Raw genomic sequence first — 42,146 nt, 5'->3', positions numbered from 1 at the left:
CCGGCTGTAGTGCTTGTGCTCGGTGTCGTGGGTGATCCAGTCGCGGTGTACGCGGTAGCAGGCGGCGATCTTGCGGGCGGCGTGCCGGTTCTCTGCCTGGGCGGCTGTGGTCAACGCCTCCAGCGACACTGTCGGTACTGCCATCGTCTTCACCCCCCCGGTGACCCAGTTCAGAACGTATGTTCGAACGAGGTGAAGAGTAACCGAGGCCACCGACACAAACGGTGGAGCCGATGTCGCGGGCCCGAACATCCTCGCGACCTGCTGCGATGCGTCAATTCGATAGGCGTTCTACACTCCTTCCCATGGGTGAGCCCGATTCCACAGCGGCCGAGCTGGCCACGTTGCGTGCCCAGGCAAGTAGAGGCGATCAGGATGCACTCGACCAGCTGGTCGAACTCGCAGGCTCCAGAAACGACCTCGACGAACTGCGCGCCCTCGCCGAAGCAGGCAGTACTGATGCGGTGGACCTCCTCGTCGAGCTCGCCGAAGAACGCGGCGACCGAGCGGAGTTGCAGAGGTTGGCCACCGCAGGCAGCCAGGACGCCGCAGACGTTCTGGACGAACTCGACAGCTAGCCGGGGCTGGGCCGCTCACCCAGTTGCACCGTAAGTCGGTGCGCAGCGTCGAGAAGCAACTTGCCCATTTCACGTCGTCGATCGTCGCGGAATCGCGTTTCGACGCCTGTCAGACTCAGCGCCCACGCCGGCTGGCCTGCGCGATCGAACACGGCTGCACCGAGCCCCCAGCTCCCCTCGACCAGCAGCGCCGGGTTGACGGCGAATCCCGTTGTCCGAGTGTGCGTGACGCGGTGTCGGATCTCGACGCTGGAGTGGCTTTCTCCCCATTCCGTCACCAGGTCGACACCGTCCAGGTACGCCTCGACCTCGCGGTCGGACAGGTGCGCCAGAATCGCCAAGCCTGCGGATGCCACACCGAGCGGGAGCCGAATGCCCTCGTACAGCACGTGCGAGCGGAGCGGAAAGCTCCCTTCGACTCGGAGCAGGCACACGGTCTCCGCACCGCGCCGCGCAGAAAGAAACGCACTCTCACCGCTCTCTGCGGCCAAGTGCTGCACTACATTTCGCGCCTGGTCGGTGACGTCGTAACGCAACGCCGCCATCGATCCCAACAGATAGATCTCCGGCCCCAGCGACCAGCGCCCGGTCGCGGAGTCGCGGTCGACGAACCCTTCGTCGGCAAGAGCCGACAACAGCCGATGCGCGGTGGGCCTTGCGATACCGGCTGCTCGCGCGAGCGCAGTGGTCGAGGCACCCGACGGCTCCTCTCCTCCCGCGGCGCGCAACAGTGCGCAGATCTTCCCGATCACGCTCGCGTTCGCATCCGGTGAGGTCACGTGCATATCCTACGTCCGCTCAGTGGACGCACAATCTGAGACTGTTCGCCGAACGAGCAGTTCGCAGCAACTCCCCCGATATAACACCAGCTCAGGTTCACTGGAGTCATCGTTTGCTCAACGAACACGTCAGGAGCTGTTGTGACAGGAAAGACCTACGCGTCCACCGCCGAGGCGGTCGCGGACATCGGCCGAGGGGCGACCATCGCGGTCGGCGGCTTCGGGCTCTGCGGTATCCCCGACGCCCTCATCGAGGCCATCGCGAACACCGACGCCACCGAGCTGGAGGTGTTCTCCAACAACTGCGGCGTCGACGGCTACGGACTCGGAATCCTGTTGACGGCCGGTCGCATTCGCCGCGTCACCGCGTCGTACGTCGGAGAGAACAAAGAATTCGCCCGCCAGTACCTCGCCGGCGAACTCGAAGTCGAACTCACCCCACAGGGCACCCTCGCCGAACGCCTGCGCGCCGGAGGCAACGGAATCCCCGCCTTCTTCACCCCCGCCGGAGTCGGCAGCCCCATCGCCGACGGCGGAATGCCGTGGCGCTACAACACCGACGGCTCCATCTCCATCGCATCGCCACCCAAAGAAACCCGAGTGTTCGGCAACAAACGCTACGTCCTCGAAGAATCGATCAACGCCGACTTCGCACTCGTACACGCCCACACCGGCGACACCGCAGGCGATCTCGTGTTCGACAAAACCGCCATGAACTTCAACCCCCTCGCCGCAATGGCCGGCAAAATCACCATCGCACAGGTCGAAAATCTCGTCGAGCCCGGCGAGATCGACCCAGCACAAGTACACCTCCCCGGAGTGTTCGTCCAACGCCTCGTACACACCGGGCCACAGGACAAACGCATCGAAAAGCGCACCATCAGTTCAGGAGTTCGAGCATGAGCACAGGATGGACCCGCGAGCAGATGGCCGAACGCGCCGCCGCGGAGATGATCGACGGAGAATACGTCAACCTCGGTATCGGGCTACCGACACTCATCCCGGGATACCTCACCGAGAAGGTCGAAGTCACCCTGCACTCGGAGAACGGCATCCTCGGCACCGGGCCCTACCCCACCGAAGACGCAGTCGACGCCAACCTCATCAACGCCGGTAAAGAAACAGTCACCGTCAATGCCGGAGCCGCGTACTTCGATTCGTCACTGAGCTTCGGGATGATCCGCGGCGGCCACATCGACACCGCCGTCCTCGGCGGCATGCAGGTCTCCCGAACCGGTGACCTCGCCAACTGGATGGTGCCCGGCAAAATGGTCAAAGGCATGGGCGGCGCAATGGACCTCGTACACGGCGCACGCCGGGTCATCGTCGTCATGGAACACACCGACCGCGACGGCAATCCGAAGATCCTGGATGCCTGCACTCTGCCGTTGACCGGCCAAGGCGTCGTCGATCGCATCATCACCAACCTCGCCGTCATCGACGTCGTCGGCGACGGAACCCTCGCACTCGCCGAACTCGCACCCGGCGTCACCACCGAGCAGGTCACCGCCGCAACAGGATCGGCCCTGACCCTCCCCTGACGTGACTGTGGGCTCGAACGTTACGAAACGCTCGAGCCCACAGAGTCAGAACCTAGTCGGGAATCATGTCGAAAGTGTCGGGGTTGGGACCGTTTCGACCCTCTTCACCCTTGTCCAACGCAGTGATCGCGTCGACATCGGCAGAGCTGAGCTCGAAGTCGAAAATGTCGAAATTCTCCTTCACCCGCTCCTGCGTCACCGACTTCGGGAAGATGATGTTGCCGCGCTGGATGTGCCAACGAAGTACCACCTGAGCAGTGGATTTTCCTGTGGCGTCGGCGATTCGCTTCAGTTCCGGGTCGTCGAGAACGTTGCCCTGGGCGATAGGCGACCACGCTTCGGTGGGGATGGCATGCTCGCGTCCGTAGGACCATGCCTCGTTGTTGACGAAGTAGGGATGTACCTCGATCTGGTTGACGGCGGGCACAGTCTCGGTCTCCTCCGCGAGGCGATCGAGATGGGCGGGCTGGAAATTCGACACGCCGATGCTGCGCGCACGACCGTCGGCCGCGAACTCCTCCAGAGTCTTCCAGGTGGAGACGAAATCGCCGTCGTAGCGGGTGGGCAGCGGCCAGTGGATGAGGAAGAGATCCACGTGATCGGTGCCGAGGTCACTGAGTGTCTGATCGAATGCCTTGCGCGCGTCGTCGGGCTTGTGGAAGCCGTTGTTGAGCTTGCTGGTGACGAACACCGATTCACGGTCGATACCGGAGTTTCGGATGCCTTCGCCGACCTGCTTTTCGTTGCCGTACATCTGAGCGGTGTCGATGTGGCGGTAGCCGATTTCGAGAGCCGTTTCGACGGACTTGGCCGTCTCCTCGGGATCGATCTGGAACACGCCGAAACCGAGCTGCGGAATCTGCTTGCCGTTTCTGAGCGTGACGTTGGGTACCTGAGTCATGCAGCTTGGGTGCCCGCCCCGCCGCCGCTTCAAACCGAATGAAATGATGCGAACGTGATAGTGCAGCGCATCAGGCGCGTAGTCGACGGTGTCGCCGAACGCCTCGGCCGATCCACCTCCGCCCTGATCGCCCCGGCCCGGCACTTCGATCCGGCGCATCCCTGGTTTCTGACGGCCACCGAACGCGGCAACGAGGACACCCGAATCGCGGCCTGGACCGAGGGCAACCGCGTCGACAATCTCGTCCACGGCAAGACGTACTTCGCGGCGCTCGCGCGGGCTCTCGAGCTGGCCGAGCGCGACGATCTGGTGTTCTTCGCCGACTGGCGCGGTGACCCAGAGCAGCTGCTCACCGACGACGGCACGTCCGTGGAGGACGCGCTCACAGCCGTCGCGCACCGCGGTGGCGTGGTCAAAGGCATGGTGTGGCGCTCGCACATGGAGACTCTCGGCTACACCGGGCCGAAAAATCGCAAGCTTGCCTTGCGCCTCGAGGAAGCCGGCGGCGAGGTGATCCTCGACCAGCGCGTGTTGACCCTCGGTAGCCACCATCAGAAATTCTTCGTCGTGCGGTATCGCAGGGCCGAGGTGGCCGATGTCGCGTTCGTCGGTGGTATCGATCTGGCCCGTGCCCGACGCGACGACGCCGATCATTTCGGCGATCCGGTCTCGCGTCCCTTCCCACCCGAGTACGGCGAGATCGCCGCCTGGCATGACGTGCAAGTGCAGCTGCAGGGACCTGCAGTGCGGGACGTGGAGGACGTCTTCCGCGAACGCTGGGAGGATCCCGCCGCGCTCTCGCGTCTGCCGTGGCACGCGATTCCAGACTTTCTCCGCGGAGTGACGCGTGAGCCGTCGGATCTGCCTCCGGTGTCGGATCACCCGGAACCGGCGGGTACCTGCTCGGTGCAGTTGCTGCGTACTTATCCGCGGCGACGCCCCGCGTATCCCTTCGCGACGAAGGGCGAGCGCAGCGCGGCCCGCGCATATTCCAAAGCACTCGACCGCGCCACCGAGTTGATCTACATCGAGGACCAGTATCTGTGGTCGGTCGACGTCGCTCGGGTGTTCGCGGCGGCGCTACGGCGCAAACCGAACCTCCGGTTGATAGTGGTAGTGCCCAAGCACCTCGACGACGACAGCCCACTCACCATTCCCTCTGCTTTGCTGGGCCATTCGGCAGCGCTCGGTGTCATTCGCGCTGCCGGTGGTGATCGAGTCATGGTGCTCGACATCGAAAACGACCGCGGCATACCGGTATACGTACACGCGAAGGTCTGCATCATCGACGACGTCTGGGCTGCTGTGGGCTCGGACAACTTCAATCGCCGCTCCTGGACGCATGATTCGGAGCTGACCGCGGCCATCATCGACGAGCAACGCGACGACCGGGCTCCATTGGACCCCGCCGGACTGGGCGACGGTGCCAGAACCCACGCGCGGAACCTACGGCTGGAGCTGATCCGCGAACACCTCGGACGGGCCGACGGCGACGACGCGGACCTGGTCGATCCACAACAGTTCTTCGATGTGGTCTCGGCCAGCGCGAAGGCTCTCGACAGCTGGCACGCCAACCCGTCCACGACGCAGCGCCCCGTCGGCCGACTGCGTCGCCACGAGATCTCGGTGCCGCCCGTGTGGCAGCAGCGACTCGCCGCGGTCGCCTACCGATTGTTCGTCGACCCCGACGGACGCCCGATCGGTATGCGTCTGCGCCGTCGCTTCTGACGCCCCAGCACGACCCAGCACGCCCCACCCCCAGCGACGTGTCGGTGGCCTCGGGCACACTGGCATCACGCCAACTCGTAGGGGGTCACGTATGACGTCATGGTCCGATTCCGGTTCGTTTCGCCCACTCCATTTCCATCCCGTGGTTCCACCGTTTCTGCTCGAACGGCTGGAGGGAGCCGGCCCCCGCGCCACGCTTCTCGCCGATCGAGAGATGCGCGCCGGCCGCGAGGTGGTCCAGGCGCGCACAGCCATCGCCCCGAGCACCGGCGGCACGCTCGAGCGCACGATTTCCGATGCGAAGTCCACCCGTGACCTGCCGGGCGGGCAGGTGCGTGCCGAGGGCCAAGATCCCATCGGTGATGCCGCGGCCGACGAGGCGTACGACGGTCTCGGTGCCACGTATGCGTTCTTCGACGAGGTCTACGGCTACTCGAGTCTCGACGGCAGTGGCCTCCCCCTCGATGCGACGGTGCACTACGGCCAGGACTACGACAACGCGTTCTGGGACGGCTCGCGCATGGTGTTCGGCGACGGTGACGGCGAGGTATTCGGTCGATTCACTGTCTCGGTGGGCGTCATTGCGCACGAGCTCGCACACGGGTTCACGCAGTACACCACCCCGCTCGAGTACAAGAACCAGGCCGGCGCGCTGAACGAATCGATCTCCGACGTGTTCGGCGCTCTGGTCGAGCAGTACACCGCGAAACAGAACGCCGAGGACGCGTCGTGGCTGATCGGCGAAGGCCTGTTCCTACCCGCCGTTCAAGGCAGGGCATTGCGTTCGCTGATCGAGCCCGGCACCGCCTACGACGACGATGTGCTGGGCAAGGATCCGCAACCCGCGAGCATGGACGATTTTGTCGTCACCACCGATGACGACGGTGGCGTGCACATCAATTCGGGTATTCCCAATCGCGCGTTCGCGGTCGCCGCCACCACGTTGGGTGGTCCGGCATGGGATCGCGTCGGTCAAGTCTGGTTCGACACGATGACCGTCGGTGGACTCGCGCCGACAGTGGATTTTGCCGGCTTCTCCGCCGCCACGCTCGCCGCAGCGAACAAACGATTCGGAGCCGGTTCCGACGTCGCCAGGGCCGTGGCCACGGGTTGGTCTACCGTGGGAGTACAGACAAGAGGAACGCCGAGCGACGATCGGGTGTGATCGAGGGCAGATGAGCCTGCGCATCGAGGTACTGCGGACCGGCGGCGTCGCCGGAATGTCCAAGCGCGGAGTCGTCGAAACGGACGCGCCCGAATGGCAGTCGATGGTCGAGGCCGCGCAGCCGTACATTGCCGATCAGCAGCACACCGATCCGACCGAGTCGACTGCCCGCGACACGTTCGTGTGGAACGTGTCGGTGGGTCAGCACTCGTGCCGGGTCGGGGATTCGGCTCTGACCGGGCCCCTACGCGACCTCGCGGAGCGCACACTCCGCGAGGGTCGCGTCAGGTAGATCCCTGGCCGGTAGCCAATTCAGGCCTTCCACTCCGCACTGCGTTCGACGGTTGCCTGGCTCAACGCCTCGATGGCGGCGTCGACTCCGAAATCCTTGCCGTACACCGGGGTTCCCGGCTGCTGACGCCACGACTGCGCGAGTGTTCCGGCGTCGAACGGATCGAAACCGAGAGCGTCGATCACCGAGAAGACGAACTTCTTGGAATCCTCGTCGTCGCCCGCTATCGGGAGCGCGATCCGCCCTTCGGTTCCGGCAGGCACACCCTTCTCGAGCAGGTGCTTGTACCAAATCCCGTTGAAGGCCTTCACGACCGGTTCGCCGAGTTGCTGGGACACCCAGACACTCTCGGGGGTTCCGCCCTCGATCTCCTCGATCAGCCCGTCACGCTGCTGTGGGTAATAATTGTTGGTCTCGACGATCGGGGCTCCGGGCTTGCGCGCACTGGCAATTCCCGGAGCGAGATCCGGCACGTTCTTCTGCGGAATGCTCAGAATGACCAGGTCGGCGTCCTGTGCGGCGTCGGCGGCCCAGACAGCCGTCGCGCCGGTTTCCGACGCCAGCTCCGCGAGCGTCTCGGGGTCACGTGAGTTCGAGAACCGAACCTCGTGGCCGAGCGCCGTCAGGTTGCGAACGAGCGTGCCGCCGATGAATCCACTGCCGATGATTCCAATTTTCATACTCGGAACCAACACGCCCGATCCGAAACAATTCCCGTCAGGACCCGATCGAGACCTTCGACCGTGGTCGGCCGAATTTCATGGCGCTGTCCACGAGCTTGCCGTACCGCAGCACCGGCAGATCCCGGAAGTAGTTCATTCGCAGCTTCCACGGGGTTTCGCTGCCTTGCTTGGGGAAGTTGTCCACCGCGCGCAACACGTAACCAGCCGCGAAGTCGAGGAAGGGTTCCTCACCGATGGACGGGTCACGCTCGAGTTCGACGGTGCTGTATCCGTTCTCGTCCATGTGCGCCAGTAGTCGCATGACGTAGTTCGAGACCATGTCTGCCTTGAGCGTCCACGACGCATTGGTGTAGCCGACGACGAAGGCGAAGTTCGGGATCCCGGTGAGCATCATGCCCTTGTAGGCCATGGTGCTGGGCAGGTCGACATCATTGCCGTCGATGCGGAACTGGGCCCCGCCGAGCGCGGAAAGGTTCAATCCGGTTGCGGTGACGACGATATCGGCATCGAGGTGCTCGCCGGACTTCAGCTTCAGGCCGGTCTCGGTGAAGGTGTCGATGTGATCGGTGACGATCGAGACCTGATCCTTGCGGATGGCCCGGAACAGATCGTTGTCGGGCACCAAGCACAGACGCTGATCCCACGGGTTGTAGGACGGGGTGAAGTGAGTGTCGAGGTCGTATCCCTTCGGCAGCCAGCCCTCCTGCAGCTTACGGATCCGCTTCTTCATGAATTCCGGGTACTTCTGACTCAGCGTGTAGATCAGCATCGCCATCGACACGTTCTTCAGACGGGTGACGCTGTACGCCAACTTCTTCGGCAGTCTACGGCGCAGTGTCTGCGCAATCGGATCCTTGGAGGGGAGCGAGAGCACGTAGCTGGGCGAACGCTGCAGCAGAGTGACATGCTCGGCGTCACGGGCGAGATTGGGAGCCAACGTGATAGCCGTTGCACCACTGCCGATGACGACGACCTTCTTGCCGGACCAGTCCAGGTCCTCGGGCCAGTGCTGCGGGTGGATCACCTGTCCGGCGAAGTTGTCCTGGCCGGCGAACTCGGGAGTGAACCCCTTGTCGTAGTTGTAGTAACCACTGCAGGAGAACACGAACGACGCGGTGATGGTCACCGTCTCGTCGGTGTCGGTACGTTGCGCTGTTACCGTCCAGATTTGCTGCTCACTGGACCACTCGAGCCCCACCACCTTGTGATGGAACCGAATGTGCTTGTCGACACCGGCTTCTCGGGCGGCGTCGACGATGTATTCGCGGATATCGGAGCCGTCGGCGATGGACTTCTCCCCCATCCACGGCTTGAAGCTGTATCCAAGGGTGTACATGTCGGAGTCGGAGCGAATTCCCGGGTAGCGGAACAGATCCCACGTGCCACCGATAGCGCCGCGACTTTCCAGAATTGCGTAGGTCTTGCCGGGCAGGTCGTGCCCGAGATGGCGCGCGGCACCGATCCCGGACAGTCCTGCACCGATGATGAGGACATCGACCTCGGGGGAAGGCAGTACGGCAGTCATATCGGCAACGATTCCTTCGGTGTGGGGGGGGTCAGCTGGTCTTGTTGCGAGCGCTCTCGGATCTACCGAGGCGCGCTACTTCTTGGTCCATCTTGGGCAGGATCGTCGGCACGTGCTCGAGCATGCTGCGATCGCCGATCCGTGAGGTGATGACGGCCTTGAACCAGGAGGCTGCGCCAACCCACCGCGGCACGTAGACACGGCGCTTGCGCTTGGCCAGGCCGTCGACGAACGCGTCGACGCACTGCTCGACGGTCATCGTCTTGCCCAGCGGGCCCGGTAGTACCGCGAGCAGATCCTGGAATGCAGTGAGATCGGATTTGGCGTCCTGCACCATCGGGGTGTCGATCCACGCCATGTGCGCAGATCCCACGTCGACTCCCCGGTAGTTGACCTCGAGGCGAAGCGCGTTCGCGAAATGTTCGGCCGCGGCCTTGCTGGCGTTGTACGAAGCCAAGCCGGGGCACGGGGTGAACGCCGCGAGTGACGAGACGACGAGGATATAACCGTTCCGTTCGATCAGCGACGGCAACGCAGCTCGAACGGTGTTGAACACACCCATCACATTGATGTCCATGACGCGCTGGAACGTTGCCGGATCGACCTGCATGATCGAGCCGTAGCTGGCGATTCCCGCATTGGCGAGCACCAGATCGATGCCCCCGTACGCCTCGATTCCGCCGTCGACGGCGCGCTGCATCTCGTCCAGATTCCGGACGTCGGCAACGAACGCGACGGCTTTCAGCTGGGTTTCCAACTCACGGAGCGGGGCTTCGTCGACGTCGACCAGGACGAGTCGAGCGCCTCGCCCCGCCAGCGCCCGCGCCGTCTCGGCACCGATCCCTCTGGCTGCTCCGGTGATCAGAACGACCTTGTTTCGTAGCGTCGACGCCGCCATCTACTCCCCCTCGATCGAAATGCTTGCTTGCGAACACTTTGCATCTGATACCGAGCGGTGTCAAGATCTTCCTGTGACTACCAATCACAGTGAAGTCGGTCGTACCTATCGCGGTGCGCCCCCGCAGCAGCGACAGCAGGAACGTCGAACGCGCCTGCTCGACGCCGCTGTCGAAGTGTTCGGCACCACCGGATACCGGACGGCCACTGTGGAGCGGGTGTGCGCCGAGGCCGGACTGACCAAGCGCTATTTCTACGAGTCGTTCACCAACAGCGAGGACTTGCTGATGGCGACCTACGCCCGCGCCACCGACGCGATGCGGGAGGAGATCCTCGCAGGTGCCGCCGGCGAGACCGACTCGAGCGAACAGGTTCTCCGAGGAGCGCTCACCGGCTTCTTCACCTTCGTTGCCGAGCAGCCCAAGTCCGCCCGCATCGCATTCGTCGAAATCTTGGGCGTCTCCCCTGTCGTCGACGCGCTGTACCGCAAGACGACGACCTCGTTCTCCGCCACGGTATTGCAGGTGGCCGAGGCCGTCGGTTCCAGCCGGGGTCTGGCCGGGCCCAACCGTCGGACGCTCGCAATGGGGCTGGTGGGCGCAGTGCTCACCATCGCCCAACAGTGGCTCCTCTCCCCCGAACGCGAACCACTCGACTCCGTGATCGCCAGCGCCCACACCATTCTGGCCGCGGTGGTGTTCGGCCGCGTCGACGGCTGAGCTGGAATTACAGGACGTACTTCGCTCAGGGCCTGCTCTGCAGCGGCTCCACGGGCTCGTGCGCGGTGGAGTGTTCTCCGGATTTGACGACGACGACGCCGAGCAGAATCAGTACGCCACCGGCGAGTTGGATCGGGGCCGGTGCCTGGCCGAGCAGTAGCCACGCGAACACCAGTGCCGCAACAACTTCCATCAATCCCATGAACGAGGCCAACCTCGAACCCAGGCGTCGCCCCGCGGCAATGCCGAGGACGTACGCCAGCGCGGCCGTGACCACTCCGAGCCCGATGATCGGAACCCACCACGGCACGACGGCGTCGACGAAGGTGACGTCGGTGAGCGGGGCCGCGAACGGCACGATGCCGACGAGTCCGGCGAGCAGCAGGATGAGCCCACCCGCGAGCAGTCCACCGCCGGCGAGCACGATCGGCGGAAGTCCGTTGCTCTCGTCCGCAGACAGCACCCAGTAGACGGCCGCCCCGGCCATGGCTCCGAGCGCCCACAGCACTCCCACGGTGTCGACGTCGGCACCGGAAATCAGGTCGAGCACGAGCACCAGACCCATCGCGGCCAACAGTGCACCGACCACAGTCAGGCGGCCCGGACGCTGCTGGTGGCGAAACCACATCCATCCGATGACGGCCACGGGTGAGGTGAATTCGATGAGCAGCGCGACCCCCACTTCCATGCGTCCGACGGCATTGAAGAACGCCAGCTGGCAGCCTGCCACCGCGAACGCTCCGTACGCGGCGATCAACTTCCAGTTCTGACGCAGCAGAACCCAGCGCCCTCGCAGAGCCAGGATCGACGGAACGAACAGAACCGCTGCGGCGAGCACGATGCGCGCGGTCACCGCTGCTCCGGCCGTCCACCCTGCGTCGAGCAGCCCCTTGGCCAATGATCCGGACAACCCGAACGACGCAGCCGAGAGCAGCGCGAAACCAAGTCCCGAGAATCGACGCGACCGCGCCGCAGCGTCGTGAGCGACCGCGCCATCGGCATGCGCGTCATGAGTGTAAGCCGTCATGACATGTGACAGTAGATATCGAGTTGGTAAGGTGTCAACATGCTTTTTGCTCATGACGCAGAACTGTCGCTTCTGTCCGCCGTGGCACTGGTCAATACCGCCGAGGAACCGGACACGTTGACCACACGCGAGCAGTTGACCGAGTTCATCTCCGAGCAGGGCTACTCGGGCCGGTTCGACGGAGACGATGCCGAGCTCGACGCCGTCCGGGCCCTCCGGCCGACCCTGCGGTCACTGCTCACCAGCAGCCGCGACGATGCGGTGATCGAGGTGAACCGACTGCTCGCCGAATCCTCGGCTCTGCCTCGACTGGTGCGCCACGGAGACCTCGACTGGCACGTTCACGCCGTCGCCGACGACAGTCCACTCGCGACGCGCATCGTCGTCGAGACCGCCATGGCCATGATCGATGTCATCCGCGCCGACGAGCTCTCCCGCCTGGACGTCTGTGCCGATCCGGACTGCGACGGGTTGGTCCTCGACCTCTCACGCAATCGGTCCCGTCGGTTCTGCAGTACCACCTGCGGGAACCGCGCGGCCGTCGCCGCATACCGCGCGCGCAAGGCCCAGTAATTCGCTCGCAAGGCTCGATCATTCGCTCGCAAGGCTCAGTGACGACGCCCACTGACCGTTTCAGGGCTTAATCGATCGACTTTCGGGTACTCCGGGCTGGAGCTGATCGAAAGGAATTACCCCCATGGTCGAGAAAAGGCCTTCCACATCCAGCATGTCCAGAGCTGTCGTGAACATGCTGGCCGTCGTCATGATCTTCGCCGGAATAGCCGCAATCGGTGGCTTGATCGCCGCAATCGCAGGCGGCTTCGAGGGCTGGGCAATAGTCGCAGGTGTCGCCGTCATAGTGCTGTTCACCGGCGGTTTTTTCGCCGTTCGCGAAGGCGCACGCCGTCGGTCTCGCGAGTCCACGCAGGTGGTCTACGCGCCGGACCACACCGACGAACTGTTCGATGTCGACCCGCGCACCGGCGAACGAACGCCGCACCGCGACTAGCGGCTCAGGTCGGGACCGATTCGAGGCGAACCATCGAGTCGTTTCCGAGAAAGTACACACCCGACCGGGTCTGGACGATCGAACCCCATTCCGTGAAACCGCGAGCCCCGTCGGCAAGCGGCCAGCGCCATCGGATGTCACCGGCGGTGGTCGCCACCACCGCTTCACCATCGATGGAGTAGACGGTGTCACCGATAGTGGCATCCGACGCGTACGTGTCGCGTAGTTGCCACAGCTGGGTGCCGTTGTTGTCGACAACGACGCCATCAGAGGTCAATTCGAGGCCGTCGAGTGGTTGCCCGGTGCGGGGGTCGAAGAATGTCGACTCACCGCCGAGAGTGACCAGTCCGCGCTCGTCGGCGACGTGAATCAGCGTGCCGTCGACGCCGTCCCACCCCGCAAACGAGGTGATCGGCCGCGACCACATCCGGTCCAGGGCATCCGGCGATCCGCCGTGCAGCACCGATTCACTGTCCTCGGGGTTCCCCTCCAGCAGGTACACCGATGCCCCGTCGCTCTCTATGGCGTACGGAAACCAGTCCTCGGGGATCGGGGTTCTCAGTACCTCTCCGTCGTCCACGCCGATCCTCACGATCGACGCCACGTCGGAATACGAATCCAGACAGACGATGTCATCGCCGACGGGAACACTTGCACATTCGTCGACGCTCCCGGGTGACTTCTTCCACCGGACACCGCCGTCGTCGGAATCGATGGCCACGAACTCGATCGCATCCACCGAGTAGGAGCGCGGATTCGGCAGGCCGACAGCGGTGACGAGAACATCACCGGCGTCGATCACACCGGTCACGCTCGAATCGTATTGTAGATCTGCTGCGGGAGAACGGAATGCGGCGAACTCACGTCCATACACCGTCTCGGCATCGATCCGCCACGTCGGATCGAGGATAGGCCCGGTCGGCGCCTGCGTGTCCGTCGTCTCCTCCGAGTACGTCGGTGTCATCGCCTGGATGCCCGACGGCTGTTCGACGGGATCGTCCTGCATCGATACCACGACGACTGCGGCGACGACGACGGAGACGGCGGCAACCGCGATCGCCACCGCCGCGCGAATCGTCGATCTTCTCTGTGAATCGGTCATGGCCACTGCGCAATCGGGGCCTGGGCCACCGCGTCGAGAATCTCGAACGGTAACGGTTCCGGTAACACCATCGGTGCGTACTGGGTGCGGGCGAGGTCCACCGTCGAGCGGACCGACACCTGTACCCCGGACGGTCGCGTCACAGTCACCGAACGCGCCAACTGTGTGGTGCCGTCCTCGGACGTCATGCTGTTGACGATATCGGCGTCGTAGCTTTCGACCACCGAACCGTCGGGCAGCGTTCGGAACTCGACGACGGGTCCGTACGCATTCTCGGGGTCGTAGGGATCCAAGGCCACCGGCAGTGCCGCTCCTCCGGACACGGAGATAGAAATTCCGATATCGGTACCGACGACTTCGAGATCGGCGCACACCCCGGAACCGTAATAGCCGGGAACAAGGGACCCGATCGGTCGGTTCAGCGGCGGCGCATCGGGTATCGACTCCCACGTGATCGTCAACGCGTCGTTCGCCGCCTCGACGGACTCGGCCCGAATATCGGCGACGGTCCCGTTCTCGTCGGATGTGACGGAGCAGTCCTGTCGTGGACCGGGAGTGCCGACCGGAGCAAGAACCGTGACTCTCAGCTCCGGCAGTGCGGCGACGAGGGCCAATTCGGATGTCTCCATAGGGAATTCGGCCGAGGTGTTGTCGGTGGTGAGATTGGCGGTCACCAGCGTCCCGTCCGGGTGATACGCGGTGGCCGAGCGGAAGTGAGTTCGATTACCGTCGAACTCATACCAACCGTCGTTGGTATCGATGACGGTGCCGTCGAGCTCGGTGGTTCGCGCATCGAGAGCGCCTGCGACACAAGCGGGGACACCGGTGTCCGACGGTCGGACGTCGATGCTCGCGTAGGCAGACGAGTCGGCCCGAGCCAATTCACCTCTCGCGCTGGTGCTGGGCTCGAAACCGTCCGGCGCAGCACCGCCGAGATCGTCGACAGGTTGAAAGGTCAGCGACTGGGATGGGGCGGCCAGTTCGACGGTGACATCGCCGGGAAGCGCGGCCAGCACGGCAGCCGACATGGCACCGGCTTTGCTCGAGGTGAGCCACGAATAAGCCGGGTTGTCGTAGGACGGCGAGGACCCACCGAGCGAGGACCAAGACACCCTCTCTCCCTCGCTCGACGGAGGCGGCTCGACCTCCGAGCACCCGGGAATGTCCACCGGATATTCGATCGGCTCGGACACGATCGAGGAATCTCGCTCCGCCACAGCGGACTCCGGCGATCGAAGCAGCCCGGCCGCGACGACCCCCAGGGCAACCACCGTGACGATGACGGATGCGTCGATGATGGCGTCGTATCTTCTACCTTCGAGCACGAGACGACAATACATACCTTTCGGATGGTTTTCCCGACTTGACGCTTGCCCTCAGCGCGAGTCGGCCCGCAGCGCCGCCAACATACTCGAGCTCGGCGCATATCGGCTGATCCAGGTGGCCTGGACGGCGTGGTAGAGATCGGGCTTGCCGCTCCACACCGTCGCGGCCGGAACGTTCCGAGGGTCGAGTTCGTGATGCCTAGAGCCGTCGACACGATCGAGGAAGTACTCGGCTGCGACGTCCCACCAGGCGCGATAGTCGGATTCGTATCGGTCTTCTCCGGTGTGGCGGGCAAGAGTCGCGGCCGCGCCGATCGCCTCGCACAGCACCCAGTGCAGACGTCCGGTGACCACGGGCTTGCCCGTCCAATCGGTGGTGTAGACGAACCCCGGTGTCGGCCCGGGCTGCCAGCCGTCCTGCGCCGCTCGGTGATACAGAGACTTCGCAGATTCGACGTAGTCGTGGCCCTGAGCGCTGGTGGTAACCAGGCTGGCCTGCACCAGAAGTCGTGCCCACTCGAAGCCGTGCCCCACCGTCGCCCCGTAGGGCTTGAACTGGTTCGCGGTGTCGTCCGCATTGAACTCGAGCTGCGGGATCCACTTGGCGGTGAAGTGTTCCGGGATTCGGTGGTGGTTCTCCTGCGCCCAGCCGATCACGTTGTCGCAGATACGTACTGCGCGGTCACGCCAGATCGTGGGCGCACCCGCGTCGACAGCAGCGAACAGCGCTTCGACCATGTGCATATTGGCGTTGATGCCGCGGTAGTCGTCGAGTTCGGTCCAGTCCGCATTCCAGGTGTCCGCACACATTCCGTAATTGTCGTCCCAGAATCGCGTGTCCACGACGTCGAGGGCTTCGCCGAGAAGATACCGACCACGCGGATGGCCCGCTGCAGTGGCAGCCGCGGCAGCCAGCACCACAAAAGCATGTGTGTAGGCGGTCTTCTCGGCATCGGGTGAGGACGCGTCAGCACTGGACTCGAACCAACCACCGTTCGTGCTGTCGCGCAACGTCGTCAACAACCCGTCGAACACTCGATCAGCTTTTCTGCGAGACCCGGGATGCCCCTGAAGCGAGGCCAGGAAATGGATGTGCGCCATTCGTGCCGTGACGTACGTGAGCGCCGGGTGCCCGAGGTCGGGGTTGCCGCGATCGTCCAGCCACACCGCGCCGCCGTCCGGGTGCTCGAGCACGGTTCCGAAACCGAGGAGCCGAGACGATTCGGTGTCGAGCCACAACTGATGCGACGGCAGTGTCGACCAGCCGTGCTGATCTCCGGAAGTCATGTGTTCATTGTGCGCCGTAGTCGATGCGATCGGCCGAAGTCAGTGAGAGACGCTGTAGCGCAGATACATTGCCCCCGATAGCGCGAAGCGCTTCTGCTCCTCGAGAACCAGCTCGAGGCGACGATCGGCCGGGAAGTACGGCTTCCCACCACCGAGGATGGTCGGCAGGATGATCAGCTCGAATTGATCGATCTCGTCGACCAACGACTCGGCCAGACCGGCCCCGCCCACGGCCAACGTTCCCTCGGTTTCCCGCTTGAGCCGTTGCACCTCAGCGAGTGCGTCGAGGCTGCGCACCAGTCGGCAGCCGTCGGCCACGGAGTCGAGGGTGTCGGAGAAGATGATTCGAGGAGTGGCCTTGTACAGCTCGGCGAACTCTGCCTCGACCTCATCGCCGTCGGCGCGTTCCGGATCCGTCCAGAAGTCCTCCATGACGTCGTACAGGCGGCGCCCGAAGAGAAAGGCCGTCGTCGACTCCGTCTGCTGATTGGAGAATCGATGTGTCTCCTCGTCGGGTACGGAGAAATCGATTCTGCCTGCCGGGTCCTCGATGTAGCCGTCGAGGGAGACGTGCATGTTGTAGGTCAGAATTGCCATGTCACTCCTTGAAGTCGGGTGGGTTCGCCAGTATCGACCTTCGCGAGTTCCAGAAGTCACCGTTCGAGCACTTCCATCCGCGCATCAGTCGAGAATCGCGGTTGCCTCGACCTCCACCAGCACGTCCGGTTCGAAGAGATGGTCCACGCCGATCAGCGATGCGGGCGGCATCGGGGTGGCAACCCGACCTCCTCGGCGACGCGAGCGACTCCGTCCATGAACTCTGCGATCCTCTCCGGAACCTGCTGTAGCCCACTGCGCAGAACGGTCGGTCTCGGACCGAGTCTCAGTGTCCCCAAACGAAAGACCGAGCTGCCCATAATTTCGGCGCAGCATTGCTGCGCAGAGAGTATTCCGATCCGACTCGAATAGTTGCTATTGACTCAGCTTCGAAATAGAAAGTCACCCCTATCATTTCGGACTTGTGCGATGCCGGCGACAACGAGAGGAGCCCACCTCGCACCGTGGGTCTCGGTCCGCACACCACAAGCAAGCTTTACCTACGCGACGGTCTACTGGCTCTGCCTTCGTTCACGGAGTCACGGAGCCGATGGGGCGCGTCGCACCCTCGAGTGAATCAGCGCGCGCCCAGTCAGTTGCGCTGCGCCCAAGGCCGTCGCAGCCGCGAAATTGGCCGAAGAGTCGAGTCGTTCGGCGCACCGCCTCGCTGAGCTGTCCGGTGAGATCGGACTGAATTGCTGACGCGCCTCGACAGGGAAATCGTCTGGGAATTCGGCGGTGAGCATGTCGTCGGGTCTCGGGTCCACCACGGACCCGCAGGCAACCCTCCGTGGGTCCGTGGTGTCACCGACGTGAATGGTTTTGTCCCCGAACAACTCTCTACCCGCAATCATGAACAGGCCGAGGGCGCAGACGCTGAGTACGACGGCCGACGTCCACCGCCATATCTGCCGTCTCCGCCCCATCGATATTGCGGAGTAGGGCTTCGACCATGCGACGAGGGAGGCCACGGCCACCGCGGTGATCCCGACGGTCCACCACCACTCGCCAGTCATGGCATACAGCGAGCCGTACAGCGACACCGGAACCGTGCACCAGAACAGCACCGACCACGGCCACGACCGATCACGGAGTTTCACCACGGCCGACACAGTGCGGACTGTACTTCCTACCCAACCCCTGCTGCATTCGAGGATCAACAGCACGTGGAGTAAGAAGCACTCATGCCCTTCGCCGACGAACTCATCGGCCCGGACGCAGCTCGCACGCTGTTTCGGACCATTCGCGCCGCCGCACCGGGCGCTGACCTGTCGGTACTGCAAGGCTCGGTCGATCAGCTGGGTCCGCTAGCGCTTCGGGCGCGCGCAGATCTGCTCCGTGACGCCCTTCTGACAGGACTACCCGGCGACTACACGGAGTTCGCCCGCACTATCCGACGGGCTGCCGAGGATTCGGACTTCCAGGGTTGGTCGATCTGGCCCGTCACGAGCGCAGTCGCATCGAAGGCCGTCGAGGAGAAGACTTCGAGTGCTTTCGACGACGGGATGGCGCTTCTTGCCGAACTCACCGGCCGACTCACCTCGGAGTTCGCCGTCCGCGCGTTCCTTCGAGCCGATCTGGATCGAGCTCTGGAGATCGCACTCGGATGGACGCAGTCGTCGGACGAGCATGTACGCCGTCTGGCGTCGGAAGGCACCCGCCCGTATCTCCCGTGGTCGGTGCGCGTCCCCGAGATACTTGCTCGCCCAGGCGTCACGGTGCCGATCCTGGACAGGCTCTACAGAGACGACAGCGATTACGTCCGGCGATCGGTCGCCAACCATCTCAACGACTTCAGCCGAGACGTCCCCGACCTGGTTGTGTCCACCGCAGCCCGCTGGCTCGACGACCCGGACGACAACACCGGCCAGTTGGTGCGACATGCGATGCGGACGGTGATCAAGAACGGACACCCCGACGCCCTCGCCCTGCTGGGATTCGCCCCAGCCGAGTTGGACGTCACCGGCCCCGTCCTCGACATGGCAGAGCTGCCGATCGGTGGGAGCCTGGAATTCACGGCATCGGTCCGCAACGTCGGCCTCGAACCCGCCAAGCTCGCGATCGATTACATCGTGCACCACACGAAGGCCAACGGAGCGCAGACGGGAAAGACGTTCAAACTGAAGACAACAACGATCGCGCCCGGTGAGAACATCGACATTCGACGACGACATTCGTTTCGTCCGCTGACCACACGCAAGTACTACCCCGGCCCGCACGCCATCGAGCTCCAGATCAACGGCGTCAGTTCGGGCCGCGCAGACTTCCTGCTGGTGACCTAGTTTCGGGCTTCGAGGACGACCGGCGGCACGAGCACGAACTTTCCGACGTGGCTCTTTTCCAAGAAGCGTTGCTGCGCCGCGGCGATCTGCTCGAGTGGAAACGACTCGGCCAACAAGGGACGAATTTCACCGGCTTCGATGTACGACACGAGGTTCGGAAACACTTCCTCGCCCCACGCCGTGCAGCCGAGAAGCGTGAGATCGTTCAGGTACATCGTCCGAAGATCCACCTCGACGATGGGTCCCGCGATCGCACCCGAGGACACGTAGGTACCCCCACGGACGAGAAGGTCGAGCAGACGACCGACGCCATCGCCGGCAACATTGTCGATCACCACATCGACGCTGTGCTTACCGAGGGTGCCCACCAGGTCCGCCTCGCGCCCGTGCACGTCGTCGACACCGAGTTCGCGGAGCTGATCGTGCTTGGCGCGGCTCGCGACACCGATCACGCGCGCGCCGCGCCGAACTGCGAGTTGCACTACAGCCGAACCGACTCCACCCGACGCACCGGTTACCAACACCGTCGAGCCCCGATGCACGCCCGCGCGAGCGATCATGTTCTCCGCCGTACCGTACGCACACGGAATCGTCGCCAGCTCCGCGTCGGTCCACTCGCAATCGACCGCAAAAACCTCGCTCGCCGGCACGACGACGAACTGGGCGAACGCGCCGTCCATGTCCGAACCCAACCAGCGCGTCTGCATCGACGAGAAACCGTCGACACGCATGCACGATCGAATCAGGACACGGCTACCGACGACAGATTCGTCGATCCCTTCACCCGCACACACGAGCCCACAGCAATCCGTGCCTTGAATCAGCGGAAACGGCGTCGCGTCGCTCCACCCACCGTCCGGGTACCAGCCCACGCGGGTGTTGATCTCGGTGTTGTTCATCCCAGCCGCCAAGACTCGAACGAGCACCTCACCCGGACCCGGCACAGGTCTGGGCACCGCGGAGACGACGAGCTTGTCGTATCCACCGCTGCCGGTGGTGACGATCGCCGTCATCAGGTCACCGCGGGCGCTGTCGGTTGGCATGAACTCATTGTGCAGAAGAGAAGGCGCGCCGAACAGATCCACCTGACAACCAGAAAGGCCCCCGACATGCTGTTGCATGTCAGGGGCCTGCTGGTGGAGCCGCCTAAGAGAATCGAACTCTTGACCTTTTCATTACGAGTGAAATGCTCTACCGACTGAGCTAAGGCGGCGTGCCTTTCGGCGTTGGTGAGTCTAACGGAGCATCCCGTCGAAACGAAAATCGCCCTGCCTCGAGCCGTGCGGTGGACCCAGCCGCTAGCGCAGCACGTCACCCAGAGTGGCGACCATCGCATAGATCGCGAACTTCGGTTTTGCGTTGACTGCCAACGATTCTCGGCATTCGAGAATCGCTTCAATGCTCTTCAGCAACGCCTCCGGCGAGACAGCTTTGGCCATCCGCGCGACCTGTTCGGCCATGTCGGGGTGAGTCGCTGTTGCAGTGGAACCGTACGAACGAGCCAGCGCATCTCGATACAGGCCCACCAGATCCATCAGCGCCCGGTCCAGCGAATCGCGGCCCGTTCTTGTCGCCCGAGACTTCTGCCGCTTCTCGAGATCCTTGAGCACACCGGCCGAGCCACGCAACGCCCCCGCTGCGCCCTTGCCGGTACCGCCGGCACCCAGAGCCGTGCGCAGCTCCTCGGTCTCGGCCTCGTCGCGGGAGGCACTCATCTCCTTGGCCTCGTCCTCGGCGGCCTTCACCAGCTCCTCGGCCGCGAGGTACGCCTGATTGGGCCTGGCCGCAGCCGAGGCCAGCGCCAGCGCACGTTTGCGCCGCGCCCGGGCGTCCTCGTCGGTGGCGAGTCGACGCGCTCTGCCCACGTGTCCGCCGCTGATCGACGCAGCCCACTCCGCCGTCTCGGCGTCGAGCTTGTCTCGGGTCTGCAGCACCTGCGCGATCGCCGGCACCGTGGGCGTCACCAGCGAGACGTGGCGGCACCGCGAGCGCAGAGTCACCGAGATGTCCTGCGGATCGACCGATGGCGCACAGAGCAGAAACACCGTCCGTGCCGGCGGCTCCTCGACGACCTTGAGCAGCACGTTTCCGGCACCCTCGGTGAGCCGATCGGCGTCCTCGACCACCACCACCTGCCACAACCCCGTGCTGGGACGGCGTGAGGCGATGGAGACGATGTCGCGCATCTCCTTGGTGCTGATGCTCAAGCCCTCGGGTACGACGCGTCGCACGTCGCCATGCGTGCCGGCCATGGTCGTCGAGCAGGCCTGACAATGCCCACACCCGGGAGTGCCCTCGGTGGTGCACTGCAATGCCGCAGCGAAGCACAGGGCAGCGACGGAACGGCCGGAGCCCGGCGGGCCGGTGAACAACCATGAATGCGTCATCGCCGACGAGTCGACGCCGGTGCGAGCAGCAACCGCAGCGGCCGTCAGATCTGCCTCGACATCCTCTTGACCGACCAATCGATCGAACACACCCGCCATGACGCCCAGACTAGTGGTTGGGACCGACTACTTCGGCGCGGGCAGGTACGGCTCGAGCGAACTCAGAATGCCCTCGGTCGTCGCGCAGGCATCTATCGGCTCTGCGGGTTCGAGGTCGATCTCGATGACAGTCAGGCTCACGTTCCCCGCCGACGTCTCGGTCTGAGCGTTGCACGACTGACTCGTGCCGTCGTCGTCGAACTTCGAGGTAATTCGGAACACGTCGAACTCGGTGTCCCCCACCGTCTTCGACCGCACGTCCGTCAAGCTCGGAATCGACTCGGGATTCTCGAACAACACGTACTCACCGACCGACATGCTCACCGACAACGAGAAGTCCGCACTCGTCCAGATGCACACCCCGGACGTGCCGGGCGTCTGCGGTGTCACCGAATCCTTCAGGCCGCGTGCGCCTGAAGGATCGAGGCTCTCCAGCGGAAGCGAGCACGGATCGAACAGCTCACCCGCGGGCACGTCCGGCCTGGACCCCGATGGAGTCGAGGCCGAGGAAGTTGCCGACCCCTGCTCAGCTGCCGTCGCCCGACCCTGCACCACCTGTGAGCAGCCCGTCAACGCTACGACGGTGCAGCCCAGGGTCACGAGCCCGATCAATCCGCGACGGGCCGAACTCGACGTTATGGACGAATTCGAGCGACATTTCGTCCATAACGTCGAGCTCGCCATCTACTCGCCGTCGGTCTTCTTCGTCGGGGCCTTCTTCGCGGCTGGGGCCTTCTTCGCCGTGGTCGTCTTTGCAGCGGTCTTCTTGGCTGCCGCTTTCTTGGCCGGAGCCTTCTTCGCAGCTGCTTTCTTGGCGGGAGCCTTCTTGGCCGGAGCCTTCTTCGCGGCCGCCTTCTTCTTCACCGGGCCGCGAGCACGCCTGTCCGCCAACAATTCCGACGCGCGGTCGTCGGTGATCGACTCCACCTCGTCGTCTTTGCGCAGACTCGCATTGGTCTCACCGTCGGTGACATACGGCCCGAATCGGCCGTCCTTGATCACCATCGGCTTCTCACTGATGGGGTCGACGCCCAGCTCGCGCAGCGGCGGCTTGGCCTCGCCCTGACGGCCCCGACGCTTGGGCTCGGCGTAGATCTTCAGCGCCTCTTCGAGCGTGACGGTGAACATCTGATCCTCGTCGGCGAGCGAGCGAGAGTCGGTGCCCTTCTTCAGATACGGGCCGTAGCGACCGTTCTGTGCGGTGATCTCGTCCTTGGAATCCGGATCGATTCCGACGACGCGGGGCAGCGACAACAGCTTGAGTGCATCCTCGAGCGTGATCGTCGCCAGATCCATCGATTTGAGCAGGGAACCGGTGCGCGGCTTGGGGCCGGTGGCCTTCTTCGCCGCAGCCTTCTTGGCCGGTGCCTTCTTGGCTGCCGCCTTCTTCACTGCGGTCTTGGTACCGCCACCGGAATCGTTGTCCTGAGGTACCGGAACGATATCGGGCTGCGGCGGCGTCGGCTCGGGTTCCGGCTCGGGCAGGATCTCGGTGACGTACGGGCCGAATCGTCCTTCCTTGGCGACGATGTCGTGACCGGACAGAGGATCCACACCGAGCTTGCGCCCCTCCTGCGGTGTGGCGAAAAGCTTTTCGGCGAAGTCGATCGTCAACTCGTCCGGCGGCAGATCGTCGGGCAGGTTGGCACGCTGACTGATCGGATCACCGTCCGGATCGTCGTCGTTTTTCACCATCCGCTCCAGGTACGGGCCGTAACGGCCTACGCGCACATGGATTTCGCGGCCCTCGGAATCGTCGAACAGCCGAATCGAGTTGATGGTGCGAGCATCGATCTCTTCGAGGTTCTGGCCGACCATCTTCTTCAGGCCACCCGAACGGGCCACCGAGCCCTCGGCACCGGTATCGCCGCCGAAGTAGAAGCTCTGCAGCCAATCCCCGCGTCGCTCACGGCCTCCCGCGATCGCGTCGAGATCGTCCTCCATGCCTGCGGTGAAATCGAAGTCGACGAGCCGCCCGAAGTGGCCCTCCAACAGAGCAATCACCGAGAATGCCACCCATGACGGCACCAGAGCACTGCCGCGCTTGTAGACGTAACCGCGATCGAGGATGGTCTTGATGATCGACGAGTACGTCGACGGTCGACCGATGCCCAGTTCCTCGAGCGTCTTGATCAGCGACGCCTCGGTGAATCGGGCAGGCGGGTTGGTGGTGTGACCGTCGGGATCGAGCTGGGTTGCCGTCACCGCCTGACCAGCAGTCAGAGCGGGCAGACGCGACTCGGCGTCGTCGGTTTGACCGCCCGCCTCGTCGTCGACGCTCTCGACGTACGCCTTGAGGAAGCCGGCGAAGGTGATGGTGCGACCCGATGCGGAGAACGTGCACTCCTCGCCGGTTCCTGCGGTTCCGGTGATGCGCAAGGTCAGCGTGGTGCCGCGCAGATCGGCCATCTGTGAGGCCACCGTGCGCTGCCAGATCAGCTCGTAAAGACGGAACTCGTCGGTCTGCAGCGCCGAGTGCAACTGACCGGGCGTCTGGAACACGTCACCCGACGGGCGGATGGCCTCGTGCGCCTCCTGTGCGTTCTTGACCTTGCGGGTGTACTGCCGCGGGGTCGGATGCACGTACTCGGGGCCGTAGAGCTCGGTCGCCTGAGTGCGCGCCGCCGAAACCGCCGACGCCGACAGCGACGTCGAGTCGGTACGCATGTAGGTGATGTAGCCGTTCTCGTACAGCCGCTGCGCGACGCGCATGGTCCGCTCCGAGCTGAACCGCAGCTTGCGGCCCGCTTCCTGCTGCAGCGTCGACGTCATGAACGGCGGGTACGGCTTACGGGTGTACGGCTTGTCCTCGGCCGACGCGACCGTCAGGTCGACGCCTTCGAGAGCCTCGGCGAGGCGTCGGGCACGCGGTTCGTCGATTACGGTGACCGACTCGGTCTTGAGCTTGCCGTCGGGACCGAAGTCACGACCTGCGGCGACGCGATTGCCGTCGACGTTGACCAGACGGGCACCGAAACTGCGCGGGGTTGCGTCGGCACCGGCGTCGAGCGTGGCAGAGATGTCCCAGTACTCGGCGCTGCGGAATGCCATCCGCTCGCGCTCACGCTGGACGATGATGCGGGTGGCAACGGACTGCACTCGGCCGGCCGACAGCTTCGGCATGACCTTTTTCCACAGCACCGGACTGACCTCGTAGCCGTAGAGACGGTCGAGAATGCGACGGGTCTCCTGGGCATCGACGAGGTCTTGATCGAGGTCGCGGGTATCGGCAGCGGCAGCGAGGATCGCCGGCTTGGTGATCTCGTGGAACACCATGCGTCGAACCGGGATCTTGGGGTTCAGGGTCTCGAGGAGATGCCAGGCGATGGCCTCACCCTCGCGGTCGGGGTCAGTGGCGAGATAGAGCTCATCGGCGTCTTTGAGCAGGCTCTTGAGCTCCGCCACCTTGCCCTTCTTCTCGGGCGAGACGACGTACAGGGCCTCGAAATCGTGGTCGACGTCCACTCCGAGGCGCGCCCAGGGTTCGCCCTTGTACTTGGCGGGAACGTCGGCGGCACCGCGAGGAAGGTCGCGAATATGGCCCACGGAGGCCTCGACGACGTAGTTGCTTCCGAGGTAGGGAGCAATTTTCTTTGCCTTGGTCGGAGACTCGACGATGACCAGACGACGCGGCTCGGCGGAGCTGTCCCCCGTGCCGTTCTTACGTGCTGCCACCTTGCTGCCGAACCTTCCCTAGTGCGTTCTCACAGGCAGATTTGCCTGTCCCACTACTAACAGACTGACATACCTCGGCCAAATACTCGCAGATCAGTCACATATCGTCCTACTCTGCGTGCGGCCAAATGGTACGCGCGTCCACGTTGCGCGGAGCCTCGCCGACGTTCTCGGTCAGGCGCAACAACCGACGCCGACCAGTGATTCTCAGTCCCGGAGCAGAGCTCCGAGTGCCGATCAGTGTCGGCGCGATGCCCGCACGCATCAGCGACTGAGCGAGGACGGAATGGGTGTCGGGGGCGTGCGGGTCGAGTCCGAGCACGTATCGCTCGCCTTCGGCCTCGGGACGACCGGACGCGAGTACCCAGGCGCGCAATTCTCGAGAACCCGGTACCCACCCGGGTGGGACGGCTTTGACGGCCCCCTTGGTCCACAGAGAGGCCAGCGCCGACAGTTCCGGCACCGACGCGGTACGCACCAGCGGCCGGTCTTCCTCCGATCGACCCAGCTCCGCAGCCAAGCCGCATTGCTCGATGAGTTCGGCGATGGCATCTGCCCGCCATTGCGCATCGACGACGACAGAGATGCGGGCCGAACCCGAGGAGGTGACAACATGGCCGGTGGCGGCCAGCAGTCCACTGAGATCGGTCACCGCGGGCGGCAACGATTCGGCGGAGAAGAAGGACAGCTGGTTCACAGCATGGACATTAGGACATCGGCGCACGCGCTCACGGCTTTCGACGCACCTGGGTGGTTCGCAAATGCGTCATCCCCCTTCCGTGATCGCCTCGGCAACGAGACGATCGAGAAGGGGGATGACGTATCTCGACTCGGATGAGACGAGGATCAGACTGCGCGAACGCCCGTTGCCTGAGGACCCTTGGTGCCCTGGCCGACCTCGAACTCCACGCGCTGGTTCTCCTCGAGGGTGCGGAATCCGCTGCCCTGGATCTCGGAGTAGTGAACGAAGACGTCAGCGGAGCCGTCTTCTGGTGCGATGAATCCAAAGCCCTTTTCGGCGTTGAACCACTTCACAGTTCCCTGTGCCATGCTTTTCCTTCTCTTTCTAACACCGGATTCGATGGAGCGCACTTTCGGTCCATCGGGCCGGTTCCGACCGCTGCACTTGTATGAATCCCCCTCAGGATTCCCCCTGTGGACGAGCTCTTCCAGTACCGCGCCCGCAACATGAGATCCTGCGAAGCGTAGAACGAACACAGAAGCTGCGACCGCGTCAAGTGAACCATGAAGTCTGCGATCGCAACAGTCGAAAGTCGACCTTTTCCAACATTTCGTCCATGTTGTGGAAACGCACAACTGCAGGCGCGTGAATTGCCGCCCTCACCAGGGCGCGAGGGGGCCGATGAGGGCCCGCGATAGCATGGACGAACCCCGATCGCGATCAGCCCGGCGGACACTTGTAGATCGAACGAATGCATGGAGACCGGTAGTGAGCGAGAGACATCCGCACGATGGTGCGGATCTCGCGAGTTACGGTCAGCGGTTGCTGAATCGAGTGTTGGCGGGCTCGCCCGCCGACGAGAGCCCCTTGACTCACGTCGCGGAGTTGCCGGCGCGGGCCTCCCAGTTCACATCCTGGCCGGCGTGGGTCGGCCCGGAAGTGGTGCAGGTGATCACCTCTCGCGGGATCGCCCGGCCGTGGACTCATCAGGCCCGGGCCGCGACCCTCGCCGCCGAGGGCAACCACGTGGTGCTCTCGACCAGCACCGCCTCGGGTAAATCGCTCGCGTATCAGCTCCCCATTCTGACGACATTGTCCGCCGATGCCCGTGCCACTGCTCTGTATCTGGCTCCCACCAAGGCGCTCGGTGCCGATCAACTCCGCACCACCATCTCGATCACCGACGAGTTACGGGAACTGTCAGGTGAACTCGCCGAAGTGTTCCCCAGCGCATACGACGGCGACACCCCGACCGAGATTCGCCAGTGGGCTCGCGCCAATGCGCGGTGGATCTTCACCAATCCCGATATGTTGCACCTCGGCATCCTCGGCTCGCACGAGCGCTGGTCCCGCTTTCTGCGCAATCTTCGCTATGTGGTGGTCGACGAATGCCATTACTACCGGGGCGTTTTCGGGTCGAATGTTGCGCTCGTGCTACGCAGGCTGCGACGCCTGTGCGCCCGTTACGGTGCGTCTCCGGTGTTCGTGCTGGCCAGTGCCACCACCTCCGAACCCGGACGGGCAGCCAGCCGACTCATCGGCGCACCGTGCGAGGAGGTCACCGAGGACGGCTCCCCGCACGGAGCCCGCACCGTCGCGTTGTGGGAACCGCCGCTACTGAAGGAGGTCACCGGCGAAAACGGTGCGCCGGTACGGAAATCCGCAGGTGCCGAGGCGTCGCGCATCATGGCCGATTTGTTGGTCGAGGGTGCCCGAACACTGGCGTTCGTACGGTCCAGGCGCGGCGCCGAGGTCACCGCTCTGGGGGCTCAGAGAATCCTCGCCGACGTCGATCCGCAGTTGGTTCGACGCGTCGCCGCCTATCGCGCAGGGTATTTGGCCGAGGACCGGCGCAAGCTCGAATCCGACCTGTCCGACGGCACCCTGCTGGGCGTCGCCACCACCAATGCGCTCGAGCTCGGCGTCGACATCGCCGGTTTGGACGCGGTGATCGTCGCCGGCTTCCCGGGTACCGTCGCGTCGTTCTGGCAACAGGGCGGGCGAGCCGGTCGACGCGGCGAAGGTTCACTGTTGGTGCTCGTCGCGCGAGACGATCCCCTCGACACCTACCTGGTGCATCACCCGACAGCACTGTTGGACAAACCTGTCGAGGCGACCGTCACCGACCCCACCAACCCCTACATTCTTGCTCCGCAATTGCTCTGCGCTGCAGTCGAACTGCCGATCACTCTCGCCGAGGCAGAGGAACTGAGCGCAGAGTCGGTACTCGAGGAGCTGGAGCTGAAAGGCTACGTGCGCAAGCGTCCGCACGGCTGGTTCATCACTCCCGACGGGCAGCAGCTCTCGCCGCACGGCGCGGTCAACATTCGCGGCGGCACCGGCGTGCAGGTGGCCATCGTCGACGGAGAGTCCGGCCGCATGCTGGGCACCGTCGATGGCGGCCGAGCTCCCGCCACCGCCCACCCCGGTGCGGTGCACATTCATCAGGGCGAATCGTTCGTGGTCGACGAACTCGACCTCGATGCCGGGCTCGCACTGGTGCACGCGGAGCAGCCCGAGTGGAACACCTCGGCGCGCGAGATCACCGACATCTCCATCACTGCGGTGCACGAATCCGTCGACTACGGCGAGGTGCGCGTCGCGCTGGTACAGGTGAACGTCACGCATCAGGTCGTCGGATATCTGCGACGCCTTCTCTCCGGCGAGGTTCTCGATTCCATCGAACTCGACATGCCCGCGCAGACGCTCGACACTCGGGCCGTCATGTACACCATCACCCCGGAGTTGTTGGAGGCCAGCGGAGTTCCGTACGAACGATTCCCCGGATCACTGCACGCTGCCGAGCACGCCGCGATCGGATTGCTGCCACTCGTTGCGACGTGCGATCGCTGGGACATCGGCGGAGTGTCGACGGCATTGCACCCCGATACCGGTCTGCCGACCGTATTCGTCTACGACGGATACGACGGCGGAGCAGGATTCGCCGACCGCGGTCACGTGGCGATCGCCGACTGGCTCGCCGCCACGAAAGACGCCATCGTCTCCTGCGAATGCCAGACCGGCTGCCCGTCCTGCGTGCAGTCACCCAAATGCGGAAACGGCAACGATCCACTGGACAAAGACGGTGCGGTTCGAGTGCTGACCGCAGTGTTGGCAGCCATCACTCGCGAGGGTTGACCCCGGGTTCGGGTTCCGCGGCAAACGCGCGCGCATTCGCTGAATGCGTGCGGAATCGCATCGTCTGCGAACCTATTCCACGCGCACCTGGCAAACGCGCGCGCATTCGCTGAACGCGTGCGGAATCGCATCGTCTGCGACCAGATTCCGCACGCACCTGGCAAACGCGCGCGCATTTGCGACACCCGCTACCCCGGCCCCGCCCGCGCCGAGGACCAGCCGCGCCCAGCTACCCTGCCGCCCAACGTCAGCCACAAATGTGCGCGCATTCGCTGAACGCGTGCGGAATCACATCGCCTGCGACCAGATTCCGCACGCACCTGGCAAACGCGCGCGCATTTGCGACACCCGCTACCCCGGCCCCGCCCGCGCCGAGGCGATGGCGTCGGACATTCCGAAGCGCCCGAGGAACACCGGCTGCCCCACCGTCACGATCACGTCCCACTCGTCGATCGTGCACTCCCGCAACTGAGTCCCCATTCGCATCGCCAACCCCCGCGCCGTCTCGCACGCATCGGCCACCCCACGGTCCAGGGCCCCCGCACCGGCCAACGCAGCGAGATCGGCGGCCGACTGCGCCTGATGACGAGCGCCCACCGCAGAACCGACGTGGATCACCATCACCACCACGACGATCAACGCCGACATCGCCAGTGCCGCCAACACCGTAGCCCCACCCTCGTCGTCACCGAGTTCCATTCTCATTCCGCTGCAACCGGTTCCGCAGCAGCAACCGCCTCCGCAGACAGCGTCAATCCCGGCAATGGACTCGCGACTTCCACCCGCACGACGAAGAACTCACCGTCCTCGGTCACGGTGATCCGAGCCCCCTCGGGAGCAACGCGCATACCAGCGGAGACGGCCTGCGCCGCATCCCCTCTGGCCGCCAATCGAGCTGCCTCACGGGCCGCGTCGACGCACCCGATGTGCATCGTCACCGACACGATCGCACCGATGCACACCACAATCACCGCGACGATGGACGCGATCGCGAACGCCGCCTCCACCGTCACGGCCCCGGCATCACCGCCCGGCGTCACACGGCAGTGTTCAACGCTCGATCTATGATCCCCGTCAACGCCGTGACGATACTGTTTCCGGTGACCACCGTGTAGAGAACCGCCCCGAATGCCGCGGCGGCGATGGTACCGATCGCGTACTCCGCGGTGGACATGCCATCGTCCTCCACGCCGAACAGCATGATTCGAGTCTTCAACTCCTGCAGCGCATTCTCCATCATCTCGATTCCCCTCCCTGTTCTCCGATGCGGCGTCTCCGCAGCGGACGATTGTCGGCGCGGCGGTCACAGCACGCCGCCGCCCAGTACGTTGCCCGCCAGGCCGATCACCACGGGGATGATGCCGAGGCAAATGAAAGCAGGCAGGAAGCACAAGCCCAATGGCCCACTGATCAGCACACCGGCACGTTCGGCTGCGGCGGCAGAGGCATCTTCGGCTCGGGTTCGTTGAGTTGCAGCAAGTTCCGACATCGCCGACGCCATCGACGAACCGGCTCGGGCAGATCGGCGCGCCATTCTGGCGAGCGCCTCGGTCTCCGGATCGTGCGCGACGGCGTCCCACGCGGTCTCGGCATCGGCCCCGAGTTCGAGGAGATCGGCGGCCTTGCGCAGCGCGACGGCGAACGAGGTCGGAGCGGAAGGTGCCGCTGCGGCAGCGGCCGTCGCTACCGGAAGCCCGGATAGCAGGCACGCGGCCAGCAAGTCGAAGGTCGTGGCCACCGCCAGCGGATCAGGACTCGCAGTACTGGTCGTGTCGGCATCGGGGCCGTCATCGCGTGCCAACCGGCGCAGTCCACCGCCGCCCGTGGGCACAGCGATCAATGCCGTTGCCAGACACAGAACAGTCGCCCAGGTCATGTCGTCACCTTGCCGGTGATCGCATCGGTCCAGAGCAATCCGGCGCAGCCGAGCCCGGTGCCGATGAGCAACAGCATGCCGCCCAGTCCACCGCCGAGCAGAATCCGCAGCGGATCGGCCCCCATCAACTGTCCCAGCGCTACTCCGAGGATCGGCAGGCCGGCCAGCACCAGCGCGGTGGCGCGGGCCCCCGCCAGCGACGCCTCCGTTCGCTCACGAAATCGTCTGCGCCCCAATATATCGGCTCGCACCGCACCAAGCAGCTCAGCGAGCGCGAGGCCGTGCTCGTCGGCAACCCGCCATGCTGCGGCCATCCGGTTCAGCTCTGGGCCGAGCAGCGGATCGGATGCAGCGATCCCGTCGGCCGGCGTGCCGCCGAGCCTGGACCGCGCTGCCGCACCCCGCAATGCCGCCGACGCGATTCCTCCGCACTCGTCCGCCGCGACCGCGCTCGCAGTGGCGGGATGGGATCCGACCCGAAGCTCGCCGATGACCACCTCGACTCCGGTGGCCAACCAGTTCAATTCGGTGGTGCGCCGGTCGCGCTCGTACCGCCGCCGAGAGCGACTCCATCCGGTGCCGCCCGCCACTGCTGCGGCACTCACAGCCCAGACGCCGCCGAACCACCAGACCGCCCCTGCGGCAACCACCGCAGCACACACCGGCACCATCCATCGAGGCGCCGCCCGGACGCTGCGCGTTCGTTCGGTCAGCCCACGGGAACCGGACGGCCACAGAGCTACTGCGGCAGCGAGGATCAGCAGCGCAGCAGTCATCGGGTGTCGCCGCATCGTCGGTCGAGTAGTTCGCGTAATCGACGCTCACCCGGCATCGCGTCGGCATCGACAGACCAGGCCGCCGCGATATGCACCCGCCCGGTGGGATCGACATCGACCACCCCGATCTCGCGCAGGCGACGCGTACCGTCGGCGCTGCGATGCACGTGTAGCACCACCTGAACCGCCGCGGCGAGCTGACTGTGCAACGCATCTCGACCCATGCCGCCCAGTGCTGCAAGAGCTTCCAGGCGAGCGGGCACCTCGGCTGGTGAGTTCGCATGGATGGTTCCGGCTCCGCCGTCGTGCCCGGTATTGAGAGCCGTCATCAGATCGATCACCTCGGCACCGCGCACCTCCCCGACGACGAGCCGGTCGGGGCGCATCCGCAGTGCCTGACGCACCAGTTGCCGCACCGATACCTCCCCCACCCCTTCGACATTGGGCGCGCGGGCCACCAATCGCACCACGTGCGGATGCGCGGGGGCCAACTCCGCCGCATCCTCGACACAGACGATCCGTTCGGCCGGATCCACCTCACCGAGCATTGCGGCCAACAATGTCGTCTTTCCCGCACCGGTGCCACCGACGACAAGGAAAGCCAAGCGGCCGAGCACGATTCGACGCAGCAGCTCGTACCCGTCGGGAGCGACGGCACCCGATGCACGCAGAGCCGAAAGTCCCTGAGTGGCCGGCCGCAGCACCCGGAGCGACACACACGTTCCGCCGCTCGCCACCGGTGCCAGCACAGCGTGCAGGCGGACTCCGAACGCGCCCTGTCCCACCCCTGGTAGCCGGCCGTCGACCCAGGGCTGAGCGTCGTCCAAGCGGCGGCCCGCCGAGAGCGCGAGCCGTTGCGCCAGTCGACGCACGGCAGCCTCGTCGACGAATCGAACTGCGGTGCGTTCGAGTCCGTGGCCACGGTCGATCCACACCTGGTCCGGGGCTGTCACCAGTACATCGGTCACTCCGGGCTCCGACAGCAGCGGCTCGAGCGGTCCGGCTCCGGTCAGCTCGGTCTGCAGAACACGCAGTGCCGCAAGCATATCGGTGTCACCGATGACCCCGCCCGCTTCGGCTCGGATGGCTGCGGCCACGGTTGCGGGAACCGGAGGGTCGGCCGCTGCCGCGAGGCGATCACGGACGCGATTGAGCAGATCTGCAGTCACGACAGCGCTCATGCCGCCCACCCCCGGCGTCCAGGCTTCTGGCCGAACGTGTCGAGCACGGTGTTCGCCGCTGCAGCCAGCGGCGAGCGCCGACCCAGCACGAGGCCGCCCCGTTCGAGGCGTTCGGCCAATCCCGGTTCGGCTCGCATCGATGTCAACAGCGGTAGGTCGAGCGCGACGGCAATGTCTTCTGCTCGTAGGCCGCCCGGTGCGGGCCCGCGCACCACGAGGCCGACGTTGGCATTGCGATCCGCCAGGTGCCCAGTCATCGCCTCCGCGGAGGCCACGGAGCGCAACTCCGCCGGCATCATCAACACGACGAGGTCCGCCGCGGCATAGAGAGCGTCGGAGACGTCGCCGGCGTGACGCGGCGCATCGCACACCACCAGATCACCTGCTGCCCGTCCTGCGTCGAGTACAGCCGACACCGCGGGGGCAGTGAGCCCGGTTCCCCGGTCGCCGGACCTGCCCAGCGCCAGCACCGACAACCCGCTCCGCGAGGGCAACGCGCTGTGCAGGGCGTCACCGGAGACCCGGCCACCTTCGACGACCAACCCGGACCACCGCAAACCGGGAATGCTCTCCCAGCCGAGCAGCAGATCGAGTCCACTGCCGTACCGGTCGCCCTCGACGAGCAATGCGCGTCCTCCTGCACGGCTACTGCAGAGTCCGAGGGCGGCGGCGAGCGTCGAGGAACCCGCACCGCCGCGTGCGCCGACAACGGCGATGACTCCCCCGTCGCCGGACGGAGCCGCTGCCGGTTCGCCGAGTATGCGCACGAGGGTGCCCTCGTCGGACGGCAGCGAGATGACATGTTCGGCACCGACCGCTGTCGCGGTCCGCCAGACATCGAGTGTCGGCGGCGCACCCGTGACCAGAACGACACCTTCTCTGCGCGAAAATCCGCCGGAAAGAGCAGCCTCGGCGGAGGCGAAATCGATCAAAATAGTTCCGGTGCGATCCCAGATCGACCGCGTCGAACTGATACCGACCAGTAAGTTCTGCTCTTCCACAACACAATCCGCGGCCGCAGCGATTCGGTACACGTCCTCGCGAAGGCCGCGATGTTCGATCGATATCGTCACGGTTGCCTGAGAGCGTCGCTGTCGCGAGTCCGTTTCCATGCGCCAAGCCTGCGTGAGAATCTGCTCGAGATACGCGTGACTTGGGGAAATGTGGATAGATTCGGGCCTGTGGATGAATAACGGTACTTTTGTGCCGTTTTTCGACCTACCCCAGAAATGAGGACGACCCTCGCCAGGGGGGGAGGAGGCGAGGGTCGTCTGGTTCAGCCCCGGGGGGTCGGGCTGAACACCGCCCGGAATGAACCGAGCTCATGGAAAATACTACACCCGTGGATGTCCTTGTTTGCAAGTTCAACCGTCCGATTTTTTCGATCGACTTCGGCCGAGTCCGCCAGTGTCACCACACAACATCCACCGGCCACCACCGGCCACTATGGTGACAAACGTGACCCAGAGCGCGAGCAACGACGACGCCCCGGCCGGACGACGCACAGCGCGCGTCGCGGCATTCTTCGACCTCGACAAAACCATCATCGCCAAGTCCAGCACACTGGCATTCAGCAAGCCGTTCTTCGACCAAGGCCTCATCAACCGACGCGCAGTGCTCAAGAGCAGCTATGCCCAGTTCCTGTTCCTGCTTTCCGGTGCCGATCACGACCAGATGGAGCGCATGCGCGCACACATTGCGAGCATGACCGCCGGCTGGGACGTGGAGCAGGTTCGAGCAGTGGTTTCCGAAACCCTGCACGACATCGTGGACCCCCTCGTCTTCGCCGAGGCCGCCGATCTCATTGCCGACCACAAGCTCCGCGGTCACGACGTCGTGATCGTCTCGGCGTCCGGCGACGAGATCGTGCACCCCATCGCAGAACTGTTGGGTGCCGACCACAGCATGGCCACGACGATGGTCACCGTGGAGGGTAAATACATCGGCGAGGTGGACTTCTACTGCTACGGCGAGGGCAAAGTCGACGCCATGAACTCACTGGCAGCGCAACATGATTACGATCTGACTTCCAGCTACGCCTACTCGGATTCGATCACCGACGTACCGATGCTGCGCGCCGTCGGACATCCCACCGCCGTCAACCCCGATCGCGCGCTGCGCAAGGAAGCCGCCGCCAACGGATGGCCGATTCTGACCTTCTCGAACCCCGTCTCACTGCGATCACGAATCCAGACGCCATCCGGAAAGACCGTAGCGGTAAGTGCCGCAGCAAGTTTCAGCGCACTTGCGGCAGGCGTGATCACCTACGGACTACTTCGCAGAAAACGATGAGCCCAAACTCTTGATGTGAGGCGCGTCACGGGGTACAAATGACGTACGGAAGAACGGAAGGCCAAGGACGAATCGGAAGAGAAGATTCGCTCTCCCGACCGGGATTCCCAGCACGGACACCGGCACCCACGCGGAGCTTGCCACCTAATGGCAGAAGCGCTGTGGGCCTGCGAAATTCGCCAGCGATCAGCAAGAACCCTGCACCGGTTGCAGGGATGACCTCATCACTGCCGAATTCTCGCCGAGGCCACGTGGTACGCCATCACAGCCCACTTATGCACGCTTGGTAACCAGGCGCTCCGTGCTCACGGGCGGCGAAGTCGACGCAAGTCGGCATCGCCGCCCTTTTACGTGCCCGCTACTGCGCTGCCTCGGCAATCGAATTCGCTTCTGCCGCACCTGCTTCGAATGCTCCGCAGCACAGGATCACCCAACTCCCGACGCCCGTCGCGGTGCCCTCGGCGAATCCCGCCGCGCCATCTCGGTACGCGCCGGCTCGACGCATCCAGCTCACTTCCGGTACGCCGAGATTGTGTGGGTCGAATCCCGACGACGCTGCCACCAATCTCGAAGCAGCTCGCGCCACGATACCGTCGGCCGAGCCGAACGCCGCGAGCGTCAACAACTCGCCGTGCACCACCGCCGCGATCACCGGGGCGGGTGCAGACGTCCCACCCGTCACCAACTGAGCGAGCAGGTCGAGTCGATCGCCCACACCCGCATCGCTGCGGGGACGACCGAGAGCGGAGGCGTCGTCGACGAGATCGGCTGCGGCCAACAAATGAAGCCGAGCCAGGGTCTGCAGCGGTGCGCGCTTCCACGTCGACAACGTGTTCTGCAGCGCGTCACCATCCAAGGCGGCCGCGACCCGTAGCGCGCCGGCAAGAATGGGGTCGCCCTCTTCGCCGTCCCGAGGGAAGTCCATCGAACCGCCCTCCAGCGCAGAGGACGAGCGGGCCGCGCGCACCGCAGCCTCGGCCGCGGTGGCCGGCCAACCCCGTCGATTGGCCTTGTGTCGGTGTACCGCGCCCAGAGCGTCACGCGCACGTTCGGCGGAGTCGACAACTCCGGGCAGTTCCAACAGCGGGGCGAGGGGGTCCGTCACGACAGACGACGGTACCCCCTCCCCTGTACCTCTTATTCGGCCCCGGCGGCCAACAGCTCGGCGCGAGCCTCGCGGCGCTTGGCCTGCTCCGCCGGATCGGGGACCGGCACCGCTGCCAGCAACCGCTTGGTGTACTCGTTGGTCGGACGACGCAGAATCTGATCCGTCGTACCGAACTCGGCGAGCTTGCCCTTGTTCAGCACCGCGATCCGCTTGGCGAGCACCTCCACCACAGCGAGGTCGTGACTGATGAACAGGCACGCGAACCCGTACTCACGCTGTAGTTCCTTGAACAGCTCGAGCACCTTGGCCTGCACCGAAACGTCCAGCGCCGACGTCGGTTCGTCGGCCACCAGCAGGGTCGGCTCCAAGGCGAGCGCCCGGGCGATACCGACTCGCTGACGCTGCCCACCCGACAGCTGGTGCGGATAGCGGTTGCGCATCGTCCGCGACAGGTGCACCTGGTCGAGCAGTTCCTCGACCTTCTTGTTCCGCTGCGACGAATCGAGTTCGGTGTGCAACAGCATCGGCTCGGCGATCGACTGCCCGATCGGCCACCGCGGATTCAGCGAAGAACCCGGATCCTGGAACACGATGCCGACCTTGCTGCGTACCGACCGCAGCTCGCGATTGGACAGGTTGGTGATGTCCACCCCGGCGATGGACAACGTGCCTTCGGTGAGCTTGTTGAGCCCCACCACGGCCTTGCCGATCGTGGACTTACCCGAGCCGGACTCACCGACGAGGCCGACGACCTCACCCATCTCGATATCGAGACTGACTCCGTCCACGGCCCGAAACACCGTGCGTCCCGGGTACTCGATGATCCCGTCGACGATCCGCAGCGCGCGGGTGTCCTCGACGGCACTCGGATCGGCGATGTCTCCCGCGGCAACGGCCTCGATGCTGCTGCCCAGGTGAGGTACCGAGGACAACAACTGCTGCGTGTAGGGATGCGATGCACTCTTGAAAATCTTTTCGGCACTGTCCGTTTCGACGATCAGCCCGTCCTTCATCACCGCGATGCGATCGGCCATGTCGGCCACCACGCCCATATCGTGGGTGATCAGCACGATCGACGCGTCGATCCGGTTTCGCAGATCGCGCATCAAGTCGAGGATCTCGGCCTGCACCGTCACGTCCAGAGCCGTGGTCGGCTCGTCCGCGATCAGCAGTGACGGATCCGAGGACAGCGCCTGGGCGATCATCGCGCGCTGACGCTGACCACCGGAGAGCTGATGCGGGTAGAAGTTCACCCGGGTTTCCGGCTCCGGCATCTCGACGAGCTTAAGCAGCTCGACGGCCCGAGCCTTGGCTTCCTTCTTGGACAGCGAGGTGTGCGCCCGGATGGCCTCGGTGATCTGCCAGCCGATCGAATACACCGGGTTCAGCGCCGTCATCGGCTCCTGGAAGATCACCGCCACGTTCTTGCCGCGGATGGGTGCCAGCTGTTTCTCCGACAGTCCGACGAGCTCACGGTCACCGAGCATGATGCTGCCGGAGACCCGCGAATTGTCTGCCAGCAGACCGGGGATGGCCATTGCCGTGGTGGACTTGCCCGACCCCGACTCACCGACGATGGCCAGCACTTCACCGGCGGCGACGGTGAACGAGACCGCGTCCGCCGCCGTGCGCCAGACCTTGTCGACCTCGAACTCGACCGTCAGATCCGTGACGGTCAGAACTGTGTCTTTCCGATTGCTCATATCAGTTCCGTTTCGGATCGAGTGCGTCACGCAGTGCGTCACCGAGCATGATGAACGCCAGCACGGTCACGGAGAGGAACGCCGCCGGGAACAGCACCAGGTGCGGCGCCGTCAGGAACACGTTCTGGCCGAGGTTGATCTGGAGGCCCCAGGAGATCTCGGGGGCCTGCAGACCGATTCCGAGGAACGTCAGCGTCGCCTCGGCCGCGATGAACGTGCCCACCGAAATGGTCGCGTAGATGATCACCGGAGCCAGCGCGTTCGGCAGGATGTGCCGCACCAGAATTCGGTAGGTCGACGCTCCGAGAGCCTGCGCCGCCTGGACGTATTCGCTGTTCTTGATCGCGATGACACTGGAACGGACCAAACGCATCGCCGTCATCCAGCCGAACGCGACCAGTGCGAGCGAGACGGTGAAGATGGTGCGCTGCTCGGTGACCGTGAGCAGGATCAATGCACCCAGCAGCAACGGGATACCGAAGAACACGTCGGTGAAGCGAGCCAGAATGCTGTCGATGGCACCGCCGAAGTAGCCCGCGAATGCGCCGATCAGCACGCCGATGAACAGCACGCCGATGACCGAGAGCACGCCGATGGACAGCGAGATGCGGGCGCCGTAGATGACATTGGCGTAGTAGTCGCAGCCCTGGATGTCGGTGCCGAACCAGTGTGCGGCACTGGGACTCTGGCGTGAGTCCGACAGCGAACACACTCGCGGATCGATCCCGCGCGCGAACACCTGAGGAAACACCGCCATCACCAGCAGGACCAACAGCAGGAACGACCCGATGATGAAGAACGGGCTCTTGCGCAGGAACTTCCACGCATTACCCCAGAGACTGGCCTGACCGACGAGTTCGATTGCTTCCTCGTCGGCGACGTTTCCTGGCAGGCCCTCGTCATGGCTGTGCTCAGCCGCGTCTATGTCGTCCTTATTCATAGCGAATCCTTGGATCGAGTACCGCGTAGAGAACGTCCACCACGAGGTTGAAGAAGATGTAGAAGAACACGAACAGAGTCACGATGCCGACTACGACGGCACCCTCCTGACGCGCCAGCGCGTCGTAGATCGCGCGGCCGAGCCCGGGCAGGTTGAACACCGTTTCGGTCACGATCGCGCCGCCGAGCAGACCGCCGACGTCGGCACCGATGAAGGTGACGACCGGGATCAGCGAATTGCGGAGCGCATGCCGAACGATGATGCGACGGTTACTAATTCCCTTCGACTTGGCCGTGCGGATGTAGTCCGCGGCCATCGACTCCGCCACCGAGGTTCGAGTCAGTCGGGCAACATAGGCCATCGACAGCGAGGCCAGCACGAGGCCGGGAAGCAGGTAGCTGACCCAGCCCTCGTTGATACCGGCGATCGGAAACAGTCCGAGCTTGAGGCCCAACGTGAACTGGGCGATGAAGCCGAGAACGAACACCGGGACCGATACCAGCAGGGTCGTGGAGATCAGCACCAGGTTGTCGAAGAACGACCCCTTCTTCAGCGCCGAGAGAACGCCCGCTGCGATACCCATGACGGTCTCGAGGACGACGGCGACGATGGTGAGCTTGATCGTGACCGGCAGAGCTCGCTCGATGGTGTCGAGCACCGGGCGTCCGGAGAAGTCGGTGCCGAAATCGCCCTGGAAGAAGCCGGCTATGTATTTGAAGTACTGGACGAACAGGTTGTCGTCGAGGTTGTAGTCCGATCGTAGCTGCGCGACGACGGCCGGTGCGAGCGGGCGATCTCCGGCGAGCGCACGGATCGGGTCGCCCGGAAGCGCGTACACCATCGCGAAGATCAGGAACGAGGAACCGATGAGGACGGGAATCGTCAGCAGCAATCGGCGGGAAATGTAGCGACCCACTGTTGTATCTCCTAGGAAAGGAAGAACCTGCGAGTCGGGTCTCGAGCGCGCAGGTCGGGGTGGGCACGAAAGACCCACCGTCGAAACGAGAACGGAGCGGGTGGCAGCCCGTTGCTCGGACTGCCACCCACTACCGTGTCGTCATCAGTTGACTACGACGTCCTCGAGGAGGATGTTGCCGGTGTTGTCGATCTTGACGTCGGACACTCGATCGGACCAGACGGCCTGATTGAGTCCGTAGAAGAGCGGAGTCGCAGGCATCTGCTGGATCAGCAGATCTTCCGCGTCCTGGTACTTCGCCGTTGCCGCCTCGACGTCCGCGGCGTTGTTGCCCTCGGTCAACGCCGCATCGAAAGCCGGGTCGTTGAAGAAGGTCGCGTTACTTCCGGCCGGCGGCAGTGCCGAAACCGAGTACAGCGGGGACAGGAAGTTGTAGATGGACGGGTAGTCCATGATCCAACTCGACCGGAACGGACCGGTCATGCCCTTGGCATCCTGCAGCGGCAGGTACTGAGCGAACTGCAGATCTCCACGCAGTGCGTAGTCGACGCCCAGGTTCTCCCGAATCTGGTTGCCCACGGCCGTCATCCACGAATCGTGTCCGGCACCGGCGTTGAACCACAGGTCCACCGGCTGGCTACGGTCGAATCCGGCCTCGTCGAGCAGACGGTTCGCCTCGGCGGCATTGAGCTCACAGTTGGCACCGCATGCACCCTCGCGATATCCCTCCACCACCGGTGAAGCGAAAGAGTCTGCGGGAGTGCGGGTATCGGTGAAGATTGCCGACGCGATGGCCTGCCGATCGATGGCCATCGAGAACGCCTTACGGACGTTCGGATCCTGGAAACGCGGATCGTAGGTCGGGAAGCCGAGCGAGGTGATGTCCGGACGCGGACGCTCGCCGTAATGGTCACCGAACTGATCGCGGGCCGTGGCCCACGCATCCTCGGGGAGGTCGAGCATGACGTCGAGGCCGCCACCCTGAATATCGTTGTAGCCGGTGTTCAGCTCCGTGTAGACCTTGAAGTTGACGCCCGCGGACTGTGCCGGGTTGTCTCCTGCGTAGTCGTCGTACTTGGTGACGGTGAAGCCCTGTCCGGGGACGAACTCACCGTCGGCCTTGAACGGACCGTTGCCGATCGGGCGTGCGCCGAATGCGGTGGGGTCGTTGTAGAACACCTCGGGCAGCGGATCGAACGCGGTGTATCCGAGGGTCAGCGGGAAGATCGCAAACGGTGCGGTGAGCTTGACGGTGAAGCTCGTGTCGTCCACGACCTTCAATCCGCTCAGTTCGGTCGCCGTGGGCTCGGCCGTCTCGCTGCCCTGAAGGTCTGCGTAGCCTTCGATGTTCTCGAAGAAGTACGAAGCACCGAAAGCGTTGGTGCTCAACGCGTTGTAGCTCCACGCCTTGGTGTAGGACTCCGCGGTCACCGGGGTGCCGTCGTGGAAAGTCCAGCCGTCCTTGAGCGTGACGGTCCAGTTGATGTTGTCCTCGGACTCGACCGACTCGGCCACGCCGTTGTACTCGACGCTGTTGTCGTCGTCGTTGAAGGTCACCAGGGGCGTGAACAACGCCTGGAGGACCTGGTTGCCTTCGCTCTCGGTGGTGTTGCCGGGAATCAGCGGGTTCTCGGGCTCACCGATGTAAATGCTGAAGATTCCGTCTCCGCTGCCGCCGGAACCCGAACCGCCACCGCCACAGGCGGCGAGCAGACTCGCACTCATCAGCACAGCCGTGGCGACTACCGCGGCACGTTTGATACGCAAGGAAAATCCTCCATCCAGATGTGAACACGGGGTCGTCCGTGCTCAGGTCCTCGGGCGCGACGCCCGGGGATTCGTGGGCGACCGCATGGCACGGCAGGTGAGCCGTTCCAACGATCTGATGAGATGGACTTTAGACACATCCTGATACGAACATGTGAACTCCCCCAGA

41 protein-coding genes, 1 tRNA gene and 1 pseudogene are annotated in these 42,146 nt (G+C 64.4%); 12 read left to right on the top strand and 31 right to left on the bottom strand.

Translation table 11 applies throughout. The features are described from left to right. Positions 1-305 precede the first annotated feature (305 nt). The gene (locus tag RHODMAR_RS07115; RefSeq protein WP_008712873.1) at positions 306-578 is read left to right on the top strand and encodes a hypothetical protein; all 273 of its coding nucleotides are present in this window, start codon (positions 306-308) and stop codon (positions 576-578) included. Here RHODMAR_RS07115 and RHODMAR_RS07110 read toward each other — a convergent pair. Then, on the bottom strand, positions 575-1,363 hold the full coding sequence (locus RHODMAR_RS07110; RefSeq protein ID WP_008712871.1) for an IclR family transcriptional regulator: 789 nt from the start codon (positions 1,361-1,363) through the stop codon (positions 575-577). The two genes, RHODMAR_RS07115 and RHODMAR_RS07110, sit on opposite strands and share 4 nt — an antisense overlap. A gap of 135 nt (positions 1,364-1,498) precedes the next feature. On the opposite strand from RHODMAR_RS07110, the gene RHODMAR_RS07105 reads away from it, so the two are divergent. Then, positions 1,499-2,260: a CoA transferase subunit A gene (locus tag RHODMAR_RS07105; RefSeq protein ID WP_008712870.1), complete on the top strand. Its 762-nt coding sequence runs from the start codon at positions 1,499-1,501 to the stop codon at positions 2,258-2,260. Continuing rightward, on the top strand, positions 2,257-2,898 hold the full coding sequence (locus tag RHODMAR_RS07100; protein ID WP_008712868.1) for a 3-oxoacid CoA-transferase subunit B: 642 nt from the start codon (positions 2,257-2,259) through the stop codon (positions 2,896-2,898). Before RHODMAR_RS07105 ends, RHODMAR_RS07100 begins: the two co-directional genes overlap by 4 nt. Before the next feature lie 52 nt (positions 2,899-2,950). On the opposite strand, the gene RHODMAR_RS07095 is transcribed toward RHODMAR_RS07100, so the two are convergent. Beyond that, positions 2,951-3,799: an aldo/keto reductase gene (locus tag RHODMAR_RS07095; RefSeq protein ID WP_042938319.1), complete on the bottom strand. Its 849-nt coding sequence runs from the start codon at positions 3,797-3,799 to the stop codon at positions 2,951-2,953. A 54-nt stretch (positions 3,800-3,853) separates the two neighbouring features. On the opposite strand from RHODMAR_RS07095, the gene RHODMAR_RS07090 reads away from it, so the two are divergent. From RHODMAR_RS07090 to RHODMAR_RS07080, 3 genes are all read left to right on the top strand, one after another. Beyond that, positions 3,854-5,527 (top strand): phospholipase D family protein, encoded by a 1,674-nt coding sequence (locus RHODMAR_RS07090; RefSeq protein ID WP_008712864.1) that lies wholly within the window; start codon positions 3,854-3,856, stop codon positions 5,525-5,527. A gap of 91 nt (positions 5,528-5,618) precedes the next feature. Further along, on the top strand, positions 5,619-6,692 hold the full coding sequence (locus RHODMAR_RS07085; RefSeq protein ID WP_008712862.1) for a M4 family metallopeptidase: 1,074 nt from the start codon (positions 5,619-5,621) through the stop codon (positions 6,690-6,692). Positions 6,693-6,702: 10 nt separating this feature from the next. Continuing rightward, positions 6,703-6,984 (top strand): protealysin inhibitor emfourin, encoded by a 282-nt coding sequence (locus tag RHODMAR_RS07080; RefSeq protein ID WP_008712860.1) that lies wholly within the window; start codon positions 6,703-6,705, stop codon positions 6,982-6,984. 20 nt (positions 6,985-7,004) lie between these two features. Here RHODMAR_RS07080 and RHODMAR_RS07075 read toward each other — a convergent pair whose 3' ends face one another. From RHODMAR_RS07075 to RHODMAR_RS07065, 3 genes are read right to left on the bottom strand one after another with little or no spacing between them, the layout of a single operon-like run. Next, positions 7,005-7,679, bottom strand: coding sequence for an NADPH-dependent F420 reductase (locus tag RHODMAR_RS07075; RefSeq protein ID WP_008712858.1), 675 nt, complete (start codon positions 7,677-7,679; stop codon positions 7,005-7,007). A gap of 22 nt (positions 7,680-7,701) precedes the next feature. Then, positions 7,702-9,192, bottom strand: coding sequence for a flavin-containing monooxygenase (locus RHODMAR_RS07070; protein ID WP_008712857.1), 1,491 nt, complete (start codon positions 9,190-9,192; stop codon positions 7,702-7,704). Between the two features lie 31 nt (positions 9,193-9,223). Then, the gene (locus RHODMAR_RS07065) at positions 9,224-10,090 is read right to left on the bottom strand and encodes an SDR family oxidoreductase (RefSeq protein WP_008712855.1); all 867 of its coding nucleotides are present in this window, start codon (positions 10,088-10,090) and stop codon (positions 9,224-9,226) included. Positions 10,091-10,163: 73 nt separating this feature from the next. Here RHODMAR_RS07065 and RHODMAR_RS07060 point away from each other — a divergent pair, with 73 nt between their 5' ends. Next, positions 10,164-10,808 carry a TetR/AcrR family transcriptional regulator gene (locus RHODMAR_RS07060; RefSeq protein WP_042938298.1) on the top strand — a complete coding sequence of 215 codons (645 nt, stop codon included), beginning with the start codon at positions 10,164-10,166 and terminating at the stop codon, positions 10,806-10,808. A 25-nt stretch (positions 10,809-10,833) separates the two neighbouring features. Here RHODMAR_RS07060 and RHODMAR_RS07055 read toward each other — a convergent pair whose 3' ends face one another. Beyond that, complete coding sequence (locus RHODMAR_RS07055; RefSeq protein WP_008712851.1) at positions 10,834-11,835, bottom strand: EamA family transporter; 1,002 nt, start codon at positions 11,833-11,835, stop codon at positions 10,834-10,836. 39 nt (positions 11,836-11,874) lie between these two features. Here RHODMAR_RS07055 and RHODMAR_RS07050 point away from each other — a divergent pair, with 39 nt between their 5' ends. After that, complete coding sequence (locus RHODMAR_RS07050) at positions 11,875-12,408, top strand: CGNR zinc finger domain-containing protein (protein ID WP_008712849.1); 534 nt, start codon at positions 11,875-11,877, stop codon at positions 12,406-12,408. 154 nt (positions 12,409-12,562) lie between these two features. Further along, positions 12,563-12,844, top strand: a complete 282-nt coding sequence (locus tag RHODMAR_RS07045) for a hypothetical protein (RefSeq protein WP_051047850.1) — start codon at positions 12,563-12,565, stop codon at positions 12,842-12,844. 4 nt (positions 12,845-12,848) lie between these two features. Here the strand turns inward: RHODMAR_RS07045 and RHODMAR_RS07040 are convergent, their stop codons facing one another. From RHODMAR_RS07040 to RHODMAR_RS07015, 6 genes and pseudogenes are all read right to left on the bottom strand, one after another. Beyond that, positions 12,849-13,946, bottom strand: coding sequence for a hypothetical protein (locus RHODMAR_RS07040; RefSeq protein ID WP_008712846.1), 1,098 nt, complete (start codon positions 13,944-13,946; stop codon positions 12,849-12,851). After that, positions 13,943-15,271: a hypothetical protein gene (locus tag RHODMAR_RS07035; RefSeq protein WP_008712844.1), complete on the bottom strand. Its 1,329-nt coding sequence runs from the start codon at positions 15,269-15,271 to the stop codon at positions 13,943-13,945. Before RHODMAR_RS07035 ends, RHODMAR_RS07040 begins: the two co-directional genes overlap by 4 nt. Positions 15,272-15,322: 51 nt before the next feature. After that, the gene (locus RHODMAR_RS07030) at positions 15,323-16,558 is read right to left on the bottom strand and encodes an AGE family epimerase/isomerase (protein WP_008712842.1); all 1,236 of its coding nucleotides are present in this window, start codon (positions 16,556-16,558) and stop codon (positions 15,323-15,325) included. Positions 16,559-16,597: 39 nt separating this feature from the next. Continuing rightward, positions 16,598-17,155, bottom strand: coding sequence for a dihydrofolate reductase family protein (locus tag RHODMAR_RS07025; RefSeq protein WP_008712840.1), 558 nt, complete (start codon positions 17,153-17,155; stop codon positions 16,598-16,600). 84 nt (positions 17,156-17,239) lie between these two features. Further along, a pseudogene (locus RHODMAR_RS28950) lies at positions 17,240-17,394 on the bottom strand (RidA family protein); the annotation flags it as partial. Positions 17,395-17,694: 300 nt separating this feature from the next. Then, positions 17,695-18,267 (bottom strand): hypothetical protein, encoded by a 573-nt coding sequence (locus tag RHODMAR_RS07015; RefSeq protein ID WP_008712839.1) that lies wholly within the window; start codon positions 18,265-18,267, stop codon positions 17,695-17,697. 72 nt (positions 18,268-18,339) lie between these two features. Between RHODMAR_RS07015 and RHODMAR_RS07010 the strand changes: the two genes are divergently transcribed. Next, a complete protein-coding gene (locus RHODMAR_RS07010) occupies positions 18,340-19,437 on the top strand; it encodes a DNA alkylation repair protein (protein ID WP_008712836.1) in 1,098 nt (365 codons plus the stop codon). On the opposite strand, the gene RHODMAR_RS07005 is transcribed toward RHODMAR_RS07010, so the two are convergent. From RHODMAR_RS07005 to RHODMAR_RS06975, 7 genes are all read right to left on the bottom strand, one after another. Continuing rightward, the gene (locus RHODMAR_RS07005; protein ID WP_042938310.1) at positions 19,434-20,480 is read right to left on the bottom strand and encodes a zinc-binding dehydrogenase; all 1,047 of its coding nucleotides are present in this window, start codon (positions 20,478-20,480) and stop codon (positions 19,434-19,436) included. The two genes, RHODMAR_RS07010 and RHODMAR_RS07005, sit on opposite strands and share 4 nt — an antisense overlap. Positions 20,481-20,574: 94 nt before the next feature. Further along, positions 20,575-20,650: transfer RNA gene (locus RHODMAR_RS07000), tRNA-Thr, on the bottom strand. 85 nt (positions 20,651-20,735) lie between these two features. After that, positions 20,736-21,923 carry a DNA polymerase III subunit delta' gene (locus RHODMAR_RS06995; RefSeq protein WP_008712832.1) on the bottom strand — a complete coding sequence of 396 codons (1,188 nt, stop codon included), beginning with the start codon at positions 21,921-21,923 and terminating at the stop codon, positions 20,736-20,738. Between the two features lie 27 nt (positions 21,924-21,950). Continuing rightward, positions 21,951-22,523 (bottom strand): DUF3558 family protein, encoded by a 573-nt coding sequence (locus RHODMAR_RS06990; protein WP_157226021.1) that lies wholly within the window; start codon positions 22,521-22,523, stop codon positions 21,951-21,953. An 84-nt stretch (positions 22,524-22,607) separates the two neighbouring features. After that, entirely contained in the window at positions 22,608-25,598 is a 2,991-nt protein-coding gene (gene topA, locus RHODMAR_RS06985; protein ID WP_008712829.1) for a type I DNA topoisomerase, read from the bottom strand. Positions 25,599-25,707: 109 nt separating this feature from the next. Further along, on the bottom strand, positions 25,708-26,295 hold the full coding sequence (locus tag RHODMAR_RS06980; RefSeq protein ID WP_008712828.1) for a hypothetical protein: 588 nt from the start codon (positions 26,293-26,295) through the stop codon (positions 25,708-25,710). Positions 26,296-26,444: 149 nt separating this feature from the next. Beyond that, positions 26,445-26,648, bottom strand: coding sequence for a cold-shock protein (locus tag RHODMAR_RS06975; RefSeq protein WP_005248460.1), 204 nt, complete (start codon positions 26,646-26,648; stop codon positions 26,445-26,447). Between the two features lie 400 nt (positions 26,649-27,048). On the opposite strand from RHODMAR_RS06975, the gene RHODMAR_RS06970 reads away from it, so the two are divergent. Beyond that, positions 27,049-29,418 carry a DEAD/DEAH box helicase gene (locus RHODMAR_RS06970; RefSeq protein WP_008712800.1) on the top strand — a complete coding sequence of 790 codons (2,370 nt, stop codon included), beginning with the start codon at positions 27,049-27,051 and terminating at the stop codon, positions 29,416-29,418. A gap of 351 nt (positions 29,419-29,769) precedes the next feature. On the opposite strand, the gene RHODMAR_RS06965 is transcribed toward RHODMAR_RS06970, so the two are convergent. From RHODMAR_RS06965 to ssd, 7 genes are all read right to left on the bottom strand, one after another. Continuing rightward, positions 29,770-30,117 (bottom strand): Rv3654c family TadE-like protein, encoded by a 348-nt coding sequence (locus RHODMAR_RS06965; protein WP_008712798.1) that lies wholly within the window; start codon positions 30,115-30,117, stop codon positions 29,770-29,772. Between the two features lie 2 nt (positions 30,118-30,119). Further along, a complete protein-coding gene (locus tag RHODMAR_RS06960) occupies positions 30,120-30,458 on the bottom strand; it encodes a TadE family type IV pilus minor pilin (RefSeq protein ID WP_042938290.1) in 339 nt (112 codons plus the stop codon). After that, positions 30,455-30,658 (bottom strand): DUF4244 domain-containing protein, encoded by a 204-nt coding sequence (locus RHODMAR_RS06955; RefSeq protein WP_008712794.1) that lies wholly within the window; start codon positions 30,656-30,658, stop codon positions 30,455-30,457. The genes RHODMAR_RS06960 and RHODMAR_RS06955 overlap by 4 nt, the downstream gene beginning before the upstream one ends. A 63-nt stretch (positions 30,659-30,721) precedes the next feature. Beyond that, positions 30,722-31,294, bottom strand: a complete 573-nt coding sequence (locus RHODMAR_RS06950) for a type II secretion system F family protein (RefSeq protein WP_008712792.1) — start codon at positions 31,292-31,294, stop codon at positions 30,722-30,724. Beyond that, the gene (locus tag RHODMAR_RS06945) at positions 31,291-32,070 is read right to left on the bottom strand and encodes a type II secretion system F family protein (RefSeq protein ID WP_008712791.1); all 780 of its coding nucleotides are present in this window, start codon (positions 32,068-32,070) and stop codon (positions 31,291-31,293) included. Before RHODMAR_RS06945 ends, RHODMAR_RS06950 begins: the two co-directional genes overlap by 4 nt. Then, positions 32,067-33,251, bottom strand: a complete 1,185-nt coding sequence (locus tag RHODMAR_RS06940) for a TadA family conjugal transfer-associated ATPase (protein WP_008712788.1) — start codon at positions 33,249-33,251, stop codon at positions 32,067-32,069. The genes RHODMAR_RS06945 and RHODMAR_RS06940 overlap by 4 nt, the downstream gene beginning before the upstream one ends. Further along, positions 33,248-34,363, bottom strand: a complete 1,116-nt coding sequence (gene ssd / locus RHODMAR_RS06935) for a septum site-determining protein Ssd (protein ID WP_008712786.1) — start codon at positions 34,361-34,363, stop codon at positions 33,248-33,250. Before ssd ends, RHODMAR_RS06940 begins: the two co-directional genes overlap by 4 nt. 334 nt (positions 34,364-34,697) lie before the next feature. On the opposite strand from ssd, the gene RHODMAR_RS06930 reads away from it, so the two are divergent. Continuing rightward, positions 34,698-35,543 carry an HAD-IB family hydrolase gene (locus tag RHODMAR_RS06930; protein ID WP_008712784.1) on the top strand — a complete coding sequence of 282 codons (846 nt, stop codon included), beginning with the start codon at positions 34,698-34,700 and terminating at the stop codon, positions 35,541-35,543. Between the two features lie 358 nt (positions 35,544-35,901). Here RHODMAR_RS06930 and RHODMAR_RS06925 read toward each other — a convergent pair whose 3' ends face one another. The 5 genes from RHODMAR_RS06925 to RHODMAR_RS06905 all read right to left on the bottom strand — a co-directional run bounded on the left by RHODMAR_RS06925 (position 35,902) and on the right by RHODMAR_RS06905 (position 41,977). Continuing rightward, positions 35,902-36,648, bottom strand: coding sequence for a hypothetical protein (locus RHODMAR_RS06925; protein ID WP_008712782.1), 747 nt, complete (start codon positions 36,646-36,648; stop codon positions 35,902-35,904). Positions 36,649-36,680: 32 nt separating this feature from the next. Then, positions 36,681-38,354: an ABC transporter ATP-binding protein gene (locus RHODMAR_RS06920; RefSeq protein WP_008712781.1), complete on the bottom strand. Its 1,674-nt coding sequence runs from the start codon at positions 38,352-38,354 to the stop codon at positions 36,681-36,683. A 1-nt stretch (position 38,355) separates the two neighbouring features. After that, positions 38,356-39,294, bottom strand: coding sequence for an ABC transporter permease (locus tag RHODMAR_RS06915; protein ID WP_008712779.1), 939 nt, complete (start codon positions 39,292-39,294; stop codon positions 38,356-38,358). After that, entirely contained in the window at positions 39,287-40,210 is a 924-nt protein-coding gene (locus RHODMAR_RS06910; protein ID WP_008712777.1) for an ABC transporter permease, read from the bottom strand. The genes RHODMAR_RS06915 and RHODMAR_RS06910 overlap by 8 nt, the downstream gene beginning before the upstream one ends. A 144-nt stretch (positions 40,211-40,354) precedes the next feature. After that, a complete protein-coding gene (locus RHODMAR_RS06905) occupies positions 40,355-41,977 on the bottom strand; it encodes a peptide ABC transporter substrate-binding protein (RefSeq protein WP_008712774.1) in 1,623 nt (540 codons plus the stop codon). Positions 41,978-42,146 lie beyond the last annotated feature (169 nt).

Origin of the sequence: Rhodococcus sp. AW25M09, assembly GCF_000333955.1 — a bacterium.
Taxonomy (GTDB): domain Bacteria; phylum Actinomycetota; class Actinomycetes; order Mycobacteriales; family Mycobacteriaceae; genus Rhodococcoides.
This window is presented reverse-complemented; position numbering and strand designations above follow the sequence as displayed.

Excerpts from the sequence above, each read along its gene's own strand:
- RHODMAR_RS06950 (WP_008712792.1), bottom strand. The coding sequence starts at position 31,294 with ATGACCTGGGCGACTGTTCTGTGTCTGGCAACGGCATTGATCGCTGTG.
- RHODMAR_RS07050 (WP_008712849.1), top strand. The coding sequence starts at position 11,875 with ATGCTTTTTGCTCATGACGCAGAACTGTCGCTTCTGTCCGCCGTGGCA.
- ssd (WP_008712786.1), bottom strand. The coding sequence starts at position 34,363 with ATGGAAACGGACTCGCGACAGCGACGCTCTCAGGCAACCGTGACGATA.
- RHODMAR_RS06965 (WP_008712798.1), bottom strand. The coding sequence starts at position 30,117 with ATGGAACTCGGTGACGACGAGGGTGGGGCTACGGTGTTGGCGGCACTG.
- RHODMAR_RS06920 (WP_008712781.1), bottom strand. The coding sequence starts at position 38,354 with ATGAGCAATCGGAAAGACACAGTTCTGACCGTCACGGATCTGACGGTC.
- RHODMAR_RS06940 (WP_008712788.1), bottom strand. The coding sequence starts at position 33,251 with ATGAGCGCTGTCGTGACTGCAGATCTGCTCAATCGCGTCCGTGATCGC.
- RHODMAR_RS06915 (WP_008712779.1), bottom strand. The coding sequence starts at position 39,294 with ATGAATAAGGACGACATAGACGCGGCTGAGCACAGCCATGACGAGGGC.
- RHODMAR_RS06945 (WP_008712791.1), bottom strand. The coding sequence starts at position 32,070 with ATGACTGCTGCGCTGCTGATCCTCGCTGCCGCAGTAGCTCTGTGGCCG.
- RHODMAR_RS07065 (WP_008712855.1), bottom strand. The coding sequence starts at position 10,090 with ATGGCGGCGTCGACGCTACGAAACAAGGTCGTTCTGATCACCGGAGCA.
- RHODMAR_RS07055 (WP_008712851.1), bottom strand. The coding sequence starts at position 11,835 with ATGACGGCTTACACTCATGACGCGCATGCCGATGGCGCGGTCGCTCAC.
- RHODMAR_RS07045 (WP_051047850.1), top strand. The coding sequence starts at position 12,563 with ATGTCCAGAGCTGTCGTGAACATGCTGGCCGTCGTCATGATCTTCGCC.
- RHODMAR_RS07115 (WP_008712873.1), top strand. The coding sequence starts at position 306 with ATGGGTGAGCCCGATTCCACAGCGGCCGAGCTGGCCACGTTGCGTGCC.
- RHODMAR_RS06975 (WP_005248460.1), bottom strand. The coding sequence starts at position 26,648 with ATGGCACAGGGAACTGTGAAGTGGTTCAACGCCGAAAAGGGCTTTGGA.
- RHODMAR_RS06930 (WP_008712784.1), top strand. The coding sequence starts at position 34,698 with ATGGTGACAAACGTGACCCAGAGCGCGAGCAACGACGACGCCCCGGCC.
- RHODMAR_RS07040 (WP_008712846.1), bottom strand. The coding sequence starts at position 13,946 with ATGACCGATTCACAGAGAAGATCGACGATTCGCGCGGCGGTGGCGATC.
- RHODMAR_RS06955 (WP_008712794.1), bottom strand. The coding sequence starts at position 30,658 with ATGATGGAGAATGCGCTGCAGGAGTTGAAGACTCGAATCATGCTGTTC.
- RHODMAR_RS07070 (WP_008712857.1), bottom strand. The coding sequence starts at position 9,192 with ATGACTGCCGTACTGCCTTCCCCCGAGGTCGATGTCCTCATCATCGGT.
- RHODMAR_RS07030 (WP_008712842.1), bottom strand. The coding sequence starts at position 16,558 with ATGACTTCCGGAGATCAGCACGGCTGGTCGACACTGCCGTCGCATCAG.
- RHODMAR_RS07095 (WP_042938319.1), bottom strand. The coding sequence starts at position 3,799 with ATGACTCAGGTACCCAACGTCACGCTCAGAAACGGCAAGCAGATTCCG.
- RHODMAR_RS07100 (WP_008712868.1), top strand. The coding sequence starts at position 2,257 with ATGAGCACAGGATGGACCCGCGAGCAGATGGCCGAACGCGCCGCCGCG.
- RHODMAR_RS06995 (WP_008712832.1), bottom strand. The coding sequence starts at position 21,923 with ATGGCGGGTGTGTTCGATCGATTGGTCGGTCAAGAGGATGTCGAGGCA.
- RHODMAR_RS07080 (WP_008712860.1), top strand. The coding sequence starts at position 6,703 with ATGAGCCTGCGCATCGAGGTACTGCGGACCGGCGGCGTCGCCGGAATG.
- RHODMAR_RS07110 (WP_008712871.1), bottom strand. The coding sequence starts at position 1,363 with ATGCACGTGACCTCACCGGATGCGAACGCGAGCGTGATCGGGAAGATC.
- RHODMAR_RS07025 (WP_008712840.1), bottom strand. The coding sequence starts at position 17,155 with ATGGCAATTCTGACCTACAACATGCACGTCTCCCTCGACGGCTACATC.
- RHODMAR_RS07005 (WP_042938310.1), bottom strand. The coding sequence starts at position 20,480 with ATGCCAACCGACAGCGCCCGCGGTGACCTGATGACGGCGATCGTCACC.
- RHODMAR_RS07085 (WP_008712862.1), top strand. The coding sequence starts at position 5,619 with ATGACGTCATGGTCCGATTCCGGTTCGTTTCGCCCACTCCATTTCCAT.
- RHODMAR_RS07010 (WP_008712836.1), top strand. The coding sequence starts at position 18,340 with ATGCCCTTCGCCGACGAACTCATCGGCCCGGACGCAGCTCGCACGCTG.